The 56781-nt window shown below is 45.5% G+C and carries 63 protein-coding genes and 2 tRNA genes (2 of these 65 only partly in view); 30 read left to right on the top strand and 35 right to left on the bottom strand.

Going from position 1 to position 56781, the window contains the following annotated elements:
• The 8 genes from der to BM607_RS12345 all read right to left on the bottom strand — a co-directional run.
• A protein-coding gene (gene der, locus BM607_RS12380) for a ribosome biogenesis GTPase Der (protein WP_006082478.1) crosses the window boundary here: on the bottom strand, window positions 1–728 show its 5' end (the start). It extends 739 nt beyond the left edge of the window; only the first 728 of its 1467 coding nucleotides appear in the window; the start codon lies at window positions 726–728; the stop codon falls past the left edge of the window.
• A 79-nt stretch (window positions 729–807) separates the two neighbouring features.
• Entirely contained in the window at window positions 808–1995 is a 1188-nt protein-coding gene (gene bamB, locus BM607_RS12375; protein WP_006082479.1) for an outer membrane protein assembly factor BamB, read from the bottom strand.
• An 11-nt stretch (window positions 1996–2006) separates the two neighbouring features.
• The gene (locus BM607_RS12370) at window positions 2007–2627 is read right to left on the bottom strand and encodes a tetratricopeptide repeat protein (RefSeq protein ID WP_071938266.1); all 621 of its coding nucleotides are present in this window, start codon (window positions 2625–2627) and stop codon (window positions 2007–2009) included.
• Between the two features lie 24 nt (window positions 2628–2651).
• Window positions 2652–3932, bottom strand: coding sequence for a histidine--tRNA ligase (hisS, locus tag BM607_RS12365; RefSeq protein ID WP_071938267.1), 1281 nt, complete (start codon window positions 3930–3932; stop codon window positions 2652–2654).
• Window positions 3933–4077: 145 nt separating this feature from the next.
• A complete protein-coding gene (gene ispG / locus BM607_RS12360) occupies window positions 4078–5193 on the bottom strand; it encodes a flavodoxin-dependent (E)-4-hydroxy-3-methylbut-2-enyl-diphosphate synthase (RefSeq protein ID WP_006082482.1) in 1116 nt (371 codons plus the stop codon).
• 48 nt (window positions 5194–5241) lie between these two features.
• Window positions 5242–6342 carry a RodZ domain-containing protein gene (locus BM607_RS12355; RefSeq protein WP_071938268.1) on the bottom strand — a complete coding sequence of 367 codons (1101 nt, stop codon included), beginning with the start codon at window positions 6340–6342 and terminating at the stop codon, window positions 5242–5244.
• Window positions 6339–7127, bottom strand: coding sequence for a type IV pilus biogenesis/stability protein PilW (gene pilW / locus BM607_RS12350; protein ID WP_006082484.1), 789 nt, complete (start codon window positions 7125–7127; stop codon window positions 6339–6341). The genes BM607_RS12355 and pilW overlap by 4 nt, the downstream gene beginning before the upstream one ends.
• A 32-nt stretch (window positions 7128–7159) precedes the next feature.
• Window positions 7160–8281 (bottom strand): bifunctional tRNA (adenosine(37)-C2)-methyltransferase TrmG/ribosomal RNA large subunit methyltransferase RlmN, encoded by a 1122-nt coding sequence (locus BM607_RS12345; protein ID WP_071938269.1) that lies wholly within the window; start codon window positions 8279–8281, stop codon window positions 7160–7162.
• A 150-nt stretch (window positions 8282–8431) separates the two neighbouring features.
• Between BM607_RS12345 and BM607_RS12340 the strand changes: the two genes are divergently transcribed.
• Window positions 8432–9523, top strand: coding sequence for a hemolysin family protein (locus BM607_RS12340; protein WP_006082486.1), 1092 nt, complete (start codon window positions 8432–8434; stop codon window positions 9521–9523).
• 144 nt (window positions 9524–9667) lie between these two features.
• Window positions 9668–11413, top strand: a complete 1746-nt coding sequence (locus BM607_RS12335; protein WP_006082487.1) for a bifunctional metallophosphatase/5'-nucleotidase — start codon at window positions 9668–9670, stop codon at window positions 11411–11413.
• A gap of 159 nt (window positions 11414–11572) precedes the next feature.
• On the opposite strand, the gene BM607_RS12330 is transcribed toward BM607_RS12335, so the two are convergent.
• Window positions 11573–12466, bottom strand: a complete 894-nt coding sequence (locus tag BM607_RS12330; RefSeq protein ID WP_071938270.1) for a LysR substrate-binding domain-containing protein — start codon at window positions 12464–12466, stop codon at window positions 11573–11575.
• A 231-nt stretch (window positions 12467–12697) separates the two neighbouring features.
• Here BM607_RS12330 and BM607_RS12325 point away from each other — a divergent pair, with 231 nt between their 5' ends.
• Both BM607_RS12325 and BM607_RS12320 read left to right on the top strand, forming a co-directional pair.
• Window positions 12698–13141 (top strand): DoxX family protein, encoded by a 444-nt coding sequence (locus BM607_RS12325; protein WP_071938271.1) that lies wholly within the window; start codon window positions 12698–12700, stop codon window positions 13139–13141.
• A 12-nt stretch (window positions 13142–13153) separates the two neighbouring features.
• Window positions 13154–13864, top strand: coding sequence for a pirin family protein (locus tag BM607_RS12320; RefSeq protein ID WP_071938272.1), 711 nt, complete (start codon window positions 13154–13156; stop codon window positions 13862–13864).
• A 266-nt stretch (window positions 13865–14130) separates the two neighbouring features.
• On the opposite strand, the gene BM607_RS12315 is transcribed toward BM607_RS12320, so the two are convergent.
• From BM607_RS12315 to BM607_RS12295, 5 genes are all read right to left on the bottom strand, one after another.
• Window positions 14131–14655 carry a GNAT family N-acetyltransferase gene (locus tag BM607_RS12315; RefSeq protein WP_006082491.1) on the bottom strand — a complete coding sequence of 175 codons (525 nt, stop codon included), beginning with the start codon at window positions 14653–14655 and terminating at the stop codon, window positions 14131–14133.
• Window positions 14656–14822: 167 nt separating this feature from the next.
• A complete protein-coding gene (locus BM607_RS12310; RefSeq protein WP_012089741.1) occupies window positions 14823–15332 on the bottom strand; it encodes a GNAT family N-acetyltransferase in 510 nt (169 codons plus the stop codon).
• Between the two features lie 172 nt (window positions 15333–15504).
• Window positions 15505–15807 (bottom strand): hypothetical protein, encoded by a 303-nt coding sequence (locus tag BM607_RS12305; protein WP_006082493.1) that lies wholly within the window; start codon window positions 15805–15807, stop codon window positions 15505–15507.
• Between the two features lie 125 nt (window positions 15808–15932).
• Window positions 15933–16142, bottom strand: coding sequence for a DUF3820 family protein (locus tag BM607_RS12300; RefSeq protein ID WP_006082494.1), 210 nt, complete (start codon window positions 16140–16142; stop codon window positions 15933–15935).
• Between the two features lie 160 nt (window positions 16143–16302).
• Window positions 16303–16773, bottom strand: coding sequence for a GNAT family N-acetyltransferase (locus BM607_RS12295; RefSeq protein WP_006085688.1), 471 nt, complete (start codon window positions 16771–16773; stop codon window positions 16303–16305).
• A gap of 528 nt (window positions 16774–17301) precedes the next feature.
• Between BM607_RS12295 and BM607_RS12290 the strand changes: the two genes are divergently transcribed.
• The 6 genes from BM607_RS12290 (at window position 17302) to BM607_RS12265 (ending at window position 23561) form a co-directional block, all read left to right on the top strand.
• Window positions 17302–18174: an AAA family ATPase gene (locus BM607_RS12290; RefSeq protein WP_071938273.1), complete on the top strand. Its 873-nt coding sequence runs from the start codon at window positions 17302–17304 to the stop codon at window positions 18172–18174.
• Entirely contained in the window at window positions 18134–18589 is a 456-nt protein-coding gene (locus tag BM607_RS12285; protein ID WP_071938274.1) for a CopG family transcriptional regulator, read from the top strand. The genes BM607_RS12290 and BM607_RS12285 overlap by 41 nt, the downstream gene beginning before the upstream one ends.
• 249 nt (window positions 18590–18838) lie before the next feature.
• Window positions 18839–20242, top strand: a complete 1404-nt coding sequence (locus BM607_RS12280; RefSeq protein ID WP_071938761.1) for an extracellular solute-binding protein — start codon at window positions 18839–18841, stop codon at window positions 20240–20242.
• Window positions 20229–21968: a GGDEF domain-containing protein gene (locus tag BM607_RS12275; protein ID WP_071938275.1), complete on the top strand. Its 1740-nt coding sequence runs from the start codon at window positions 20229–20231 to the stop codon at window positions 21966–21968. The genes BM607_RS12280 and BM607_RS12275 overlap by 14 nt, the downstream gene beginning before the upstream one ends.
• 111 nt (window positions 21969–22079) lie before the next feature.
• On the top strand, window positions 22080–22904 hold the full coding sequence (locus BM607_RS12270) for a M90 family metallopeptidase (RefSeq protein WP_006085694.1): 825 nt from the start codon (window positions 22080–22082) through the stop codon (window positions 22902–22904).
• A gap of 24 nt (window positions 22905–22928) precedes the next feature.
• Window positions 22929–23561 (top strand): nuclear transport factor 2 family protein, encoded by a 633-nt coding sequence (locus tag BM607_RS12265; RefSeq protein WP_071938276.1) that lies wholly within the window; start codon window positions 22929–22931, stop codon window positions 23559–23561.
• Window positions 23562–23704: 143 nt separating this feature from the next.
• Here the strand turns inward: BM607_RS12265 and BM607_RS12260 are convergent, their stop codons facing one another.
• Window positions 23705–25180, bottom strand: a complete 1476-nt coding sequence (locus BM607_RS12260) for an HDOD domain-containing protein (RefSeq protein ID WP_071938277.1) — start codon at window positions 25178–25180, stop codon at window positions 23705–23707.
• 191 nt (window positions 25181–25371) lie between these two features.
• Window positions 25372–26385, bottom strand: a complete 1014-nt coding sequence (gene ltaE, locus BM607_RS12255) for a low-specificity L-threonine aldolase (protein ID WP_071938278.1) — start codon at window positions 26383–26385, stop codon at window positions 25372–25374.
• Between the two features lie 344 nt (window positions 26386–26729).
• On the opposite strand from ltaE, the gene BM607_RS12250 reads away from it, so the two are divergent.
• From BM607_RS12250 to tpx, 3 genes are all read left to right on the top strand, one after another.
• Entirely contained in the window at window positions 26730–27320 is a 591-nt protein-coding gene (locus BM607_RS12250; RefSeq protein WP_006085698.1) for an OmpA family protein, read from the top strand.
• 32 nt (window positions 27321–27352) lie between these two features.
• Window positions 27353–28180, top strand: a complete 828-nt coding sequence (locus BM607_RS12245) for a mechanosensitive ion channel domain-containing protein (protein ID WP_071938279.1) — start codon at window positions 27353–27355, stop codon at window positions 28178–28180.
• A 123-nt stretch (window positions 28181–28303) separates the two neighbouring features.
• Complete coding sequence (tpx, locus tag BM607_RS12240) at window positions 28304–28897, top strand: thiol peroxidase (protein WP_063883290.1); 594 nt, start codon at window positions 28304–28306, stop codon at window positions 28895–28897.
• A 76-nt stretch (window positions 28898–28973) separates the two neighbouring features.
• On the opposite strand, the gene BM607_RS12235 is transcribed toward tpx, so the two are convergent.
• Window positions 28974–29615 carry a trimeric intracellular cation channel family protein gene (locus tag BM607_RS12235; RefSeq protein WP_006082508.1) on the bottom strand — a complete coding sequence of 214 codons (642 nt, stop codon included), beginning with the start codon at window positions 29613–29615 and terminating at the stop codon, window positions 28974–28976.
• A gap of 361 nt (window positions 29616–29976) precedes the next feature.
• Window positions 29977–30537: a DUF4136 domain-containing protein gene (locus BM607_RS12230; protein ID WP_071938280.1), complete on the bottom strand. Its 561-nt coding sequence runs from the start codon at window positions 30535–30537 to the stop codon at window positions 29977–29979.
• Window positions 30538–30715: 178 nt separating this feature from the next.
• On the opposite strand from BM607_RS12230, the gene BM607_RS12225 reads away from it, so the two are divergent.
• The 4 genes from BM607_RS12225 to ruvX all read left to right on the top strand — a co-directional run bounded on the left by BM607_RS12225 (window position 30716) and on the right by ruvX (window position 32626).
• On the top strand, window positions 30716–31033 hold the full coding sequence (locus tag BM607_RS12225; protein ID WP_071938281.1) for a hypothetical protein: 318 nt from the start codon (window positions 30716–30718) through the stop codon (window positions 31031–31033).
• 178 nt (window positions 31034–31211) lie between these two features.
• Window positions 31212–31541 (top strand): stress response translation initiation inhibitor YciH, encoded by a 330-nt coding sequence (yciH, locus tag BM607_RS12220; RefSeq protein WP_037392612.1) that lies wholly within the window; start codon window positions 31212–31214, stop codon window positions 31539–31541.
• Between the two features lie 66 nt (window positions 31542–31607).
• A complete protein-coding gene (locus BM607_RS12215) occupies window positions 31608–32171 on the top strand; it encodes a YqgE/AlgH family protein (RefSeq protein WP_006082512.1) in 564 nt (187 codons plus the stop codon).
• Window positions 32172–32200: 29 nt separating this feature from the next.
• Window positions 32201–32626: a Holliday junction resolvase RuvX gene (ruvX, locus tag BM607_RS12210; RefSeq protein ID WP_006082513.1), complete on the top strand. Its 426-nt coding sequence runs from the start codon at window positions 32201–32203 to the stop codon at window positions 32624–32626.
• Between the two features lie 85 nt (window positions 32627–32711).
• Here ruvX and hemH read toward each other — a convergent pair whose 3' ends face one another.
• From hemH to BM607_RS12190, 4 genes are all read right to left on the bottom strand, one after another.
• Complete coding sequence (hemH, locus tag BM607_RS12205) at window positions 32712–33725, bottom strand: ferrochelatase (RefSeq protein ID WP_071938282.1); 1014 nt, start codon at window positions 33723–33725, stop codon at window positions 32712–32714.
• A gap of 32 nt (window positions 33726–33757) precedes the next feature.
• Window positions 33758–34297: a glutathione peroxidase gene (locus tag BM607_RS12200; RefSeq protein ID WP_037392614.1), complete on the bottom strand. Its 540-nt coding sequence runs from the start codon at window positions 34295–34297 to the stop codon at window positions 33758–33760.
• 187 nt (window positions 34298–34484) lie between these two features.
• Complete coding sequence (locus BM607_RS12195) at window positions 34485–35597, bottom strand: PilT/PilU family type 4a pilus ATPase (protein ID WP_006082516.1); 1113 nt, start codon at window positions 35595–35597, stop codon at window positions 34485–34487.
• 9 nt (window positions 35598–35606) lie between these two features.
• Window positions 35607–36644 carry a type IV pilus twitching motility protein PilT gene (locus BM607_RS12190; protein WP_006082517.1) on the bottom strand — a complete coding sequence of 346 codons (1038 nt, stop codon included), beginning with the start codon at window positions 36642–36644 and terminating at the stop codon, window positions 35607–35609.
• A gap of 35 nt (window positions 36645–36679) precedes the next feature.
• Between BM607_RS12190 and BM607_RS12185 the strand changes: the two genes are divergently transcribed.
• From BM607_RS12185 to BM607_RS12150, 8 genes are all read left to right on the top strand, one after another.
• Window positions 36680–37378 carry a YggS family pyridoxal phosphate-dependent enzyme gene (locus tag BM607_RS12185; protein ID WP_071938283.1) on the top strand — a complete coding sequence of 233 codons (699 nt, stop codon included), beginning with the start codon at window positions 36680–36682 and terminating at the stop codon, window positions 37376–37378.
• 215 nt (window positions 37379–37593) lie between these two features.
• On the top strand, window positions 37594–38412 hold the full coding sequence (gene proC / locus BM607_RS12180) for a pyrroline-5-carboxylate reductase (protein ID WP_071938284.1): 819 nt from the start codon (window positions 37594–37596) through the stop codon (window positions 38410–38412).
• A 48-nt stretch (window positions 38413–38460) separates the two neighbouring features.
• On the top strand, window positions 38461–39009 hold the full coding sequence (locus tag BM607_RS12175; RefSeq protein ID WP_006082520.1) for a YggT family protein: 549 nt from the start codon (window positions 38461–38463) through the stop codon (window positions 39007–39009).
• On the top strand, window positions 39009–39308 hold the full coding sequence (gene yggU / locus BM607_RS12170) for a DUF167 family protein YggU (protein WP_012587167.1): 300 nt from the start codon (window positions 39009–39011) through the stop codon (window positions 39306–39308). Before BM607_RS12175 ends, yggU begins: the two co-directional genes overlap by 1 nt.
• A 131-nt stretch (window positions 39309–39439) precedes the next feature.
• Window positions 39440–39874: a DUF4426 domain-containing protein gene (locus BM607_RS12165; protein ID WP_006082522.1), complete on the top strand. Its 435-nt coding sequence runs from the start codon at window positions 39440–39442 to the stop codon at window positions 39872–39874.
• A gap of 139 nt (window positions 39875–40013) precedes the next feature.
• On the top strand, window positions 40014–40631 hold the full coding sequence (gene rdgB / locus BM607_RS12160; protein ID WP_071938285.1) for an RdgB/HAM1 family non-canonical purine NTP pyrophosphatase: 618 nt from the start codon (window positions 40014–40016) through the stop codon (window positions 40629–40631).
• A complete protein-coding gene (hemW, locus tag BM607_RS12155; RefSeq protein ID WP_071938286.1) occupies window positions 40631–41797 on the top strand; it encodes a radical SAM family heme chaperone HemW in 1167 nt (388 codons plus the stop codon). The genes rdgB and hemW overlap by 1 nt, the downstream gene beginning before the upstream one ends.
• 152 nt (window positions 41798–41949) lie before the next feature.
• On the top strand, window positions 41950–43800 hold the full coding sequence (locus tag BM607_RS12150; protein WP_071938287.1) for a DUF885 domain-containing protein: 1851 nt from the start codon (window positions 41950–41952) through the stop codon (window positions 43798–43800).
• A 662-nt stretch (window positions 43801–44462) separates the two neighbouring features.
• Here BM607_RS12150 and BM607_RS12145 read toward each other — a convergent pair.
• The 5 genes from BM607_RS12145 to trmB all read right to left on the bottom strand — a co-directional run bounded on the left by BM607_RS12145 (window position 44463) and on the right by trmB (window position 48870).
• Window positions 44463–45404, bottom strand: a complete 942-nt coding sequence (locus tag BM607_RS12145) for a LysR family transcriptional regulator (RefSeq protein WP_006082526.1) — start codon at window positions 45402–45404, stop codon at window positions 44463–44465.
• Window positions 45405–45853: 449 nt separating this feature from the next.
• Window positions 45854–46675, bottom strand: a complete 822-nt coding sequence (locus tag BM607_RS12140; protein ID WP_071938288.1) for a YggN family protein — start codon at window positions 46673–46675, stop codon at window positions 45854–45856.
• A 184-nt stretch (window positions 46676–46859) separates the two neighbouring features.
• A complete protein-coding gene (gene glsB / locus BM607_RS12135) occupies window positions 46860–47774 on the bottom strand; it encodes a glutaminase B (RefSeq protein ID WP_071938289.1) in 915 nt (304 codons plus the stop codon).
• Window positions 47774–48100 carry a YggL family protein gene (locus BM607_RS12130; RefSeq protein ID WP_071938290.1) on the bottom strand — a complete coding sequence of 109 codons (327 nt, stop codon included), beginning with the start codon at window positions 48098–48100 and terminating at the stop codon, window positions 47774–47776. Before BM607_RS12130 ends, glsB begins: the two co-directional genes overlap by 1 nt.
• Window positions 48101–48153: 53 nt before the next feature.
• Window positions 48154–48870, bottom strand: a complete 717-nt coding sequence (gene trmB / locus BM607_RS12125; RefSeq protein ID WP_011847376.1) for a tRNA (guanosine(46)-N7)-methyltransferase TrmB — start codon at window positions 48868–48870, stop codon at window positions 48154–48156.
• A 199-nt stretch (window positions 48871–49069) separates the two neighbouring features.
• Here trmB and mutY point away from each other — a divergent pair, with 199 nt between their 5' ends.
• Together mutY and BM607_RS12115 are read left to right on the top strand one after the other, a co-directional pair.
• Window positions 49070–50161, top strand: coding sequence for an A/G-specific adenine glycosylase (gene mutY / locus BM607_RS12120; protein ID WP_071938291.1), 1092 nt, complete (start codon window positions 49070–49072; stop codon window positions 50159–50161).
• Window positions 50162–50163: 2 nt separating this feature from the next.
• On the top strand, window positions 50164–50442 hold the full coding sequence (locus tag BM607_RS12115) for an oxidative damage protection protein (protein WP_006082532.1): 279 nt from the start codon (window positions 50164–50166) through the stop codon (window positions 50440–50442).
• A gap of 87 nt (window positions 50443–50529) precedes the next feature.
• Here the strand turns inward: BM607_RS12115 and BM607_RS12110 are convergent, their stop codons facing one another.
• On the bottom strand, window positions 50530–51105 hold the full coding sequence (locus BM607_RS12110; RefSeq protein ID WP_006082533.1) for a YceI family protein: 576 nt from the start codon (window positions 51103–51105) through the stop codon (window positions 50530–50532).
• Between the two features lie 4 nt (window positions 51106–51109).
• Window positions 51110–51661 carry a cytochrome b gene (locus tag BM607_RS12105; protein WP_006082534.1) on the bottom strand — a complete coding sequence of 184 codons (552 nt, stop codon included), beginning with the start codon at window positions 51659–51661 and terminating at the stop codon, window positions 51110–51112.
• Window positions 51662–52050: 389 nt separating this feature from the next.
• Between BM607_RS12105 and BM607_RS12100 the strand changes: the two genes are divergently transcribed.
• Both BM607_RS12100 and BM607_RS12095 read left to right on the top strand, forming a co-directional pair.
• Window positions 52051–52126, top strand: a tRNA-Phe gene (locus BM607_RS12100).
• A 7-nt stretch (window positions 52127–52133) separates the two neighbouring features.
• A tRNA-Thr gene (locus tag BM607_RS12095) sits at window positions 52134–52209 on the top strand.
• 507 nt (window positions 52210–52716) lie between these two features.
• Here the strand turns inward: BM607_RS12095 and BM607_RS12090 are convergent.
• Window positions 52717–52902 (bottom strand): hypothetical protein, encoded by a 186-nt coding sequence (locus tag BM607_RS12090; protein WP_006082535.1) that lies wholly within the window; start codon window positions 52900–52902, stop codon window positions 52717–52719.
• A gap of 153 nt (window positions 52903–53055) precedes the next feature.
• Here BM607_RS12090 and BM607_RS12085 point away from each other — a divergent pair, with 153 nt between their 5' ends.
• Window positions 53056–53400, top strand: a complete 345-nt coding sequence (locus tag BM607_RS12085; protein WP_071938292.1) for a DUF3634 family protein — start codon at window positions 53056–53058, stop codon at window positions 53398–53400.
• A 95-nt stretch (window positions 53401–53495) separates the two neighbouring features.
• On the opposite strand, the gene BM607_RS12080 is transcribed toward BM607_RS12085, so the two are convergent.
• The 5 genes from BM607_RS12080 to BM607_RS12060 form a co-directional block, all read right to left on the bottom strand.
• Complete coding sequence (locus BM607_RS12080; protein WP_071938293.1) at window positions 53496–53726, bottom strand: hypothetical protein; 231 nt, start codon at window positions 53724–53726, stop codon at window positions 53496–53498.
• Window positions 53727–54037: 311 nt separating this feature from the next.
• On the bottom strand, window positions 54038–54583 hold the full coding sequence (locus BM607_RS12075; protein WP_071938294.1) for a DUF3833 domain-containing protein: 546 nt from the start codon (window positions 54581–54583) through the stop codon (window positions 54038–54040).
• Window positions 54571–55185 carry a chalcone isomerase family protein gene (locus BM607_RS12070; protein ID WP_012587154.1) on the bottom strand — a complete coding sequence of 205 codons (615 nt, stop codon included), beginning with the start codon at window positions 55183–55185 and terminating at the stop codon, window positions 54571–54573. Before BM607_RS12070 ends, BM607_RS12075 begins: the two co-directional genes overlap by 13 nt.
• A gap of 85 nt (window positions 55186–55270) precedes the next feature.
• On the bottom strand, window positions 55271–55852 hold the full coding sequence (locus BM607_RS12065) for a DUF2878 domain-containing protein (protein WP_071938295.1): 582 nt from the start codon (window positions 55850–55852) through the stop codon (window positions 55271–55273).
• A 111-nt stretch (window positions 55853–55963) separates the two neighbouring features.
• Window positions 55964–56781 carry the 3' portion of a cyclopropane-fatty-acyl-phospholipid synthase family protein gene (locus BM607_RS12060; RefSeq protein WP_071938296.1) on the bottom strand. It continues 439 nt past the right edge of the window, so the window shows 818 of its 1257 coding nt (coding positions 440–1257); its start codon lies off the right edge, out of view; the stop codon is at window positions 55964–55966.

The following is a 56781-nucleotide window of genomic DNA, read 5'->3' as shown; positions in this document are numbered from 1 at the left end:
CGTTCCATTGGAATGTAAATACTGTCACGGGTCGTGCCGGGTTCATCAAATACCACAACGCGCTCTTCACCTAGAATACGGTTAGTCAGGGTTGACTTACCGACGTTAGGTTTACCGATGATCGCCAGCTTGATAGGCAAATCTTGCAGACGCTTTTGCTCAGCTTCCGCTTCTTCTTCGGTATATTCACGCTCTTCGGTAACTTCGTCTTCACCTTGACGCACAATGCCCATCGCTTCGGCATAAGGTGTCAGCGCGTATTCAATCATGTTGGTCACGCCGCGTCCTTGAGACGCCGCCATTTGGTAAACTTCACCTAGACCTAAAGACCAAAACTCAGCACAGGCCGAATCGGCATCGATACCGTCAACTTTGTTCGCAACCACGAAAGTGGTTTTTTCACGGCTACGTAAGTGCTGTGCAATCGACAGATCCGCAGCAGTTAAACCGGCGCGCGCATCTGTCATAAATAGAACGACATCGGCTTCTTCAATGGCGGCAAGGGATTGCTCAGCCATTTTCGTCTCGATCCCTTCTTCAGTGCCATCGATACCGCCGGTATCGACCACAATGAACTCATAGCCGGATAAGAATGCTCGACCATATTTACGGTCACGTGTTAGGCCAGGAAAGTCAGCAACCAGCGCATCACGCGTGCGCGTAAGGCGATTAAATAGGGTGGATTTACCGACGTTCGGCCGACCAACAAGGGCCACTACAGGGATCATGATTTTGCCTCTAAAAAACTTTTCAATAAAAAGCCCCCGGAACACACTTCCAGGGGCTCTACAAGGATAACACTTTTAACTATGGAAGTGTTACAACAGCTAACTTTCCACTGCGACCTTGAACATAGATTTTATCGTCAACCACTAATGGCTGGCTGTATAATCCAGAGCTGTCCACTTGGACACGACCCACAATCGTCCCTGTACTGCGATCGATGAAGTGTAAATAACCTTCGAAATCACCCACAACTAAATAGTCTTTATACACAGCTGGTGACGTCAGAGTGCGGTTAGCTAACTCAGAGTTGCTCCACAGTTCTAGACCGTTACGTTTATCAACTGAGTAGATACGGCTGTGGTCGTCAACGACGAACAAACTTAAGCCCGCTGATGCTAACTCGTTAAAGCTAGAATACTTACGTGTCCACACAACTCGACCCGTGCGCAGTTCCATCGACACTAAGTTGCCGTTGTAGCTCACCGCATATAAGTTGTCGCCAAGGATCAGCGGCGTCATATCCACGTCGGCCATACGCGTAAACTCGTTACCGCCAGTTGGATTGTAAATCGCCTGTTCCCATGCAGCTTGACCATTGTTTTTAATCACAACAGCCACTTTGCCATCGGCAGTACCGATGAAGAAACCACCCGCTTCATAAGCTGCAGAACCGGTACCGCGCAGGGTCAGATTCGGCAGTTGCATTTCATACACCCATAACTTAGCGCCAGTATCGACGTTAAAGGCTTCGAGTGAACCTGAGCTGGTGCTGACAACCACGACGTCATCGGCAACTGTTGGTGCAGACAGTAATTCTCCGCCCGCAATCACATGCCATAACACTTGGCCATCTTCGGCGTTCAGCGCAGCTAACAGCCCGCTTTCACCACCTAAAAAGACTTTATTACGCGCAGCAGTCACACCGGCGGCAATACGCGCACCTTTGTTTTTTGCTAACGCGTTATCACGAAATTCTTCGCTGAAATCTTTAGTCCAAACGCGCTCGCCAGTCGCTTCATCAAACGCGGTGACTTCGCCATAACGATCGGCAGCAAAGATTTTTCCATAACGGACGGCAGGAGCGAGGCGAGAATAATAATCACCCACACCATCACCGACAGAGGCGCTCCAACTTACTTCAGGGAACACTGTCGCCTGAATGGCAGTTAACTCACTGACAGGCTCGTCTTCAACATCGCTCGACGAACAGGCGGATAACATGGCCAGACTTAATCCGGCGGCTAGCAGGTTTTTGCACCAAGACTTCATCAAGGGATCCCTTATGCCTGATTTAGGCTATCAAGTTTGATTTTAAGCGCTGGGCTTGTCACCACACCACCATTGTCCATGGCAGCTTGATAAGCTGTTTTCGCTTTCTCAACTTCACCTTGACGTACTAAGAAATCACCTTTTAATTCATCGCGCTGGGCGAAGAAGGCTTTATCTGTGACTTGTTCTAAGGTCGCCAGAGCGGCGTCAATTTGACCTTGCTCAGCTTGGATTCGAGCTACACGTAAAGTGGCAATCACATCTAAACCAGCACCTGGCTTAGCCGCGATAACCTTGTTCAAGGCTTCTATTGCTTTAGGGTAATCCTTGGCTTCTACCGCCGTTTTTGCCACGATCAGTTCTAACAGCGCTTGATAGCCCTTTTGATCATGACTTTTAGAAAACTCGGCGACGCCCGCAAGCATTGCGGCTTCGTCGCTTGATTTAGTGGTCAACTCGTGGAAGGCTTTTGAGGCTTCTTCCGCTTGGGCCACTTTAACGTCAGAATAATAATTCCACGCATACAGGCCGCCTAAACCGACGACGGCACCGATTAAAATTGAATTTCCGTAATCTTTCCAGAACTGCTTGATAGCATCAACTTGTTGTTCTTCTGTGCTATAAATTTCCACGCGCACGTCCCCTTATATGATCTATTACTTAATGGCCAGTTCAGCTAAAAATGCGCCTAAGGCACTTCGAGCTACCCGTTGTTGTTCGATGTCATTGCGTAAATGTTTAACCGTCACCATACCTTCGGCAAGTTCATCTTCGCCTATCAGTAACGCCACACTCGCGCCGCTTTTGTCGGCACGTTTCATTTGTTTCTTCACGTTGCCGCCACCGCAGTGACTCATCACTTTAAGGTTTGGCAGCGCGCTGCGTAATTCCTGCGCTATTTTGATCGCTTCAATCAGACAGCTATCGCCCATTGCAGTGACATACACATCCACTTCTGACGGAATATCTTTGTTTAGCTCTAAGGTTTCAAGCAGCAAGACAATGCGCTCTAAGCCCATAGCGAAACCCACCGCTGGGGTATCTTTACCGCCTAATTGGGCAACTAAGCCGTCGTAGCGACCACCCGCAAGTACTGTACCTTGCGAGCCTAAACTCGATGTAACCCATTCAAATACAGTGCGATTATAGTAATCTAAACCACGAACAAGGCGCGGATTAATGGTGTATTTGATACCCACTGCGTCAAGTAGTTCACGCAATTGTGAAAAATGTGTCTTCGATTCTTCACCGAGGAAATCCATCAACTCAGGTGCACCAGCCAAAATAGCTTGGACATTTTGGTCTTTTGAATCCAATACTCGCAGCGGATTGCTGTACATGCGACGCTTGCTGTCTTCATCGAGCGCATCTTTATGCTGCTCTAAAAACGCAATCAAAGCATCACGGTAAACCGCGCGCTCAGCAGGATCACCTAAGGTGTTCAGCTCTAACGATACGTGATCGCTAATACCGAGTTTTTCCCACAGGCGGGCTGATAGCATCAAGACTTCAGCATCAATATCCGCCGTGCCTATGCCATACACTTCCACGCCAAATTGGTTAAATTGGCGATAACGGCCTTTTTGTGGACGCTCGTGGCGGAACATAGGACCCATATACCAAAGACGTTGTTCTTGGTTATACAGCAGACCGTTTTCGTTACCCGCACGCACTGTCGATGCCGTACCTTCTGGGCGCAGCGTTAAGCTATCACCGTTATTATCTGCGAAGGTATACATTTCTTTTTCAACAATATCAGTTACTTCACCGATAGAGCGTTTAAAGAGATCGGTATTTTCCACTATTGGAGTGCGGATTTCGCTGTAACCGTAAGCACTGACGCTCGAACGTAGTACCGCTTCCACTTTTTGCCATAGAGGACTTTGAGTTGGCAGAATGTCATTCATTCCGCGAATCGCTTGGATCTGTTTTGCCACTGTATCGACTCGTCCGATTTAGCTAAATTAATAAAAAATGTCACGCATTATAGGCTTTTGAACGTAAAACGTAAAACGACCCCGTCGGTTTCGGGGCCTAGCTCAAAATCATTAGGCGTAATCTATGCCCAAATGCAGATGCATATTACTCAGTTGTGTCTTTTATTTGAATCCGGTTCGCCATTTGACTGGCCTTAGCGCGAATTTTCGCTTCGAGGGAATCGACAATGTTGTCGTTATCAAAACGTTCTTTTTGACGTTCGCCCTCGTCGTAATATCCGCTCTTATTGTGTCCGCCGGTTAAACCGATATGCGACACTAAGGCTTCGCCTGGACCGTTCACTACGCAGCCGATAATAGACACATCCATAGCAGTAGTCACGTCTTCGAGGCGACGCTCTAACTCATTGACTGTGCTTATCACATCAAACTCTTGACGGGAGCAAGATGGGCAGGCGATGAAGTTAATGCCACGACTGCGGATCCGCAGCGATTTTAAAATGTCAAAACCGACTTTAATTTCTTCGACAGGATCGGCGGCTAGGGAAATACGCAGGGTATCACCTATGCCTTCGGCCAATAACATGCCTAAACCCACTGCCGATTTAACAGAACCTGCGCGTGCGCCGCCCGCTTCGGTAATACCCAAATGCAAAGGCTGACGAATTTGCTTTGCCAATAAACGATAGGATTCAACCGCTAAAAACACGTCGGAGGCTTTCACGCTGACTTTGAATTGGTCGAAGTTCAATCTGTCCAGAATATCCACATGGCGCATGGCTGATTCGAGCAATGCTTGTGGCGTGGGCTCTTTGTACTTGTCCATCAGATCTTTCTCTAATGAACCGCCATTCACCCCAATACGGATGGGAATATTGTGGTCACGGGCGCATTCAACCACGCTGCGAATACGCTCTTCATTGCCAATATTGCCCGGATTAATACGCAAGCAATCGACACCATACTCAGCAACTTTTAAGGCAATGCGATAATCGAAATGGATGTCGGCCACTAAAGGCACGTTGACCGCTTGCTTAATGAGTTTAAAAGCTTCAGCCGCATCCATAGTCGGTACTGAGACACGTACTATGTCGGCACCGACTTTTTCCAAGGCACGAATTTGAGCGATAGTCGCTTCAACGTCTGTGGTCTTAGTATTGGTCATTGACTGAACGGCAATCGGCGCCCCATCACCAATCGGTACATTACCCACATAGATGCGGGTGGAAGGACGTCTTTTTATGGGAGTTTCATTATACATGCTTAATACGCTCTATTTCGGTACGTGCTGCAGATCATTACGCGGTCGTTAGGCTCTCGGCAAGGTTAAACGTGCGACACGTCCCTTGGGGAAATCCGCTAAGCTAACCATTTGACCATCTAAGCTTAAGGTCGCCACATGGGGCGCCCCTAAAATAATTTTAAACGGTGGCACACCGCTCACTTGTACTGCAGCGCCGGCGCCTTTCACACCATCGACTAAGGCTTTGCCTTTAGCATCGACAATGTTTATCCAGCAATCACCGGTTAACTGAACATCGATAATTGATTGTCCAGCAACAGCGACCAGAGTGTTGACTGAAGTGGCTGGCGATGTTGAGGCAGGTGAAGGCGTTGCGGTGGCAACTGGCTGTTGAGCTACAGGTTGTTGAACTACAGTCTGTTGCGCAACAGTTTGTTGAGCTACAGTCGCCGCCGTTTGCGGCCCAGTGGCGGCTGCAATAGCGGAGCCACCATCTTCATTGCTCGTATCAGCCGTTTGAGAATAATTGTTGTCAGTAGGCCCAGTGCTCACGTCGATAGTACTGGCATCGGTATCTTTAATCGGACCATCGATTGACATAGAGCCGTTAGCCGCTATTTCAGTCAATTGCTGGCTGGCATCAGTTTCGGTCAATAGCACGTCACCGGGCAGCGTTTGATTCACCGCAGCGACCTCTTCGGCCGTAGGCTGTGACACATCGATAGTGCTTAACAAGGTCGTTTTTTGCATCCACCAGACGACTAAAGAGCCGAGTAACACAATAACGATAAAAATACTCAGCCAAGTTAAACGTGTATCGCTAGCTTGGTAAGTCGTCTTACGTGAAAAGCTTTGCATCGCAGGCTCAGTCACCACCGGCACTTGCCGCACTAAACACGCTTCAATCAAGCCCGCATCGGCACTGACCATACGGGCATAGTTTTTCACATAACCACGAACATAAGTGGATGAAGCTATATTGGTAAAATTGTCAGCTTCAATGTCTTCAATAATGCGAGGACGTAGATGCAGTTTAACCGCTGCATCTTGAATGCTAAGGCCCATTTTTTCGCGGGCGTCTTTTAATAAGGTTCCAAGCGTTACATCTAGCGCGACTGATTGCGGAGCTACCGACTCAACTGGCGCATTGGTTTCATGATCTTTCATTGATGCAAATTAACTCTGTATTGCTTGGCCTGAGGTGATGCTGGGAATTTGGCAAGCAATAAAATACCAAATCTCTTCACAGCGGCATCATCATTCACTGCCTGCTCTATTTTGATTCCGAGCGCTAAACTTTCTGGAGTTTGCTCAGCCACTTGGTGATATCGCGCTAATTGGTTTCGCGCCTGAATAAAATCACCTTGGTCGACTTCTAACTCTGCCATCTCCAGCAACGACACCGATCTTCTCGGGTCATACTTTAACGCCATCTGAAAATACTGTCGTGCCTTTTCTGCTTGTCCTGCTTCACGGCTACAGAGACCTAAGTTCTCGTAGCTTGAGGCCGTTCGCGTATATTTAGGCATCTCGATTGCGGCCAAAAACATTTTTTCAGCTTTGTCGTATTGCTTTTGTTGACACAAAAACACCCCGAAATTATTCATGGAATCGCCAGAGGCGTCCTTGGTACTAATGGCATTCATGTACGACTCTTCGGTACGTACTAGATCGCCCACGGTTTGATAGTAATAAGCCAAAGCAGTATGCACATCTTCGAGCTCTGGAGCATATTCTAATGCTTTATCAAGATTGTATTTGGCTTGTTCCGAGTTACCTCGATTTAAATAGGTTAAGCCGAGCTGCAAACGTTCGCGCGCGGCGGCGACTTTGTCTAACTTTCGTTCCGAAACAGGAATATCTGTCCCGGTATAAGTACGCTCAGTGACGCACCCTGTCATCAATAATGACAGGGTTAAAATCAACGAAAACCTTGGCAATCCATGCTTCATGGGCAAGCCTATAAATCTGTGCAAACAAAGAGTTAATTCATTGTGACTGAAATCTGGTTTTCTTGCATGCGTTTTTTTGCTAAACGTTTCGTTCTATCGCGAATATCCCCAGCTAACTGACCACAGGCGGCATCAATATCATCGCCACGGGTTTTACGCACGATCACAGTAAAACCGTACTCCATAAGCACCTTAGAAAAACGGTCGATACGAGAGTTAGATGAACGGCCGTAAGGCGAGCCTGGATACGGGTTAAATGGGATCAGATTTATCTTACAAGGTGTATCTTTCATCAACTTAGCTAACTCATGGGCTTGATCTGTGCTGTCGTTGATGTGATCTAGCATCACGTATTCAACCGTCACACGGCCACGGTTTGCATTAGATTTAGCGATATAACGACGAATACCCGCTAAAAACTCATCCAGCGGATATTTTTTATTGATTGGGACCAGAATGTCACGCAGCTCATCATTTGGCGCATGGATACTGACGGCAAGTGCCACATCAATGGCATCGCCCAGTTTATCTAACGCAGGCACTACGCCTGAGGTTGATAAGGTCACGCGGCGTTTTGACAAGCTAAAACCAAAATCATCGAGCATGATGTCCATTGCTGGTATGACATTGGCTAGGTTGAGCAATGGCTCACCCATACCCATCATCACCACGTTAGTGATCGGACGCTCGCCCGTGTCTTTAGCAAAACCTAAAAAGTGCGATACACGCCAAATTTGGCCGACGATTTCAGAAACCGTTAAGTTACGGTTAAACCCTTGCTGACCAGTAGAGCAGAAAGTACATTCCAGCGCACAACCCACTTGGGATGAAACGCACAAGGTCGCGCGGTCATCCTCAGGAATATAAACCGTTTCAACTTCTTGGCCTTGACCAACGTTGATCGCGAATTTAATCGTCCCATCGGTCGATTTTTGGAAGCTCGAAATTTCCGGCGCAACGATCTCGCAGCGTGCCGCCAATTTTTGACGTAACACTTTGTTGATGTTGGTCATCTCTTCGAAGTCACTGACGCCGAAATGATATAGCCATTTCATGAGCTGATCGGCACGAAAGGGTTTCTCCCCCATGTCCGCAAATAATGCGCGCATCGCCTTACGATCAAGGTCTAATAAATTGATCTTCTTTTCACTCATATAGCTAACCTCAACACCAAAACCGGATCCTGTAACAGGGCGGCGAATTATACAGACGCAAATAAATTTTAGCCAGTAACTCAATTAACCTATGCTAGAATCTCCACGGGCTAATGTTGGCCTAAAATACGGAGTTGTAATTCCACCTATATGTTAACCCTCATCATTATAGTGCTTGTCGCTGTCGGAGTTTCTTTTCTGTGCAGTGTGTTCGAAGCTGTTCTGCTATCGGTTACCCCAAGTTATATCGCATCACTCGAACAAACTGACAGTGCCGCAGCCACGCGCTTGCGTAAACTGAAAGAAAATGTCGAAGCCCCATTGGTGTCAATCCTTACGTTGAATACTATCGCCCATACCGTCGGCGCCGCCGTTGCGGGTGCGCAAGCAGCGAAAATATTTGGTGACGATATGTTGGGTGTTTTCTCGGGCGTATTGACCTTTATTATTCTGTTCTTCTCAGAAATTATTCCTAAATCATTAGGTGCCAACCATTGGCGTCGCCTCGCACCGAGCGTGTCTGTTGCCGTGATGTGGATGAAGCGTGTCACTAGACCGCTGATCTGGATGTCGCAGCAAGTCACTCGTTTGATGGGCAAAGGTGATGAAGGCCATTATATCCGCCAAGAAATGAGCGCTATGGCCAAAATCGGCCATGAATCCGGTGAGCTTGACGAGCAAGAGTCAAAAATTCTGACACAAATGCTCAAGGTACGTGATATGCCCGTTACGGCAATCATGACGCCGCGCACTGTGATGTTCTCGCTGCCAGTGGATCTGACTCAAAATGAGTTTGTGCGCCAATATCGCGACAAACCTTTTACCCGTATTCCCGTGTACGACCAAGATCATGATGATGTGATTGGTTACATTACCCGCACCGATGTGTTGCTGGCTGAGCGTTACACGCCAGAAGCGCCGATTGGTGAGCTTAAACGGAGTTTATTTGTGGTGCCTGAAACCGCAAAAATTCTGCCACTTTTTGAGCGTATGATTAAGCGTAACACCCAAATTGCTATGGTGGTCGACGAGTACGGCAGTAGCCAAGGTATCGTGACTCAAGAAGATATTATCGAATCTATGTTAGGATTAGAGATTGTCGATTTAAACGATCCCGCGACCGATATGCAGCAATTAGCACGTAAACTTTGGACTAAGCGCATGAAGCAAAAAGGCATTCGCCTATCCGATGACGGTGATTTTGAAGCTGCATCCGATGATGACGAAGCCAAATCCGGCTGAAGGCTAAGCAAATTTAGTGCTTGTTAATATAAAGGGAGCCTAGCTCCCTTTATTCTTTTAGAATGCAAATGACTCAGAATTGTCTGAACCTCGCATTTTGAGGTCGCTTGGGTATATACTCACCCGCCGTAATAGAGGTAAGTTATGACACAGGGTTACACACTCTCACTCGCGCACATCAATGACACCCATTCGAATTTTGAACCCAGCCGCGTCCAATTTAACCTTAACATCGGCCAGCATAAGCTTGATGTAACCAGCCATAGCGGTGGTTATGCCCGCATCGGCCATCACATCAGTAAGACACGTCAAGCCGCCGCACAAACCGATACGCCGTTTATTTTCTTGCACGGTGGTGACAGCTTCCAAGGCACGCTTTATTTCAGCCATTTTAAAGGCAAGGCCAACGCCCACTTACTCAATCTGCTAGCGCCCGATGCTATGGTCATTGGCAACCACGATATCGATGAAGGTAACGCCAGACTTGCCGAGTTTGCTAAGCAGATTGATTTCCCATTGCTTGCGGGCAACATGGATTTAAGCCAAGAAGATCTCAAAAAACCCGGTTGTCTGCGCGGTTTGCCTAATATCTTGGATTATGATCACCAGCAAAAACGCGCGAAATACCTGCTTAAGCCTTTCCACGATAAGACGTTAGCCATTGTCGGCATTACTTTAGATCAAATGAAAGAGATCGCGCGCCCCGATCCTGACACTCATTTTGTCGATGCTATCGCGACAACCGCACGCACGGTTGAGCACCTTAAAAATCAAGGTATTAAACATATCATAGTGCTCAGCCACTTAGGCTTAGATCAAGATAAACGCCTCGCGGCCGAAGTGGAGGGTATTAGCCTTATCGTCGGTGGTCACACGCATACGCTACAGGGCGATTTTCGCGCCTTAGGTTTGAGCAACCTGCCCTACGGTGAAGTCATCAACAACACGCCGATAGTGCATGCGGGTAAATATGCCGAAGTCGTCGGCTTAGCCGAGATAACGTTTGATGCTGAAGGTAAAGTGCTGAGCCTAACAGGCGGCAACTATTTCATGCTGGATCAACACTTTATCTTAAGTGCTAACACAGCTGTCGATAATCAAGATTACCAAGCGGTGCGTCAACAGCTCAGTCAGCACCCGAATGTCCTTTGGGATGATGCCGATGCCGATATTGATGGCGTGATCCGAGACATCTACAAACCCGCCATCGCGGATATGGAGAACAAAGTCTTAGCACTGGTGCCAAAAAACTTAGTCCATACACGCCTGCCCTCTAAAGCCCTGCCCCACGGCAGTGAAATTGCGCCATGGGTCAGTCGCAGCATGTTCCAAGAAGCTAAGCTTGTCGATCCTAGGGTGAACTTTGCCCTGCATAATGCCGGCGGTGTGCGCCAGTCGGTGGCACAAGGCCAATTGACGCTGGCGGATGTAATGGGGCAGTTACTGCCCTTCGAATTGCCGCTGGTTAAGTATGAAATTCAAGGCCAGTTCCTCTATCAAGCGCTCGAGTCGGCGATTAACGCGGCGACCAACAACAGCGTCCGTGGCACTGGTGCGGGTAGCTTCCCTTACACCTACGGCTTACGGTATTACTACGATGGCCGGCGTCCACTGGGCGAGCGTTTATTTAGATTGGAGATGATGCAGCAGGACAGCCAATCTCTTTGGTATCCGGTTGAGCCTGAGTCACTGTATGTCGGAGTATCGACCTCTTACACTGCTGCGGGTAAGGAAGGCTATCATCCATTACTGCAAGCTCGCTGGCAGGAGTCGATGGAGTCTCTGACGTTGCCACAGGCCTTTATTCGATTCTTAAATCGCTCACCGAATCTGTCTGATTTACTGTCACAGCACGTGCATTACACCAGCCACAGCCAACGTATGGGTTAAGTGCCAATGCTCCTCATGGCGTCAACATTGATGCAGTGAGGAGCAAAGTAAACGAATGAGTGACTACATAGAAAACGTTGAATAGGCAGTGATGCAAAACAAACGTTGCTCTCATTGCCCGTGATCTAAAATGGTCAGCTATCTAAAATTGCTAGGCGCCTAAAACTGCCAGTCGCATTGTGGCAAGCGCTCAGTAAACCAATCCTTTGCCTTGCCCTGCGCGTCTTTACGCCACGCCATAAACACAGCTTGGGGTGGGCGCGGCATTTCCACATGGCAAGCCACTAAGCTTCCCGCCGCCAACGCATCCAAAATCAAGTGTTTTGGAATATAGCCTACGCCAAGTCCCAATTGCTGCGCTTTAATCTTGGTCTGCATATTCGGCACACGGATCACTTGGCGACTATCAAATAAACCGCTCGATCGCTGCGCCAAGGCAGTCGAACTGTCAGCCACCACAATAGAAGGGAATTGCAGCAATGCCTCGGTCGGAATAGGACCAGCATGTTGTGCCAATGGGTGGGCGGGATTTAAGGCAAACACAAACTCCAACTCACCGATTTCGACCACATGATATTGACCTTTTGGCAGTTCCCCCGTCACGCCGATGGCAATATCGGCACGGCCAGAATAGAGTGCATCCCAGCCGCCACCTAAGGACTCTTCACTGATATTCACCGTCACTTGCTTACCCAGCTCAGTAAATTCCCCAATCAACTGCAATAGGGGTAAATCCGGCACGACAGTATCAATCGCTAAGGTTAACGAAGACTCCCAGCCAGTCTCGAGTTGACGCACAGCTTCTTCCAGCCTAGACGTTGCCGAAAGGATTTCCCGACCTTGGCGCAGCACAAGTTGACCGACTAAGGTCAGCTCGGCGCGTTGGCCCTTACGTTCAAATAATTTTGTACCTAAATCGCTTTCCAGTTTCTGCACTGTGTAGGTCAGCGCCGACGGCACTCGGAACAAGGACTCGGCCGCTGCGGAAAAACTGCCTTTCTTATCAATGGCATCGAGCACGATTAATCCATCGAGACTAATAGATGGCAACATAAAAACCTCACATTCAAATTATTTGAAGTAGATATTGAAAATGTTCTGATTTTCTTTGCCAAAGGTCAAGTCTACACTGCTTAGCAATGGAGAGGTTCTACGGAACTCACTGCCGAAATCGGATGTAGACACTGAGTAAAGTTAAGTTAGAACAGATTTAAAAACTGAGTTAAAACTGATTGAACAACATACTTAAACACTTGTTAAATAATTTGAAATAAGGAATACCCCATGAAAGCACTCATCGCAAAAACACTCAAATCAGCTCCTAGTCTTGCCCCACTGGCACTGCGTCTTCCTATCGGGATTATCTTAATCGCCCATGGTTCACAAAAACTGTTTGGCTGGTTCGGTGGGTACGGCTTAGAAGGCACTGGACAATGGATGGCATCCATTGGTCTGACGCCAGGTTACTTAATGGCACTGATGGCAGGTTCAAGTGAATTCTTCGGCGGCCTATTCCTGTTACTCGGCCTGCTGACTCGCCCAACCGCCCTCGTATTGTCATTCACTATGATAATAGCGATTTTCTCAGTACACATAGGCAACGGTCTGTTCCTTGCTAACAACGGTTACGAATTTGGTCTCGCCCTACTCGCAGCCACAGTGTCATTGGCGGTTTCAGGTGCTGGTAAGTTCGCTGTCGATAACCTATTCGCTAACCGCATCAAATAAAGGGGAAGCAAGATGATCACATTAAGAAAAGCACAGGACCGCGGTCAAGCAGATTTAGGCTGGCTAAAGAGTCAACATACCTTCTCTTTCTCTAGCTACTATGACCCAGAGCACATGGGGATTTCATCCCTGAGAGTCATCAACGATGACAGAGTAACGCCCGGCGCAGGTTTTGATACCCATGGCCATAAAGACATGGAGATCATCAGTTACGTGATATCCGGCACTATCGCTCACAAGGATAGCTTCGGCAATATCAAAACCTTACCCGCAGGTGAGTTTCAGTTAATGTCGGCGGGTAAAGGCATTTACCACAGCGAGTTCAATGCTTCTAATACTGAGTCGCTACACTTTTTACAGATTTGGATCCGCCCAGATACTTTAGGCATAGATGCGGGTTATCAGCAAAAGGCATTTGAGCAGAGCTCACCGCTGACGGCTGTGGTGACACCAAACGGTGAAAATGGCACGCTGAAAGTACAACAGGATGCGACCCTATATCGTTTAGTGTTAAGCGAAGGCGAAAAAGTGACGATGGGCAGAACCGCCGAACAAGCGAGTCGTCATCTGTATGTTCAATTGATTGAAGGTACGCTAGATATCAATGGCACAACACTCACGGCGGGGGACGGCGCACATCTGACCCAACTCGCCAGTGTCGACTTTACGGCAACAAGCGGACAAGTCACCGCACTAGTATTCGACTTGTCGGCTAACGCGTAATACGAGCGAATGGCTTAACTGAACCACTCAGTAAAACCGCTTAACGATTGAGTAAACAATTAAGTAAGTCATTGAGCAAACTGTTGAGTAAGTGATTACATGCCAGCTTGATAAGCACTAACCTAGAAAACCTAGAAGCACTGCCACAAGTCATCTTTGGCAGTGTTTTTTATTGGCGTTTTGATGGCCATGTTATAAGGCGATGTTATAAAAGCAGTGCTAACGGCCTCGTTGAGCGAACCAGACCAGCACTTTAATAAGCTGAGTTAAAGCGCGAGTGTCATGCTGAAATTGACCAACACTTGGGCTTGGCCCTGTGCTTTATCCGCCGCATTCAAAAAACGCTTATGTTCATTACGGCGAATGCTGCGAAATCCTTGTTTTTCAAAAAAAGGTCGCGCGAGATAGGATGCTTCAACCGTTAATCGTTTCAGCGCTAAAATTTTAACTTCTTCAAACAACGCAAAATACAAAGAGGTGGCGACCCCAGAACGGGCATATTCGGGATGAACGAACAGACATTCCACTTCGGCAGCGGCTTCAACTTCACTGTCGGCACCTATCTTAAGATTGATAAATCCCACCAGCATGTTATCGGCTTCAGCAACCCAAATCGTGGTGCCCTTTAAGCGTTCGAGCCAATAGTTCTCACTGCGGATCTCACCTTCGATATAAGCCCAAGCAGAGCGCTCGGCAAACGAGTAAAACTCGCCAGAGCCTTGCATTACACTCGCCTCAAAGATCGCCGCCAGCTGCGAGACATCCGATGGCGTAAATAGTCGGATCTTCATTCTCTGCCCTCCATCTTGAATTGTTAACCGCTTAAGATTAACCGTATTCTAATTTAAGTTAAATAGTGCTGATTTAACTTAAATAGTGTCACTCAACGGCGTTAAGCTAATGTTTTACTGTGGAATACCTTACATCACTTTTTGGTTGAAACCCTAGTAAGCTAACGTTAAATATTCTTCTCCATATAGAAGCCAGGGATCACTTGCCCTAGTTTTTGCTGATAACTACGCTGTATTTGAATGAATCCCATACGGGTAAACAATCCTTTAGAGAGATAAGAGGCGTCCACACTCAAGCGCGCATAGCCTTGCGCCTTAGCCCACGCCTCTAATACAAGATAAGCACGCTCACCCAATCCCTTAGCTTGATAATCTGGATGGATATATAAGCTGTCTACATAACCTTGGTGCGCAAAATGGGTTTCGACATTGATAAAACCGCAGCAAATTAAAGAAGCTGTCGCTGCATCTTTGACTAATACTACCCACGCCTTCGAGCGGTTTAAGCGCAAATCCCAATGTTTAGCCGATCTTGGCGCCGCAGACCAAGCTGCAAGTTGCGCCTGTGAATAACGAGCATGGGTAATGTTATGCACACAAAGATGAAATAACTCACTCACCTCACGGGCATAACATGACTGATAAGGCTGGATCTCGAACTGTTCAAACGCCGTCACTTAAGTGTTCTCTGTTAAGTAATAACCGCTAGCAATAGCGCTATTTTGCCGCGTTTCGCTTAATCGAGATAAGCTCAAATTTTGCGGTATTGGAGGCTAAAAACAAAAACGGCCTCGAAAGTATCGAAGCCGTTGGATTAAAGAGGCGCACAGGTTAGCGCACTCGTTACTGTTACTTCTTATCGATTTGACCGACAAATAACAGTTTATCAAAGGTGCGGTTTAAGGTTTTGCTAGTGAATTCGTTCATCCACATTTGTTCAACCACAGCCACTTTATCGCCTTTACTCACTTCAGTTTGAGGACCTGCAGCCCAAAAAGTGGTGTCAGCTTCTTTAATTTGTACGTAGGTGTAACCACCACCGTTCATCGTATCAACAACAGTACCTTCGTGGGTGACACCCTGAGCCCAAGCACTTGACATGCCTAACGCTAAAGTCGCTACCGCCGCTAATTTTACCCATTTTGCCATCATGCCTGCGTTCCTTTTGTTTTGCTAATATGCTGCATTAAAGCACGCTAAAAACAATAAATCGCTAATCTCTATCACGAAATACAACACTTATCGCAAAAGCAGTATTTTTCTTCAAAGAGGGGAACTCATTTCAACAGCGGTTTTAGCATGCCTTCTAAACCATTAAGCTTGATTTCGTACATTAGGGCTAATTGCTCACCGAGTTTTCCCTGGGGGAAACCTTGCTTATGGAACCACACCAAATAAGGTTCGGGTAATTCGAGTAACTTACGTCCAGCGTACTTACCAAAGGGCATTTTTTGATTTACAGCGTCGATGAGTAGTTGCTGATCCATAAATTGTTATCTCGTGCAGGTCGTCCCGATAATCCCACGGATGCTACAACATAAGCTAATCAATGTCGCCGTTAACTCATACAAAAAAGCACACAAAAGTGACCCTACACTCAAAGGCTAAGTTAGCATCATCGACGCACAAAATGCTCCACACAGAACCCTAAGCAACAATCTTTAATAGATTTGGCCCTAAGTTAGCGCATGGCGCATATTGAAAACCATATTCACTGCATAAACGCTCAGACTCGCCATGGGCGGTAATGCTGATACAAGTTCCAGAACTTGCGTGTCCATCAACAAAGTCCATCACTCGCTCAAGCATGATCTTCGCCAGTCCATAGGATTGGTATTCAGGCAACACGATAAAATCTTCAATGGCCAAATGCCCAGGCTTATTGCCGTAAACACACGCCGTTGCTAACAGATTAGACTTAGCGACTCCCGCGCCAGCATGCTCTATTTCAGCATTGTCACTCAATCGGATAGAGACCCAAAACAGTGCCTGTACATCCGCAAGCTCAACGCCGATGGAAGGGCGGCCCACAGTGCTACGCAAATTGAGGAGTTCATGGAATAACGGTGCGGTTTCAACGAGTTCAAACTTAATAGGCATAATAGTTTTGATATCCATTTGGCGTCCCTTCTCTCATGGTTGAAATTTCAAGCGATTTAGACGGCAGTCTATAGAGATGATAAAGCCAGCATTTGGCAGTTTGATGACAAGCACCGCGCCAAACAAGACCACTTTCGACTGAGAAGCCGATTCTTTACACAGATTTGTTAATAACATTTAGCAATATAAAATTAACATTTATACCGATAGAGAGATAAAAAACCAGAATTCACATCCTGTGCATAGCCATTGATTACAACAAACAAGCCTGCAAGTAGATATAAAATAAATAATACCATTTAAAACCAATAAGATAAAAAATCACACTAATACATTCCTCCTCACCTGTTGCTTGTCAAATTAACGGCGCCTGACCAGATACTGACAGAAAAAGATGTGCGACAATTTAATCAAAAACCGTCAAAAATCAGCCAATTGACCGAGGTTAACATAAGGTTTACATTCGATTTCGAGCACAAATGCGGTGTGGCTCCAAACTCATCAACTCGCTGCCCAAGGGTCATCAAAAGAATTAAGGAATGCGTCATGATAGTGTTAATCGGCGGAGAAAAAGGCGGCAGCGGTAAAAGTTGCTTAGCCCAAAACATAGCAGTTTTTCTAACCACAGAATGCAATGCCTCGGTCATCATGGTGGACTGCGATCCCCAGCGCACCACATCAGATTGGATCCAAGCGAGAAATAACAATCCCAAACTGGCCAGCATTAATTGTGTGCAGCTTTACGGCAAGATCCGTAATGACTTGCTCAGTCTTGAACAACATTATGATGTGGTCATAGTCGACTGTGGTGGTCAAGACAACCTAGCGCTGCGAGCAACCATGTCAGTCGCCGCTTACATTTTAATGCCCTTAAGACCTAAGCGCCGCGATTTGAAAACCGTTTGCCACATGGATGATATCGTCGCGACCTGTAAAATGATAAACCCTAAGTTACGGGCTTCATTTGTGATCACCCAATGTCCAAGTTTACCTAATCAAGCTAACCGAATTTTAGAAGCTAAAGAAGTCTGTAAAACCTATGATATCAATGTACTTGATGCGATAACGTACTGCCGCAATGTGTATGATGACAGTGAAGAGTCAGGGCTGTCAGTGATTGAAATCGACCCTAACGGAAAGGCCGCCGACGAAATCCGCACTATCGCCTGTGAACTGTTCCAAGTTGATTGCGCTGCCAATTTAGAAGACCGGTTACATCCTACACTGCTCGCTCAGAGTGCTGGTAAGGGTCAGATGCACAATGGTTTGACAAATAATGGTTTGACAAATAATGGTTTGACAAATAATGGTTTGCTCAATAATGGTTTGATCCATCAAACTCAACCCACTCACCTTACCACTCAACAAAGGGGGCAAAATGGGACTCAGCGACCTCAAGAAAAACGCTATGCCATCTAGCAGCATACAACCGTCGCTTTCGTTAGATGAGTTTATTGAGGCCGCAAACTTATATGCCATGGGACAAAGCCTAAATAAGACAAAAAGCAGTCATTTCGCTTTTGAAGCGGATGCAACAAACGCTAACACCGCTGACTTGAAGGTCGCTGACATAGGGCTAAGTCATTCCAATGTGCTGATCTTGCACAAGCAGAGCTTAGGGACTGAAGTCTTATCGCCAGCAAAAGTAGAGGCTAAAACTCACTATCGCAAGGCAACCTTTTCACTCAGCGAAGCGGCTATTAGCCAGCTCGCTACCTTGTCGGACGAAAGCACGCTCTCCAAATCGAAACTGCTCCGATTCTTGATTGAACAACATTACGAACTGCCCATTGCCCTGAGGCAATTACGAGAACAACAGTTCCAAAACCGTTAACGCTTCGCAATACTCCCACCCTTTTCCGGTAACTCAGCTAAGCTCGGGTTATCGGCTTTTTTACTTAAGAACAAGCACCAAGATAAAAACCACAATAAAATCGCGGCATAAGTTCTGATCCCACCTATCCTTAAATGTACAGAATGCTGAATAAATGATATTTATTCAGGGTTAACACGCAACATTAAGGTGTATTTTTTGTTAAAGCCGATCCGACTTATTTGCCTTTGTTTAAGCGCCGTGTTTCTGATGCCCTGCTACGCAGAGTTTTCATTGGCACAAATACCGCCGCTCACGAACAAAACGCCCATTACCTTAGTCGCAGAAAAGGGATTTTGGACCGACTATTTAACCCAAGAAATGTTGCCTAAATTTACCGAAAAAACTGGCGTCAAAGTGCAAGTGATCAGCACTGAGCTAGACACTATGTTTAACTTACAGACCCAAGATTTACTCCAAGGTTCGGGCAAATACGACTTACTAACGATGGAAGCTGGCTGGGCAAAAGAATGGGCCGCCAATGGCTACACTGTGCCCTTAGTCGAACTCGCGAAACTGTACGATCCCGATGGCGAAAAGGCCATGGAGAAATACCTAGAACCCTATTATCCATCGCTACTGAATATTTTGTCCTACCATGGTGAAATCCATGCGATTCCCTACAACAACTATGTGATGGGCAATCATTACCGAGCAGATCTCTTCGATAATAAAAACGAAAAAACACACTTTCAGAGCCAGTTCGGCTACCCACTCGCGCCAGCAAGAACCTTAACCGAGTTACGGGATCAAGCCCAGTTCTTCACCCGTAAAGCGGGCGCTATGCTGGCGGATAAAATGTTAACCCACGACTTTTATGGCCTAGCGCTAATGTCGGGCGATAAGCCACATATTAACGATGAATTTTCCAGCATGATCTGGAGCTTAGGCGGCGCTTGGATGCAGCCAATTTATAACGACCAAAAACAGATCAGTCATTTTGAAGTCCCCAGTATCAACTATGAGGCAATAGAAGCCGCAAAGCTGTACCGCGAATTAATGCCCTATGCCGTACCTGTTAACGAGCAATTTGCCTTCAATGAGGCCGCCAATGCAATCGCTACAGGCCAAGCGGCAATGTGGCCTTTTGCCTACAATAATTTGTGGCACAAATCTTTTAAAGTTGAACAAAATATTCCCGGCGCACGCCTTGCGGTGAGTCAAGTGCCCGGCGGTTATCCCTATAACGGCGCCTATGCTTTTGCCGTGAGCTACGACAGCAAAAATCCCCAAGCGGCCTATTGGCTCATCAAGTACATGGGCACCTATGAAGCACAACACGCTTATGCTCTCGGCGGCGGTAATCCCTGTCGTATGGATGTCGTGACCGCCCCCGAATTTAAAAGTGAATCGTTAAGGACCATAGCGGGCGCATTCGAGGCAAGCCATATCGCTAATTTGTTTTGGTCAACTAAAGTGCTAGAACTTGGGCATTTTACCAGTACCGCCATGGGACAGATTTACCCTGAACTCAGCCATGCTTGTTATCGCGCTAGCCGCAGGCCCGCTGACAGCGAGGATATTTTCATTAAACTAAGTGCAGAGATAAAACACCTCCAAAATACCTATGGAGAGGTACCTGCGATTGACAAGAAAACCAATGACAAGCACTAAACCGCTGAAAAGCCTAAAACAAAAAATAACCTTAGCCTTCTATATCATAGTGGGCATGGCGCTGTTTAATGGTGTCGTCGCCATACTGCTGTCACAGCAACTGAAATCAGAAATTGAGCATTTAGTGGGAGTGGATGTTGTTAAAGTCACCACTGCGCTGCAACTGGCAAAAAACAGTGAAAAACTGCAAATCATCACAGCACGTTTAAATCATTATGATAATGAACAGCAAAGACTTCGCCTATTGAGTGAGCTCTCGGCGCAGTGGGAACTATTAATTAATGACTCCCGATTACTGGCCTTGATTGAAACCTCTACTGTCAGTAAGCAAGAATTGAATCACGCGTTAGATATTCAACTGTATTATTTACAACAGCTGCCATTACTTGCCGAGTTAACCAATTCCGCCCTACAAGCCAATTTACAAGCAACAAATATTCAAGCCAATTTAACCTCAATGGCATCGGGATTTACCGATGAAATGCAAACCCAATTTCACAGCATCAATGCCGATTCAGAACGTCAGCTTAAGCTGAAAAATTTTGACAAGATTGCGATGAATATCAATACCAACCAGCAATTGTCTCAATTTAGTCATTTGGGGGAACACTTATTTACCCGCCTATCTCAGGTTAAAATTATCGACAATCTGGTTGAGCTTAACCGCACCCAAAGAGAAGCGATGCGGCTGCTGTTAAATATGGAGGCGATTCTCGAAGGCGTTAGCGGGGATACCAGTTTATATTTCAATTTGTTATCGCAAATAAAACAGACCATGGTCGGTGAAGATAACCTTTTTGAACTTTCACGCAAGGCCATTAAAAGCACGCATATCGCCAATGCGCATTTAGAGTACCAAGCCGATGCCGCGCAAATTGTCGCGACCTATACCCAAAATCTGGTCAACCAAGTCGAGAATGAAATCCAACAAACGGGCGGCGAACTTAAAAGCGACAGCACCGCATTTATCATATTGATTTTCTGCAGTGGTATTCTGTATTGCTTCTTCATCTGGCTCACCAGCTGGCACTTTATCACTAAGGGCATTATCAAACCTGTGATGGCGACGCGAGATGCAATGAACGCTATCGCCAATGAAAAGCTCGACACCCACATGCCAGTCACTGACAACCTAGAACTGCAGCAAATGGTGAACTCTTTAGAAACCCTAAAAAGCTATGCGGCCCAGGTTAAAGGAATGGCGGAAACCGACGGACTAACGGGCTGCTACAACCGCCGTTATTTAGATATACAACTCCAAAAAGAACTCGAGTATGCAAGGGATCACAATATGCCCCTAGGCATCATTCTGTTTGATATTGATAACTTTAAACAATTCAACGACAGATATGGCCATGTCGCCGGCGATCAATGCCTGAAGAACATTGTTAACGCCGCTAAATCCATCTTAAAACGCCCAACTGACATGCTTGCCCGCTATGGCGGTGAGGAATTTATGATAGTGCTGCCATCGAGTCATCTCGAGGAGGTCTATCAATTTGCCGAACGATTACGGGAGAAAATCATCAGCCTAGAAATTCCCCATGAAGACTCTCCCCATGCGGGCATACTTACCATCAGCGCGGGGATTACTTGCTGGCAACTACCGCAACAGCTAGATGCAAATAGTTTAATTAATCGAGCCGATGAAGCCCTCTATCATGCCAAACTGACGGGGCGCAACCGCACAGAAGCCCTCCTCGGCCAACCCATTCGCTATTCCTAAGGCGCCAATCGCGGCGGCAGAAACGTTTCTTTTTCCGGCAAAGGATTGAGTTAAGTCCTCTTCACCCCCATTAGCTAATACTAAGTTAATCAGGATCAGGTCAGGGAAAGTATGCTCGCCATTGTTATCACGCTTATCCTCGGAGTCGGGGCAATCGCTTGGCTACTTTCAAGTCGTTGGCGCAAAACCTTGCACCGCCGCCGAGTCACGGCCAAACCCTTTCCTAAAGAATGGCGCAGCATTCTCAAAAAAAGACTGCCTTACTTCCATGCGTTACCGACAGATTTACAGCTACAGCTCAAACGGCTTATCCAAATCTTCATCGATGAAAAGGAGTTTGTTGGCTGCGATGATTTCGAGATCACCGATGAAGTGAGAGTCACTATCGCAGCACAGGCGTGCCTCCTGCTGCTCAATCGAAAAACAGACTTTTACCCCAAACTGAAACAAATTTTGGTCTATCCCGATGCCTTTATCGTTAATAATCAACATAGAGACACGAGCGGTATCGTGTGGGAACAGCGTAATGTGCTGGCGGGCGAATCTTGGGAATACGGCAAAGTGGTGCTCTCGTGGAAAAATACCTTAGACGGCGCCGCCGATCCCCACGATGGCAATAATGTCGTGATCCACGAGTTTGCCCATCAGCTCGATCAAGAAGACGGCCAAGCCAATGGCGCGCCGATACTGCAACATTTTGCCGATTACAGCACTTGGTCCGAAGTACTAAGCAAGGCTTTCACCCAATTACAGCACAGCGCAAACTTTGGCATACCCTCAATATTTAATTACTATGGTGCGACGAATCCCGCTGAATTTTTTGCCGTTATTACTGAAGTCTTTTTTGAAAAGCCAGAGGATTTCTACCAACAACACCCAGACTTGTATCGGGAACTGAGCCGCTTTTATCAACTCGATCCGATAAACTGGCATTAACCCATAAAAGTAGAGGCACACTAAATGCTCAAAGACACTCATGCATTTGCAGTTAAAGGCACCACTGTTAATCGCCCCGCTAATATGAGTCGCGCGACTAATACCAGTCGTGCCACTAGTGTTAATCGCGCTAGCTTGGGGTTACTACTCAGCGTATTAATGCTTGGTGGACTTAATGTAAGCGCACAGGCACAGGACTCGCCGACACAAAGCGCTCAAACACAAGACACTCAAGTCCAAGGCGCTCAAACAACATCGAGTTCAGACCAACAAGCGGCAGCTCAGGTGTTGGATTTACTCAACCAATATTCAAGCGATGCCGATTGGGATAAGTATTTTGCCCTGTACCGAAAAGACGGCATTTTTATTGGGACGGATGCGAGTGAACGTTGGGGAATGGCGGAGTTTGAACATTACTCCCGCCCGACAAAAGGTTGGCGCTATGATTTAACGGAGCGGCATTTAATCCAACATGGCGACGTCATATTGTTCGACGAGTTATTAAATAGCCCCGCCTATGGCGTCAGCCGAGGAACCGGTACTTTGATCAAAACCGATGGTAACTGGAAAATTGCGCAATACCACTTAAGTTTCCCAATCCCCAATGAGATAGCGAAACAGATCACCATCGAGATCAAAGCCGCAAACAAGCAGTAATGCCACACTCCCCTGAATAGGGTTTCGAAAGCGTACAATTTATAAAAGTGAGATTTCGATAGCATCGCTGTTTCAAATTGTACAGTTTCAAAGAGTACGGTTTCAAAAAAGCAGCTTTAAGATAAAGCTGCTAAAAGCAAACGCTATCTTAAAGACACGGTGAAACACACATTCGCCAATTGGGAGAAGTGAATAAAGCTTTGAAAATCCACTTCTTCAAACGCCCTTTGTGAAGGACCCCGATCAGCGTAATAAAACCCGATCACTTTGCTGTCGATCAATAAAGGCGCAAGTAAAAAGCCCTGCCGTGATACATGCCGCGCCTGCAACTCCTTGCACTGCTCCTGCCATTTTTTGGAACTGGGATCATCCACCCAAAGTGGCGCCTTATGCTCCATCGCTTGATGAAATAGCCCACGTTTGTCACTCAAATCGATAATAAACTCTTGTTTTATCGCATCGGCATCACGGCCCAATATCACCCTAGGTTGGAGCTGTTTACGGCTGGGCGATAACAACAAAACGCCGCAGCGGTCAACACCAACGCCCTCAAGAATACCTTCAAGAACCGTCTGCATTATCTGGTTAAAATCAGCTTTATTAATGGCAAAACCTGTCAATTCACGCAACTTAGCTAACTGAATATTCAAGTTAACTTGATAGACTGGCATATCTAACGGAATGGGAGGTAGATCGGGTTCAGCGGCGACAATACGTTTAGGATCGGGTAGATAATCGAGTAACACTTTAGCACCGTATACTTCTGCCAACTTATGGGTCGCATTCGCGCAGCGTTGCATTCGCACCAAAAACTCTTTCTCTTCTAGCCCAGTAAAAATCGCCGCTTGAGTCATACGTTTCGCTAACTCGAGCTTATCGAGAACGGGTTGCGATAAAATGTCGCAGAGCTTATCGGCAAGAAAAATAGCCCGAATATCTGGCCGCTGATCCTCTGGATAATTCAACGCTTGGATCAGCAACTCTCCCAATCCCCAATTGCGGGCAATACTCTGGGTGAGCTGCAAAAAAGAAGCACCAAGGGCTTCGCGGGTAGCACTTCTCTCTTCGGCGGGCGTTTCACATTGGCAGAGCGTTAAGTCTAATTCTTCGGTAAATTCGCCCCCAATACTCCAAAAAGCGCTCTCGCCGATGTGATACAACAAAGAGGCAATAAAGGCTTCCTCCTGCATCTCCTCGTCATGATGACTCAACATCATCCGCGCAATCATGGCCGCTTGAAATGCTTTGGCCATCAACTTAATTAATCTTTGATAGACATTGGGCGCGAGATTTTTACTCTCCAACAAGCTTGAGAGTAACTTAGCTGTAATACAGATATTTCGCACCGCATCGAAACCAAGCACTATGGCGGCGCGGCTAACGGTGGAGATTTGGCTACTCCCCTTATGATAAATAGCACTATTGGCGACTCGAAGAATACGAGAGGTTAAGGCGTTATCGTGCATCACGCTACGCCCAAGTAATGCGAGAGAGGAAACGTCATCCTTGGCGAGCTTTTCTAGCGATTTAACAGTCGAACACAGTGCTGGCATTTCTAATTCACTGATCCGATTTGTCCAATAATCGACCCCTTTATTAGTATTGTTATTAGGCTTCAACCCAAATTTACCTTAGCAATAAAACCTTATTGTTTTGAGTATAGATAAGCACAAATATTTCGCCCGTGGTCTAAGGCTTGTTTTCACCAATCAACAGTTAATTGCTCAATAATTCAACATCAAGTTATACCCGCAAATAAAAATGCCCGAGACAAAGCCCGGGTATTTAGAGGTTTTAAAACAAGCAGCGCTTAGGCGGTGAAGTGCTGCTTCATAACCCGCAACACTTTATCTATGTCCTGACGGCTCACATCTTTGTGAGTCACAAGCCGAATCGTGCGCCCAGGGCTTATTAGAATGCCTTCAGCTCGACAGTGTTTCGCCAATAAAACCGCATCAACTTTAGGCGCTAATTTGGCAAATAACATATTGGTTTGTACTGCGGCTAAATCGACGTCGAACTCACTCAACTCTGCCAACTGGCGAGCCAAATACGCCGCGTTGTCATGATCTTCACTCAGTCGTTGCACTTGCTCAGTTAAGGCGAGCTTACCTGCCGCTGCAAGTATCCCAGCTTGACGCATACCGCCACCGAGCATCTTACGCCAGCGAATCGCTTTCTTAATCAAACGCTCGTCACCTAAGAGTAATGAGCCAACTGGCGCGCATAACCCTTTGGACAGACAAATCGACACAGAATCAAAATGCGCCGTAATCTTACTTATCGCGATATTCTGCGCCACAGCCGCATTAGCAACTCGCGCGCCGTCGAGATGGATTTTTAATCCGCGATGAAAGGCCAATGCCTGCGCGTCCGCTAAATAGCTTTGCGGGATCACTTTACCGCCAATCGTATTCTCTAAACTGAGCAAACGCGTGCGGGCAAAGTGGATATCGTCAGGCTTAATGGCGGCTTCAATATCGGCCAAGGCAATGGTGCCATCGACTTGATTCAACAAAGGTTGGGGTTGAATGCTGCCTAAGACGGCGGCTCCGCCACCCTCAAATTTATAATTGTGGGCCTGCTGGCCACACAGATACTCATCACCACGCTCACAGTGGGCCATCAAAGCCAATAAATTCGCCTGCGTACCTGAACAGGTAAATAATGCGCTTTCAAAGCCAAACATCTCTGCGGCCATATCCTGCAGACTATTTACCGTGGGATCATCACCGTAAACATCGTCACCTACTTCGGCTCTGGACATGGCTAATCGCATCGCTGCTGTTGGCTGGGTAACAGTATCACTGCGTAAATCTATCATCTCGTCCTCAACTTAAGGTTTGGTTGGCGCTTAATGGGCTCAAGACTCTAGCGCCAAAGGCTTATTTTGTATAGTTTATCATCATGCTTATTCATCATGTTACTGACTCCAAACGTGAATACATGGGCGAAGTGATGATCTAAATATTGGCTTCAACTAATAAAAACATAAATATACTCAAGATATTGCCGATATATGCCTGTCGATGAGTTGACGCGTGAACGCGTTTCACTTGGCGAAATGCGCCTAAGTCGATAGAATGCCGCACTAAGATGGTCATGCTACAACCATGCGATCACTTTAGTAATTTTGACTAGTACTTATCGTTCAATAGGTGATTTGTAGTGAAAAATTCCCAATCTCGATGGATTCAGCTGGTACTTTTACTATTAAGTTTAAGCCTGACATCGCAGGTATTCGCTTGGTCTGATACTGACCAAGATGGCGTGCCTGACATCAAAGATGCCTGCCCTAACACAGCGCCAGACACGCAAGTAATGGCCAATGGCTGTGTTGAAGAGGTAGAGGTGGAAGCGACTGCATCAGCAGATTGTAGTACGAGTAATCCCAATGCTGAGTTCAGCGCAGATTGTCATAATATTTCTACCGCTGTGGTGTATTTTGAATTTGCCATTGCCGAAGTTGACTTTTCGCAATGGAAAACTTTAGCCTTAGTGAAAGCATATTTAGCAGCGAATGATGTCGCATTAACCTTAGTGGGCCACACGGATATCGTTGGCACGCCTGAGTTTAATTATCAGCTGTCACTTCAGCGCGCTCAAAATGTGAAACGTATTTTGGTTGAAGATTATGGCTTTAATCCAAATCGCTTTACCGTAATGGGTAAAGGTATATCTGAACCTGTAGCGGACAACCGTTCTAGCGAAGGGCGCAGTTTAAATCGACGAGTACAATTTATCGTCAATAATAAATAGTTTTAGTTAGCGTATATTTAGGGAGTTATTCAATGGAAAACCTTGAAGGTTTATTAAAGCAAGCACCGGATCTAATTGTGACTTATGGCTTAAAAGTTTTATTTGCCATTATCATTTTCTTTGTTGGTAAATACTTTGCCGGCGTAGCGCAAAAGCTGGTTCGTAAATTACTGAACAGCCGTAAAGTTGATCCGACCGTTGTTTCATTTGTCGCAAACCTCGCTTGGGCAATTGTGTTTGTTTTCGCAGTGATTGCCACCTTAGGCCAAATTGGCGTACAAACCGCATCATTGGTCGCCGTTATCGGTGCCGCTGGTTTAGCGGTGGGTTTAGCGCTACAGGGTTCTCTGTCTAACTTCGCATCGGGCGTGTTAATGGTGTTATTCCGCCCTTGCCGCGTTGGTGACTATATTGAAGCCGCTGGCATTGCCGGTACTGTTGATGAAATTACTATATTCTCAACCAAGCTTCGTACACCAGACAACAAGGTTATTGTGGCGCCAAATTCATCCATCATGAATGGTACTATCACTAACTATTCGGCAATGGATACTCGCCGTATCGATTTAGTGATTGGCGTATCTTATTCTGCCGATATCGCACTCACGAAGAAAATCTTAACTGAGATTTTAGACAACAACCAATATGTGTTAAAAGAGCCATCATATACAGTTGGACTGGCTGAATTAGCGAACTCTTCAATTAATTTCGTGGTTCGCCCTTGGGTAAAAACAGCTGATTATTGGACGGCTCGTTTCCAACTGCTTGAGCAAATCAAAAATGCATTAGATGCAGCCGATATCGGTATTCCATTCCCACAAATGGATATTCATGTCAAAGAATTGCCACTCAGCAAATAACCCTAAATGAATAACAAAGGTCGGCAATTGCCGGCCTTTTTTTATGGTTCCACGTAGCATTTTAGCGTACCTTAAAGGACAGATATTAGCGAAGGCACAGATATTCATGTGCGAGGAAATCCAATGCAAAAATACGTATCATTTTTAGCCGCCAGCTGCATTTATGGCTTAGTGCTAATAAGCCCCAATGTGCTTGCCAGTGAGAAAACCCAGGTTCTTATGGGTGAAAAAACCGTCACCTTAGAAGGAAAATTACCTAAGCTGTCGCAAATGGCGCCAGGATTCAAAGTGGTTGATGATCATTTTGCGCCAGTTATGCTAAGCGACTTTAAGGGTAAAACCGTGCTGATAAGTGCCGTACCAAGCTTAGATACGGGCGTGTGTGCACTACAAACTAAACGTTTCAACAGCGAAGTAGGCCATTTTTCCGATGACGTGGTCATGCTAACCATCAGTGCCGATTTACCCTTCGCACAGAAACGTTTCTGCAAAGTAGAAAACGTAGATAAAATCAAAGTACTATCCGATTCCGTCTGGCGTGATTTTGGTGAAAAATATGGCTTGTTGATTCAAGATTACGGCTTGCTCGCGAGAGCTATTTTCATCATAGATGCCGAAGGTAAACTCCAATACCAAGAGTTAGTACCGAATATCACCGAGCATCCTAACTATGATGCCGCACTTGAAGCGCTGAAAACCATTCAAGCACAGCAGTAATTTACCGCTAAAAAACAGGGCAGCCTTAGCTGCCCTTTTGTTTTACGATTGTATATCTACGATTTGGTTTTACGATCTAATGTGTGTGCTGATCGCCATTGGCCTGATAATCAAAGGTCGGCATAGACCAATGATAGCGCAGCGCCAACATCCGCAGGCTAAAACCAACACTCAGACAAATAACCAGATTAATCCACTCGGTTAATTGATAGGCTTTTAAGACGATATACAAGCCTGCCGTCAGTAGTGAAATCACTGCGTAGAGTTCTTTCTTAAAAATCAAAGGCACTTGATTACACAGGATATCGCGGATAACGCCACCAAAGACGCCCGTCACCAATCCCATCACCACGGCAATCGTTGGGCTAAATCCCAGCATTAAGGTCTTCTGCGCGCCCACGATAGAGAACACAGCTAAGCCTAAGGCATCGATAGCCAAAAATAACTTAGACAGATAACGCATCACAGGGGCGATAGCAACAGTGAGCAAAGAAGCGAATGCAATCGCAATAAGGTAATTCACGTGCTCAACCCAAATTAAGGGGTAATTGCCGAGCATCATGTCCCTTAGTGTGCCGCCACCAATCGCCGTTGCGCAGCCAATGATCACTACACCAAACAAATCCATCTGCTTGCGACCCGCCGCCAGAGCGCCCGTCATAGCCTCGGCAATGATACCAATCAGCCAAAGTAATCCAATAATCTGCGTCTCATGCATCTTTGCTACTACCAACAAGGTAAAGAAACAGATTCTGCCTGAGAAACCCTCAGTTCTATAATGATTTTATTTTGAATTCATCATTAGAAAAATTAATTCATCATTTCATCAATAATGGATTACCATCACCTACAACCACAAAATAGCACTGTATAAATTGCAAACAAAATAGCCAGTTATACGTAAAACTACTTCTCACGACTATTTAGATAACCAAAATTTTTAATAAGTATTAATAACGTAAATTCAATCAGATGATAAATAACTGCAGATCATCTAATCGAATGGGCAAAACGCATAAAAATCAGCCACAAAAAAGCGGCCATCAGGCCGCTTAATTTTCATTCAAACGGAGTCAGAACTACTTAGTGTCAGGCTTAGGGGGATAATTTGCCATCACACTGCCCACAGCTTGATTGATGATCTGTACTCTTTCTTCAGGGGTATTTTTGTCGCGAATGGTATCGGCAACAGAACCACGCCAAATAAGCTTAGTAGTTTTATTATCAACTAAATCAATAATCAGCGTACCAACTTCATATTCTCTCACTGTAGTTTGGGTCTGCATATTGCCGCCCCAACCCCATCCTGGACCATAGTATGGGTTGTAGCCAAAATTACTATTGAAGGTATCAACATTGATTTTCTTATCGACTTTGGTCAGGTAGTTAACCAATACATCAGCGTCTTTCGCATCAACTAATGTCATGCCTTTACTCGCTAACTGGCTATTAACCGCCTCTCTTACTCTTTGGTCCATCAAGCCATCAAGATGATATCCGGCAGAATCGGCTTTCTGAGCAACCCAAGCATAGGTTTTATATTGGGTAAAATTAGCGCTAGGATCATAGTCCCAGCCAGACTTCATCGAGCTACAGGCACCTAATGCCAGCACGGCTAAAGCTACAAAAATATTTTTCATCTTAATTTCCTCAGATGTTCGAACCGAACAAAGACAAGTATCAGAGATATGAATTTAGCTTACAGAGCAATCATCTGATCTACAACTCAATTGATTAAAAAGCAGCATCTCATTCAGCTTGACTTCAGCAAAATCAAAGATGATAATGATTATCAATTAAGGTTAAAGGAGTAATGAAATGTACTGGTTTATTAGCGCGTTTTTGGTTGCATCAGCCATTTTCTTCCTTGCGCCAGAAAAAATCTCACTCGAGGCAAATAACGCAAAAATAAAGCGCCATTTGCCTGTCAGCTTACTGATTTTACCTCTTGTTGTACTTGGCTGGTTGGTCATCGATGCCGTCGCGAATGGCACTAATTATGCGACAGTCGCCGCATTCGGCTTTGTGACTACCGCCTGCTTAATTGCGTTACCTAAGTTGCATAAATTTATTATGCCCAGCGCCTTACTGACTGCAGTAGCGCTGATCGTCATGGTCTTTATGCGCATAAATTAAAACGGCTGATAACGCTCCCTTTTTCTAAAATATGCTTACTTCCCTGCAAAGAGTTAGCATTTTGTTCAGACCACTTAAGGATAATCCTCAAGTGGTCTTTTTTTACCTCCCAGAACCCCTTCAAATTTGATAAACTGAACGGGTATAAGTCATCTTTTAACACCAATGAATGAAATCTATGAAAGCAGATCCTAATGTATCCTTAGTGTACAGCACCGACAAAGGCCGTATTAATGCAGAGCCCGTCACTAAAGCGATTCCTGAATCCGACGGTATAGTCAGGATCCATAGAGACAGTAAGGGCCGCAAAGGCAAAGGCGTTTCGATTATCTCAGGCCTAGGTCTCGATGAAACCGCGTTAAAAGCAATGGCTCAGACCCTTAAAAAACAATGTGGTTGTGGTGGCACGGTTAAAGATTTCACTATTGAGGTCCAAACAGATAACCGCGAGCAATTAAAGCTATTGCTTGAGAAGCAGAACTACAAAGTTAAATTAGCTGGCGGTTAATCTCGCCCGACTTAGCAATATAGCAGCATGCTAGATCAACTTAGCCACATCGAACGGAGTAGTTAAATGGAGAGTTTGCAGAACCATTTCTTAATTGCCATGCCTTCACTGCACGATACGTTTTTTGAACGCTCAGTCATCTATATCTGTGAACATGATGCCAAAGGTGCCATGGGACTGGTGATCAATAAACCGCTCGGTATCGAAGTTAATTCGCTATTAGAACAAATGGATTTGCCAGCTGAGCAAGTCTCCACCGATTTAGCGTTCAATGCCAATGTCATGATGGGCGGACCCGTTTCCCAAGATCGTGGCTTTGTACTGCATACCTCTCAGCCCTATTGGGCCAACAGCACAGATCTGGGTTGTGGTTTAATGCTAACTACCTCACGCGATGTGTTAACCGCGATAGGAAGCAACAGATCGCCAGAGAAATTCCTCGTCGCCTTAGGATATGCTGGATGGAGCAAAGATCAGCTCGAACAAGAGCTTGCCGATAATTCTTGGCTAACGATTCCAGCAACCAATGCACTCTTGTTTGACATTAAACACGAAGACCGTTGGCCACAGGCCAGCCGAGCTCTTGGATTTGATGCTTGGCAGGTTTCAGCTCAAGCGGGTCACGCTTAAGCCTATTTCTTAATATAAGTCAGCACACTATGAATTCGAAAACCGTATTAGGCTTTGATTTTGGCACTAAAAGTATTGGTGTGGCTATAGGCCAAGAAATCACCGCTAGCGCCACGCCATTATTGTCAATCAAAGCCGTCGATGGGATCCCCAACTGGGATCAGATAGGCGATTTAATCAAAGAGTGGCAACCCGACCTAGTGGTTGTTGGTCTGCCCTTAAACATGGATGGCACTGAGCAAGATATGACCCACAGGGCGCGTAAATTTGCGAACCGTATCAATGCTAAGTTCAAAGTCAAAATAGCCACTCAAGATGAGCGATTAACCACTACCGATGCTAAGGCAAGATTATTCGAGTTAGGCGGATTCAAGGCGCTCACCAAAGGCCAAGTCGATGCTGTGTCTGCCGTACTGATTATTGAAAGCTACTTCGAAAATAACTTCAGCAAGTAATGCCACAATAAAAAACCATATATAAAGAAAAGGATAAGTTGCCTTATCCTTTTCAGTTTGATATTTAACCCGATAAATTACCGGATCAAAAATGTGGCTTCACTAAGTTGGCCATCATAGTAATGTGCGCATCATCATCGTTTAGTGCAGCAATGTAACGGAACTTCTCACCACCCGCCTCGGCAAAGAGATGACCATTCTCACCAACAATTTCTTCCAGCGTTTCTAAACAATCGGCGCTAAAAGCGGGGCAAACGATAGCAATATCGCGCACGCCTTGTTGCGGCAACGCTTTCAAAGTCGCATCGGTATAAGGTTGTAGCCATTTAGCTTTACCAAAACGCGATTGGAATGTCATCACAAACTCATCTTTGCCTAACCCAAGCTTTTCGGTAACCAGTCGAGTCGTTTTCGTGCAGAAGCAATAATACGGATCGCCTAAATGCAAATTACGCTCAGGCATACCATGGTAAGACAACACCAATTTTTGCGGTTTACCATGGGCTTCAAAATCAGCCGTGATCGAACTGGCTAAAGCATTAATAAAATCAGCATTATCATGATAAGTATTAATAAAATGCAACGATGGAATATAGCGCCACTTGGACAACTCAGCCGCAATCGCATCAAAAGCAGAACCCGTAGTGGGCGCCGCATATTGGGGATACAGAGGTAACACCACGATTTTATCAATGCCATTTTGATGCATAGTTTGCAAGGTACTGGCAACCGATGGACTGCCATAACGCATTGCTAAATGCACAGAAACATCATGGTTATCGGCTTTAAGTTTATCCGCTAACTTCGCCGTTTGACGCAAACTAATGTCCATTAACGGTGAGCCGGCCGCCGTCCATACTTTCTGGTATAACGCCGCCGATTTTGCTGGGCGTACCCGCAAAATGATCCCGTGTAAAATAATCATCCACACTAATTTAGGGATTTCGACTACGCGGGGATCCGCTAAGAACTCAGCTAGATAACGCCTAACAGCCGATGCTGTGGGCGCATCTGGCGTACCTAAATTTAATAACAGCACGCCCACTTTGCCGCGTTGTCCGTGTCCAACTTCTTTGGATAAGCCTGAAAATTTAGCCAAAACAGCCTCTTAATTAATAAATACTTATAAAATTAAAGTACAGATTCTATTGCTTGCTTAAGCTCTTCGCTATCTGGCTTCACTTTAGAATTGAACTGTTGCACAACCGCGCCATCGCCGCTAACGACATACTTATAAAAATTCCACTTAGGCGCACCGGTTTTTTCGGCTAAGTATTTAAATACGCTATTGGCGTCACTGCCACGCACAGCCGAAGTCGACAACATAGTGAAAGTGACACCGTAATTGATGTAACACACCTTAGCCGTGTCTTTCTCATCATTTTCTTCTTGGAAAAAATCATCTGATGGGAAACCAATAACCACTAAGCCTTTGTCTTTATAGTTTTCATGCAATGCTTCGAGCGCTTTAAACTGCGGGGTGTAACCACAGTTACTTGCAGTGTTAACAATCAACACTGGCTTTCCCTGAGTCAATTCACACAGATTAACTGTCTCTTCAGAATGTAATTTTCGTACTTCAAGGTTCAAATACTCGGGACAAGTGGCCGCCATAGCGCCAACACTCATCAAGCTCGCTGTCATAGCGAATATCATAGGTAATTTTTTCATTGCTTTCTCCTTTACCGGTACATTACGTAAACGTACTAGGTAAAGATCATATTGAATTAAAAAATAAAAGCTATGGTTAACGACCGCATAGCGATGAAGTAAAACCGATTGAGCTGAACGAAAATCTAACGACACTAACAAAAAGCAGCCCATAAAGAGCTGCTTAACCTAGAACCTGGCTCTCGCGTTAGTCCATGTCTAAGGTGACACCTTCCATAAAGCCTGAGCCCGTGGATTCTTTATTCTGTAATTTAATCATCAAACGTAAATCGTTCGGTGAATCAGCATGGTGCAGCGCATCAGCGTAACTAATCTCGCCATCGACATAAAGTTTGAGCAAGGCCTGATCGAACGTCTGCATGCCCTGCTCGTTGGATTTAGCCATGGTTTCTTTGAGCAAATGCAGCTCGTTCTTCGCAATTAAACTCGCCACCCTTGGGGTGTTGATCAATACTTCAATCGCGGCGCGGCGCCCAGTGCCATCGACTTTTGGGATTAATTGCTGCGCCACAATACCGCGCAAATTCAATGACAAATCGAACAATAACTGCTGATGTTTACTCTCAGGCACGAGGTGCATAATGCGGTCTAATGCTTGGTTGGCGTTGTTGGCATGCAAGGTTGCCATACAGAGATGGCCCGTTTCCGCAAACGACAGGGCGAACTCCATCGTCTCTTGGGTACGAATTTCACCAATCAAGATCACATCGGGTGCTTGGCGAAGGGAGCTTTTTAGCGCCGCATCGAAAGACTCAGTATCTATGCCCACTTCACGCTGAGTGATAATGCTTTTTCTGTGGTCGTGAACAAATTCGACTGGATCTTCAATCGTGAGAATATGACCACGAGCATGACCATTACGATATCCCACCAAGGCCGCCAGAGATGTTGACTTACCCGTACCCGTTCCGCCCACCATAATGATGAGACCACGTTTACTCATCACCAGATCTTTCAGAATGGGTGGCAGTTTTAAATCATCGACGTCAGGGATTTTAGTTTCGATACGGCGCATCACGCAGCCTGACGATTCACGCTGCCAAAAGGCGCTCACCCGAAAACGACCTAAATCCTTTGCCGCAAAAGCAAAGTTACACTCACGACTCGAATGAAACTCTTGTTTCTGCGCTTCGGTCATTAAGGATTCAACAAAATCCAGTGATTGTGCCGGAGTAAAGGCACTTTCGGCCAAGGGACGCAATTCACCGTCAATCTTGGCACTTGGCGGAAAGCCAGCTGTGATGAACAAGTCGGAGGCTTTGCGCTCAACGATCACTTTTAAAAACGGAAGAACATCCATCATAAATCCTTAAAATGTCGCTTGTTTATTCGAACTCTTCGCCATTGCATCTTCACGGGTGATAAGACCGCGATTGACTAAGTTCTGTAAACATTGCTCTAAGGTCTGCATTCCGTGGGCCATACCGGTTTGAATCGCCGAATACATCTGCGCCACTTTGTCTTCACGAATAAGGTTACGAATAGCGGGAGTACCCATCATGATTTCATGGGCGGCGACACGGCCTCCGCCTACCTTTTTAATCAGGGTTTGCGAAATAACCGCTTGCAGCGATTCCGACAACATAGTGCGCACCATGTCTTTTTCACCGGCGGGGAATACGTCGACCACACGGTCAATGGTTTTCGCGGCAGAGGTGGTATGCAAGGTACCAAACACTAAGTGGCCTGTTTCTGCAGCGGTCATCGCCAAACGAATGGTTTCAAGGTCACGCATCTCACCGACTAAAATCACGTCCGGATCTTCACGTAGTGCGCTTCTAAGGGCCGCATTAAAGCTGTGGGTATGGCGGTGAACTTCACGCTGGTTAATCAAACATTGCTTATTTTGGTGTACGAATTCGATAGGATCTTCAATGGTTAAGATGTGATCGTGTCGATTTTCGTTAACGTAATCCACCATAGCGGCAAGTGTGGTACTCTTACCCGAACCCGTTGGCCCAGTCACTAGGACTAATCCCCGAGGGAAACTGGCGATTTTTTTAAAAATCTCCGGCGCACCCAATTGCTCAAGTGACAAGATGTCGCTAGGAATGGTACGAAATACGGCCGCAGCACCACGGGATTGATTGAATGCGTTAACACGAAAGCGTGCAAGATTAGGGACTTCGAACGAGAAATCGATTTCTAAATGTTCTTCGTAGTCCTTGCGCTGCTTATCATTCATTATGTCGTACACTAGGCTGTGTACGCCTTGGTGATCGAGCGCGGGCAGGTTAATTTTTCTCACTTCACCGTCGACACGGATCATGGGAGATATCCCTGCAGAAAGGTGTAGATCCGAGGCTTTGTGTTTTACACTAAATGCCAATAACTCAGTGATTTCCATCGTTTGGGATATCCTTGCAACTAGATAATTACATCATGACAACAATAGCAGACAGACTCGCAATCGCCCAGCGCAGGATCGCACAAGCGGCGCAAAAATGTGCACGCCAACCTAGCAGTATTCGCTTACTTGCCGTCAGCAAGACCAAACCTATTGAAGACATTATAGCAGCCTATCAAGCGGGTCAGCGTTGCTTTGGCGAAAACTATGTCCAAGAAGGCGCGGAGAAAATTACCGCACTAAAGGGGGATTTTCCGGACATTGAATGGCACTTTATCGGGCCACTCCAATCCAACAAAACCAGCATAGTCGCCCAGCATTTCGATTGGATGCACACTGTCTCGCGCGACAAAATTGCCCAACGTCTCAATGACCAACGTCCAGCTGAATTAGCGCCATTAAACGTCTGCATTCAAATTAATATCAGTGCTGAAGACACAAAATCTGGCATAGATGCGGCGCAAATGCTGCCACTGGCCGAGCTAATCGCTCAGCTACCTAATCTCGCACTGAGAGGCCTAATGGCGATCCCAACGGCTACCGCAGATACTGAGTTACAGCTTAAAGAGTTTTCTATGTTAAACAATCTATTTCAAGAACTTAAATCGCATTACCCTAGTGTAGACACGCTTTCCATGGGGATGAGTAATGACCTAGATGCAGCGATTAGCTGTGGTTCTACTATGGTGCGCATTGGCAGTGCCATTTTTGGTGAGCGCAATTACGCGGCGTAAACTCACTCTAGGCATGAAGTTTGAGGTCAGTGTGTGGGCTTGACCTTGTTTTTAGCGCTTTATGCCCAAATACTGTATTAAAGATCACGACATTTAAGTTCAATTAGCGAGAGTCGACTAATCTGGCTCTGACATTCAAATGACTAACCGTTTTATCATCTTGATTTAAGGTGAGTCTGTTACAAATTAACGGTTAACACACTGAAGAGAATCAAATGGATCAACAGAAAATCTGCTTTATCGGTGCCGGCAACATGACGCGCAGCATCATCAGTGGCCTAGTTCATAGCGGCTATCCTGCTCAACTCATTCAAGCGACCAATCCTAGCCAAGGAAAACTCGATGCACTAAAAGCCGATTTAGGGATTTTGGTTTCTCAAGATAATTTAGCTGCAGCAAAAGCTGCCGATGTCATAGTGCTGTCGGTAAAACCGCAATTGATGCAGCAAGTGTGTGAAGCATTACAAACGGTCGATATGTCGCAAAAGTTAGTCATCACTATCGCTGCAGGCATTAAAGCAAAGCGTTATACCGATTATCTGGCGCAGGATATTAAGCTTATCCGCGCTATGCCCAATACACCGATGCAGATTAGTGTGGGCATGACTGGCCTCTATGCGCCTCAGGCTATTTCTACCGAGCAAAAAGCCATTTGCGATCGTTTGATGTCAAGCGGCGGCGAAATTGTGTGGGTTAATGAAGAGTCAGAATTAGATCAAGTGATTGCACTATCGGGCAGTTCACCGGCTTATTTCTTTTTGCTAATGGAGTCTATGATAGATGCAGGCAAAGAAATGGGAATGGATGAAGACAAAGCCAGAACTTTAGTGCAGCAAGCCGCGCTCGGCGCTGCTATGATGGCAAAGCAAAATCCACAACTGAACTTAGGTAATCTAAGGGAGAATGTCACCTCAAAGGGCGGTACCACCGCACAGGCGCTGGCGACATTTGAAGCTGCGGATATGCGTGGTTTAGTAAAAAAAGCCATGGAAAACTGCATTAAACGTGCAGAAGAAATGGCTAAGACATTTTAATTTCCACTAACGCGTTTTTATATCGGACTTTAATAGGTAGAAATCTCGATGAATGCATTTACCTTTTTAATCACCACACTATTCGACTTATATTTGATGGTGGTGATTTTGCGGATTTGGCTGCAACTGGCAAGGGCGGATTTTTACAATCCTTTTAGCCAATTTATTGTCAAAGCGACTCACCCGCTCATCGCGCCAATGCGCCGTATTCTGCCTTCCTTAGGACGGTTTGATACCGCATCATTCGTCCTCGCGTTGCTGGTCGTGATGGTCAAAGTACTGCTGATCAGCCTTATCGCGGGCGGTGGCATAGACATACTGCTGTTTTTGATGTTTGCCGTCGTATCTGTGATCAAAAAAGCAGGGGTCTTGCTGTTTTGGATGCTGTTGATACGCGCAATATTGAGCTGGTTTAATCAAGGCTATAACCCAATAGTGATGGTCATGGGTCAGTTAACTGAACCCGTATTAGCGCCAATCCGCCGTATCATACCGCCAATTGGTGGCTTAGATTTATCGGTAATGTTGGTGATTATTGGTATGAATTTCCTCAATATGTTACTTGCCCAATATATCCCTTATTGGGCTGTGATCTAATGAGTGCAGTGACTTTGCAGCAAGGTGACTTGCTGCTTAATCTCTACATTCAGCCTAAGGCCAGCCGAGATCAAATAGTAGGATTGCACGGTGATGAGCTAAAAGTAGCCATCACTGCGCCGCCTATTGATGGCAAGGCCAATGCCCATTTAAGCAAGTACTTAGCAAAGACCTTTAAAGTGCCCAAGAGCGACATTCATATAATGAAAGGTGAACTTGGTCGGCATAAGCAAATCCGCGTGATTGACCCCAAGATCATCCCAAGCGTCATTACTGAGCTGATGGGACAAACTAGCTGAGCTAATGCTATTGAAAGGCTGAAAACCAACAAATTTCTTTGAATGCGGTTAATTTATCGATAAACAGATAAACATAAACAATAGTCACAGCGACCTATACTCAAACATTCCCTAATATGAGGTATCCCATCATGTTCCGTAATATTCTGGCTGTATTAGCCCTCACCGCTAGCCTTTGTGGTGTTGCAAACGCAGAGCAAAAAGAAACTGTCGGCAATTTTGACATTCATTACATGGCACTTGGCAGTACATTTTTAACGCCTAGCATAGCCAAATCCTATGGCATTCAGCGCAGTAGCTATACAGGCATTATCAACATTGCCGTGTTAGATATCAGCGAAGCGAATAAACCCGCAGTACCCGTTGAAATTACCGGTGTCGCCAATAACTTATTAGATGCTCGAATCAACTTAACCTTCAAAGAGATCCGTGAAGGTGATGCGATTTATTATATTGCCGAAGTCCCTTACCGCGATGATCAAGAGATCAACTTCAATATCGCGATCAAGCATGGTAATCAATTAAATACCAACTTGCAGTTCAAGCAAAAATTCTACGTCGAATAAGCCAAGCTAAGATTATCGCAAGTCATACACCACTTTAGGACGGTACAAGTCTGTACCGCCCCGCCCTTTTCCTGTCCTTTAGCTCGCAGCTTGGGTATCATTGCCGCAGTATAAGTCGCCCCAATGATATAGGTGTTCCATGCAACAAATCGTCCTCGCCAGTGGCAACAAAGGCAAACTCGCCGAATTCGATCAAATGCTCGCCAGCTACGGTGTCACTGTACTGCCGCAGAGTCAGTTTAATGTCAGCGAAGTGGCCGAAACGGGCACCACTTTTGTCGAAAATGCCATTATCAAAGCCAGGCATGCAGCCGAAATCACCGGACTTGCCGCCATTGCCGATGATTCAGGTTTAGAAGTGGATTTACTCCAAGGCGCTCCCGGCATTTATTCAGCGCGTTACGCGGGCGAAAATGCCAAAGATCAAGACAACGTATTGAAGCTACTTGAGACATTAAAAGACCAGCCAGCACCTCGCAGTGCGAGATTCCAATGCGTGCTGGTATATATGCGCCACGCCAAAGATCCAACCCCAATTATTTGCCAAGCCGCATGGGAAGGCCAAATCGACTTTAACCAACGTGGCGCCAATGGCCATGGTTACGATCCGATTTTTATCCCTGAAAATTATCAATGTAGCGCGGCGGAGCTGAGCAGCAACGAGAAAAATGTCTTAAGCCATCGTGGTAAAGCCCTAGTGCAACTCATCGCTGCCATGCAAGCCCAAGGCGTGTTAACTGGCGGGAATGCACAATAATGTCGTCAACTGCCGTGACTACTGCGATGAAACTTGAACTGCCGCCACTCAGTCTGTATATCCATATTCCTTGGTGCGTACAAAAGTGTCCTTATTGTGACTTTAATTCCCATGGTCAAAATGGTGAGCTGCCACAGGAAGCCTATGTTGATGCGCTATTGGAAGACTTACGCCAAGACTTACATCTCGTCCAAGGGCGGCAAATCCATACCATCTTTATCGGTGGCGGCACACCATCCTTATTCGATGCTTTGCAAATCAAACGCATACTCGATGGTGCCAATGCGCTAATCCCCTTTAGTGACAATATCGAAATCACCATGGAAGCCAACCCTGGCACCTTAGAACACGATGACTTTAGTGCCTATCGCGCAGCTGATGTCACTCGTTTATCTATCGGTGTGCAGAGTTTTTCTAAGGATAAGCTCAACTTACTTGGACGTATTCACGATCAAAACGAGGCACAAGTCGCCGCTCAAAAAGCCAGCCAAGCGGGATACTTGAGTTTTAACCTCGATTTAATGCATGGATTACCCAACCAAAGTTTTGCTGAAGCGATGGCCGATATCGACACGGCAGCGGCGCTGAATCCGCCCCACCTGTCTTGGTATCAGTTAACAATTGAGCCCAACACCCTATTCCACTCAAAACCGCCGCAGTTGCCCGATGACGAAGCGCTCTGGCATATCTATGCGCAAGGTCAACAAAAGCTGGCCGCATTAGGGTATGAGCAATACGAAATATCCGCTTATGCGAAACCCGGTTACCAATGTAAGCACAATCTCAACTACTGGCAGTTTGGTGATTATCTAGGCATAGGCTGTGGCGCCCACGGTAAAGTGACGCTGCCAGAAGAAAACCGCATTATACGCACGGTAAAAATTAAACATCCCAAGGGATATCTGAGTGCCAGCAACTACACCTTCGAATCGATTGATGTGGCAGAGGAAGATCGCGCGCTTGAATATTTAATGAATCGCCTGCGCCTGATGACACCTATCCCTAAGCAAGAATTTGAACTGCGTACCGGACAGCACAGAGACACATTGACCGAAGGAATGGAAAAGGCCAAACAACGCGGTTTACTCACAGAATCCGCTGAACATTGGCAATTAACCAGTAAAGGTCACATGTTTGTTAATGATTTACTGACACAATTCTGCTAAGTCTGCCGTTAAAATAGCTATATAAATAATGTGTTAGTGGTCAATCGTGCAGTTTAATACTATTACTGCTAACACATTTTCTAACATTAATATCCATACATTCTTGTCCAGCTTCTTTAGAATTGATGCAACTCAAACTAGGAAGCCTGATCATGCCAATAAAAACTAAAATCAGCTTAGTCGCACTGACCCTTTCAGCTCTACTGACCATTCCCGCATATGCAGCATCAACTTCGCCAGCCTTACACAGTGCAAGCGAACCTATGAATGCAGTGGTGCAAACCGAGTCAGACAAAGCCAATGCGTTGTTCGAAACCATCTTCATGGAAAACATCATGGCGAGCCCCATTTCGCAAACCTATATGGGGATCAAGCAAGACTATGATAAATGGGATGAACTGGGTGATGCCGCCGATGATAAAGCCCTAGCGCGCACGAAAAAACAACTGGCGCAGGTCAACCAGATTGATGCGGCCAAACTCGATCCACAAACGCATCTTAGCCTTACGTTACTGAAGCAAAATCTGCAAAATGACATCGAAGATGACCAATGGCGCTACCATAATTACCCTGTGAATCAGATGTATGGCGGCCACTCTATGATAGCCTCCTTCTTAATTAACCAACATCAAATCACAGATGTCAGCGATGCCAAGGCCTATATCAGCCGCTTGAATGGCGTGCCTAAACGTTTAAGTCAATTACAGACAGTTTTAGAAGTCCGCGCAGATAAAGGCATTATTGCGCCTAAGTTTGTATTCGCTTATGTGATTTCAGACAGCCAAAACATCATCAAAGGTGCGCCTTTTGATAAGGGCGATGACAGCGCGCTACTCGCAGATTTTCGCCGTAAAGTGAGCGAATTAGCGATTCAAGAAACGGAAAAGCAAGCACTGATTCAACAGGCTGAGCAAGCACTAGTGACCCAAGTCGAGCCCGCCTATAACAAGCTCATCAGTTACATCAAAACCTTAGCAACCAGAGCTGACGACCGCGATGGTGCGTGGAAACTCCCTAACGGCGATGCCTTCTACAACAATGCCTTGGCTCGCACTACTACGACAAACATGACCGCCGATCAAATCCATGACTTAGGCCTTTCTGAGGTGGAACGTATTCACAATGAAATGCGCGCCATCATGAAGAAGGTCAATTTTAAAGGCGATTTACAGCAATTCTTTAGCTTCATGCGTGACGATCCCCAGTTCTACTACCCCAACACCGCCGAAGGCAAAGCCGCCTATTTAGCTGAGGCGACTAAGCTCATCGACAATATGAAATCGCGCTTAGATGAAGTGTTCAAAGTAAAACCTAAGGCCGCCATGATAGTGAAACAGGTTGAAGCCTTTAGAGAAAAATCCGCGGGTAAAGCCTTCTATGAGCAACCTGCGCCGGATGGCTCGCGTCCAGGTAGCTACTATGCAAACCTATATGACATGAAAGCCATGCCGAAATACCAAATGGAGGCACTGGCCTACCACGAAGGTATTCCGGGTCATCATATGCAGATCGCCATTTCCCAAGAGCTGCAAAATATTCCTAAGTTCCGCAAGTTTGGTGGCTATACCGCGTATATCGAGGGCTGGGGTTTATATAGCGAATCTTTCCCGAAAGAAATGGGACTCTACGCCGATCCCTATTCTGACTTTGGTCGTCTAGCAATGGAGCTATGGCGTGCATGTCGCTTAGTCGTTGATACAGGTATCCACGCTAAAAAGTGGACCCGAGAGCAAGGCATTGCCTATTACGTGGATAATACGCCCAATGCTAAATCAGATGCGGTGAAAATGGTTGAACGCCATATCGTTATGCCATCGCAAGCGACAGCCTATAAAGTGGGCATGATTAAGCTGCTGGAACTCAGACATAAAGCAGAGCAACAGCTTGGCAGTCAATTTGATATCCGCGACTTCCATACGCTAGTACTTGCTAACGGCGCATTGCCACTGGATGTGTTAGAACAACAAGTCGATCTCTGGATAGCCAGTAAGAAGAAGGCCTAATACCCTAATGTTTTAATGCCTTAATGCTGAGTCGTGAAGCATTGTTAACCTGCTTCACGACTAAAGCGACATAGATAGCTACGCCCAATAAAAAAGCCACTCGAAAGTGGCTTTTTTATTGGTACCATTATCCCGTTAGATAACAGAACCCTTCTCACTGTGGGTCACTATATTTGTTGTATTAATTTATGCTTTAGCACTCGCCTTCACACACTTAACACACAGTTGCGACTTTAGGGTACAGGGAGACAAAACGCTTGCCTAAGGCTACACAAACCATCAATAAAAAATTACCTCAGCGATAAGGCTGAGGTAAACCAAAAACTAGGATGATGGTTTAAAGAGCCAACATTGTTTTAGTTCTCAAACTTCTGTTGGCTGTGATCCAAAACTGCATTAATGCCGACCTGTACACAAAAATTGAAAGGGGTCATTTCCAATAAACGTATAGGACTCAGGTCATTCCGAATCAACTGCCACCATTGTATTCAATTAAGAACAGAGTTCAAGGATGTTATAAAAAAGTGCTTTAGAACACCCTAAAAAATCATCAGCAAATGTACTCATCAACTCAATCTAAAGTATTGATTTTAAATGAACATAAAAGTGCTTGGTTAATTTAAAATCACATAAGACTGCTTTTGAGAACAATGTTTCCTATTTTACTGACGTTTACTGAATAATTCGACATAGGGAGCATCCCAATACGGCGGCGTTCCTATGTGATCTTTGATGAATTCGATAAAAGAACTGACCTTAGGTGCTAAGTGCTTACGACGGGGATAAACCGCCTGCAATGGCAGATGGTGGGTCAATTGCCAATCCTTCAGTAAAGGCACTAATGTTCCCTTGGCAATTTCATCTTCCATCAAATAACTTGCAAGATACACAACCCCAAGACCACTGATTGCAGCAGATTTTAATGCTGGCGCGTTATCTACCCTGAAATTGCCCGATACGCCAATTTCACAGTAATCATCACCCTTCTTAAATTGCCACATGCTGTGCTCGTGCCACTCGCCTTGATAGACCAAACAATTGTGGTCAACTAACTGCTCAGGTCGTGTTGGCTCGCCATGTTGAGCAATATAGCCTGGAGAAGCAACTAACAGGAATTGGCACTTCATCAGAGGTCTAGCAACCATGCCAAGCGGTAATTGCTCCGACATAGTTAACAATAAATCTAAGCCTTCACTCACTACATCTACTTTATGGTCCAGTAAGCTCACTTGTAGCTCAAGCTCAGGATGTTTTGCCATAAAGGATGGCAGCGCAGGAATGATATGCATCACCCCAAAGGATTGGGAAATCCCCACCTTGAGCACACCGCGGGTCGCATCATTTAAGTTATGCACGCTGGCTATCGCTTGTTCAGCGTCACGCAGCAGTTCTTCACCTTGCAGATACAGCAAATGCCCTGCTTCAGTCAGGCTTAAGCTACGGGTGGTACGTTGGATTAATTGAACACCAAGTCTATGTTCAAGATCGGCGACTTGTGTACTGACCTTAGACTTAGAGATCCCAAGCCTTCTTGCGGCGGCACTAAAACTACCAGCTCTGGCCACATGAGTAAAAATCGCAATAGGTTCTAACAGTTCTAACATGGAAGTCGCCTTAAGCTGTTTACGACAATGATATTAACTTTCGGTGAGTAGCAGTGGTTAGCGTAATCATCGCTTTAAAATAACCATAGCATTGATATCTCGCATTAAAGTGATATAACGCAGAGATTTAGACCGAAAAAGTCCACTAAAGTAGGGTGTTATATCTGACTGATATGCCAGCTTTTAATTATATTTTAAGAGTATACCAAATATTCGTCTCTAGACTGTAACATTCCGAACTAAATCGCTGCAAGCCAAGCCTACAAGCCACATCGACTTTATCCTCATAGCTTTCGCCACTAAGAATTAGCCAATAAAAAAGCCCCTAGGCGATAAATTGACTAGGGGCGTAGCATTCAAATTTGACTCATGCACAAGGAGATAGAAGTTATTGCAGTTAAAACTCAGGGCTATTCACAAAAACTATTAACAAGGACGATTAACAAGAACTATTCACGCAGCTCCTTGGTTGAGTTTTGTGTCAACGCATAAGGCGCGAGTTCTGGTACTTCTTGGCGTAATTGATTTTCAAGCACTAACAGATTTTCAAATCGGTCGCATAAACGGTCAGCCTTAGCTTCCAGCCCCTTAGATTGACTCTCAATTTGTTGCTCAATATCTTGGCCTAAGTTGTCAATTTTCTTAGAGAAGGCATCCATTTTGGCTTCAAAACTATCACCGTCACCCGACATGATTTGGCCACCTATGGTCATCATAATGGTGCCCACTGAGTTCTGAACAATTTGCTCCATTTCCTGCTCGAATTCGTCGTTAAAGGTGTTCTGAATTGAGTCTTCCGTCGCACCGAGATAGAAGCTATCGCCATGACGGTAGGCCACTGAATCAACGCGCTTTTGGACACCTGCCATCATTTCATCGAATTTAGCACCGGCCGCATCGCCCATTAAAGGGGTTAACGCCATGCTCACCGCTTGGGACGCTAATGCGACGGCCTCGTTCACGACTTCAATCACTTCAGGCACTTGCGTCGACACTTCATCGGCGTATTGAGTCACTAACTTTCTTTGCTTATCGGTTAAGTTTACTTGTTTGCCTTCAACAAATAACTTATCGACTTCGATGCGATACTTTTCTGTGCCCTTCTCGCTCATGACTAATTTTTTAGGTTCAACCATAACGTCATAATTTAAAGAGACTTCACAGCGCTCATCGACTTGAGGCTCTGTTTGCGCTTGCGCCAACTGTAGGCTAGATGCCCCTAAAATCACGCCGGATAAGGCGAATCCAGTTAATAGCTTATTTAATTTCATGTTGTTCGTCCTTTAATCTGAATAATTCGATAAACCTAAACTACTGAATAGCTTAAAGCAGGAGACGTGCCAACTTTATAACAATATGATTATATTGGATTTAGGAAAGTTAGCACTAAAAGGTCATTAGCGAAATTCGCTAACTTTTAGTCTGATAGTGCTAATAAAAAAACGATAGGTAAAGCTAGAAAATAGATCGGCCAAGACGCTGACTTAAGTGCTCAAGCATGGCAGTGCCAGCAAGCGAATTGCCATTGCCATCGAGTTCTGGCGACCAAACACAAATCGACAGTTCCCCAGGAATAACGGCAATGATGCCACCACCGACGCCACTTTTACCTGGCATACCAACACGATAGGCAAACTCACCTGCACCATCGTATAGGCCCGAGGTCGCCAACAGGGCATTAAGCTGCCGAGTTTGCACCTGAGAGATAAGCTCAGTCCCCGTTATGCTTTTGCCGCGATTAGCCAAGTACAACATGGCCTTAGACAAGTCAGCACAATTCATCTTTAAGGCGCAGTAATGAAAATACGTGCGCAGCACAGTATCGACATCGCCTTGAAAATTACCAAACGACTTCATCAAATAAGCAATCGCCGCATTGCGCGCACTGTGCTGATATTCGGAGTCGGCCACTTGTTTGTCGAAACTCACTTTATCGTTTTGGCTTAGTTGCCTGACTAACTCGAGCATTCTGTGTTTAGGTGCACCTAAACGACTCTGCAATAAGTCAGCAATCACTAACGCGCCAGCATTGATAAATGGGTTGCGCGGCTTGCCACGTTCTAACTCGACTTGTACTAAAGAGTTGAATGAATGGCCCGAAGGTTCTTTGCCAACTCGGCACCAAATTTCGGCTTCTTCATATAAAGTTAACGCTAAGGTTAAGCTGAAAACTTTGGAGATACTTTGAATCGAAAACGGCTCAAGGTAATCGCCCGCACCTAAGGTTTCACCATCAACAGTTGTAACGGCAATGCCTAATTTTCCAGCATCAACGCTGGCCAGTGCGGGGATGTAATCTGCAACCTTTCCTTGGCCGAGCAAGGGTCGAACTTTCTCGACCACTTCCTCAAGTAATGCCAACTCGGGCATTAACCCCACCAAATGTCGTACAGTTCGCTAACTTCAACCTGAGAAACTTTTTGGTTCGCCCAGAATGCCTTAACTGCAGCAATATCTTCTTCGGTACATTTGCCGATCGTTTGGGTTGCGATAATGCCTTCCCATTCGATGTGACCGCCGCCATGGAAACCTAACTTACGGGTTTCGATCACTTCATCGATGAATTTATCCACAGTTGCATCGATATCGGCTTCTGATACAAATGCATCAAAAGTCCAAGCCATATCAAAACCTAACTCTTGGAATTCATCAACGCGCATTTTCTTACGTAAACGACGGCTACGATTAGTTGCCATAGTGACTTTCCCCGTTGTGTTAAAAAACTAATTAATCAATTGAAATATCTAGATTAAGCGATACGCTCAAACATCAGATCCCATACACCGTGACCCAATCTATGGCCGCGGGCTTCAAACTTTGTCAGTGGGCGATGATCAGGACGTGGCACCACAGTGCCGTCACTCGACTGGTTTTGATAACCAGGAGCCGCTTGCATCACTTCCAACATGTGCTCGCTGTATTCTTCCCAATCGGTTGCCATATGGAACACGCCGCCAATTTTTAGCTTGCGGCGGATCAGTTCAGCAAATTCAGCTTGTACGATACGACGCTTATGATGACGTTTCTTATGCCAAGGATCGGGGAAAAACAATTGCACTCGGGCCAATGAACCGTCGGCAATCGCATGTTCTAATACTTCCATGGCATCATGGTGATACACACGTAAATTAGTCACACCCGCGATGGCGGCATCGCTTAAGCAAGAACCGACACCCGGTTTATGCACTTCAATACCAATAAAATTTTGCTCTGGTGCGTCTTTAGCCATTTGCACTAAAGAGGCGCCCATGCCAAAGCCAATTTCCAGCACAGTATCGGCTTCACGGCCAAAAACGTCGCTCAGAACCAATGGCGTTGGGCTGTAATCTAAGCCCATTGTTGGCCACTGGCTTTCAATAGCTTGGGCTTGGCCTTTCGTTAAGCGACCTTCTCTTAGGACAAAGCTTCTGATCTTACGCAGATACTTGCCTTCTTCATTAAATTCAGCGGTAGTGACTTCGCTCATTTTTGCCTCGTCTAGTGGACAGCACCATCATAAAAGAAGGGCATTATCCAAAGTTCAACATACAGTGCAAGCACTAATGGGGCGAAAGTATACCAAGATTATTTGAGAGTGCGAATTTAGCAGTGATTTTCGGCTTTTTAGCCCTTATCCACTTGTCTTTGAGCTTGTCTAAGAAGATAACTGCCGCTACACTGCGCCGATGAAATCTACAGCCTCCTTCGCTACACGTATCGTCTCTTGGTACGACAATCACGGTCGTAAAACCCTCCCTTGGCAGCAAGATAAAACCCCATATAGCGTATGGGTTTCTGAAATCATGCTGCAACAAACTCAGGTTGCGACTGTTATTCCCTATTACCTTAAATTTATGGCGCGTTTTCCCGATGTGTTAGCACTTGCTAACGCGCCAGATGATGAGGTGTTGCATCATTGGACTGGCCTTGGGTATTACGCTAGGGCGCGTAATCTGCATAAAGCAGCCAAGATGATCCGCGACGATTATAAGGGATTATTTCCAAAGGATTTTGAGCAAGTTCTTGCGCTGCCTGGCATTGGTCGCTCGACAGCAGGCGCGGTATTGTCACTGTCTCTTGGCCAGCATCACCCGATCCTCGACGGTAACGTCAAACGCGTGTTAGCAAGACACGGCGCCATAGCAGGTTGGCCGGGGCAAAAAACGGTCGAAGCGCAGCTTTGGCAGCTAACTGACACCTATACGCCGCAGCAAGATATTCAGAAATATAATCAAGCCATGATGGATATCGGCGCCAGTATTTGCACTCGTAGTAAACCTAACTGCGCCGCTTGCCCTGTGGCGATTGATTGCAAAGCTCAGCTGATTGGCAGACAAACCGATTTCCCCGGCAAGAAGCCTAAAAAAATCATACCGACCAAAGCGGCGTGGATGTTAGTGCTAATGCAAGACAACCAAGTGTTTTTAGCTAAACGTCCGCCAGCGGGAATTTGGGGCGGACTTTGGTGTTTCCCTGAGTTTGCCACCCAAGCCGCACTTGAAACCCACCTCGAAGAGCAAGGGTTTGCTGCGCAGCCTCTCGAATGGCTAACTGGCTTTAGGCACACGTTTAGCCACTTCCATTTAGATATTCAGCCCATGATGCTTAATTTAGATAACACCCACGGCAATAAAGAGAGCGTGGGCGCTGTCATGGAACAAAACCAGTCTCTCTGGTATAACATAAGTCATCCTTCCAAAGTGGGACTCGCCGCCGCCACCGAGCGCGTGCTAGCCAATTTGGGATCACTCGTTCAATCCGCAGTCAGTAAGGAATAATCATGGCGCGTACAGTCAATTGCGTATATTTAAATAAAGAAGCCGACGGCCTAGACTTTCAACTGTATCCAGGTGATTTAGGTAAGCGCATTTTTGATAACATCAGCAAAGAAGCTTGGGGCCTATGGCAAAAAAAGCAAACCATGCTGATTAACGAAAAGAAACTCAACATGATGAATGTTGATGATCGTAAGTTTCTTGAAGAACAAATGACCTCTTTCCTCTTTGAAGGTAAAGAAGTAGAAATTGAAGGTTTTGTGCCTGAAAAAGACCAAGATTAATTCTTGTCGTTAACTTAACGACAAAGCTTACAAAAAAGCGCCTTTCGGCGCTTTTTGTTTATTCATCTCGTGAAGAATAACTGAGCGTTACTTACGCACGCCTTCAACCACAAGATCTAACTCAACATGGCTAGACGCTGGGCCTAAATCCATTTTGATACCGAAATCTTTCATCGCAAACGTGGTTGTGCCAGTAAAACCTGCACGGTAGCCACCCCAAGGATCTTGACCTTCGCCCACTGCATGGGCATTGATCGCTAATGGCTTAGTGACACCATTTAAGGTTAAGTTGCCGTTAATCACTAAGTCGCCATTACCTTTATCTTCAACTGTGGTTGAGGTAAACGTCGCTTGCGCAAACTTACTCGTGTTAAGGAAATCGGCGCTACGAATATGCTTATCACGCTCGGCGTGGTTTGAATCTACACTGAGCGTATTTACAGTCACATTCACTTTAGCCGCAGTGGGTTTAGCCGCGTCATAGCTAAAGTCGCCGCTAAAATCATTAAAGCGACCAACGACATAGCTATAACCTAAGTGGCTCACTTTGAAAGTAATAGAGGCATGTGCTCCTTCACGGTCAATGACATAGTCCGCCGCTGAAGCCGCCATCGGAGCCAATAGAGATGCACCAATCAGTGCGCTTAACAGTTGCTTTTTCATTGTGTTATCCTCGATTAAATTTAATCATTTTGAGTAAAGTTGCGTCTTTATCGATAAAGTGATGCTTTAACGCACCAGCAGCGTGGATCACTACGAGTGCGATTAAGCTATAAGCTGCGTATTGGTGGATATCGCCTGCTATATCAGCTTGGTTTTCAAAAAAAGGTCCAAATCCTGGTAGTTCAAACCAGTCAAACACCATAATTCCACGGCCTTCTGCCGTTGAAATAAGAATGCCGGCACACATGATCACCAGCAGCAATACATAAATAGCTAAATGCGCAATATGAGCAGCCAGCCTCTCCCAAGGCTTATGATTCGCCTCTGGTACGGGCTTAGGATTCACTAAGCGCCACAACAGACGGAATAACGTCACTGCCAAGAGTAAAATCCCGACGCTCTTATGTAGATGTGGCGCTGTCTTGTACCACGCGCTGTAGTAGGTTAACTCCACCATCCACACACCTACCGCAAACAACCCAATGACGACGATCGCACTCAGCCAATGAGTCACAATTGCGGTTATCCCATAAGCCAACTTACTATTTCGAAACATACTGCGACTCCGTATTCGCGTTTTCTTCATGCCATCCATGAAATAATATTCATTATCATAAGTCTAATTTTAAAAACTAAAATCAGTAAAAATCGCTCATATCTTTCTAAATTTTAGAAAGTAAGCCGACAATTAGGATTTATGAGCACAAATCTATAGTAAACATCAGCATCCCCCTGACTTGAAAAATACAGTCAACGAATGAAATTGACCTGAATTCACAGAATAAGAGATAAAAAACAGCCAAGATGCACATTAAACCGCCGAACGAGTTATTAATTAGGAAAAAGCACTTGCAGAGGTGAAACTCACTAGCTAATATAGCCGCACTTCGAACAAGACGGCTCAGCCAGCGAGTTCAAAGTAGTCAACTAAAACTTATTTTAGTTGCCCGAATAGCTCAGTCGGTAGAGCAGAGGATTGAAAATCCTCGTGTCCCTGGTTCGATTCCGGGTTCGGGCACCACAATTTAGCCGGCATAGCTCAGTTGGTAGAGCAACTGACTTGTAATCAGTAGGTCCCGAGTTCGACTCTTGGTGCCGGCACCATATAAACAACGAAGCCACTCAATGAGTGGTTTTTTTGTATCTGAAATTTGAATTAGTTCAAAGCAAAGTGCAACTGACTTACTCTCGATAATTCCAGTAGGCCCCGAGTTCGACTCTTGGTGCCAGCACCATATAAACAACTAAGCCACTCAATGAGTGGTTTTTTGTATCTAAAAATTGAGTTAGTTTAAAGCAAAGTGCAACTGACTTACTCTCGATAATTCCAGTAGGTCCCGAGTTCGACTCTGGTGCCGGCACCATATAACAACGAAGCCACTCAATGAGTGGTTTTTTTGTATCTGAAATCTGTAGTCAATCGCTACTAACTCACGTCAACACCAGCAGTTTATGTGTTACTTATCCTGAAAAGAACTTACTATCGAAACCCGCCTTATCCAAGTACTCGATAAATTGCATAAACAGAGCGTAAATATTCGCCGCATAAAAAAGCCACTCATTGAGTGACTTTGGGCTCTTATACAAACTATCAGATCAAGCAGCTCGCGCTTATTTAATTAGCTCGAGTGGCATAGGCCTATCACCGGCTTGAACTTGATGTTGAACATGGCGCCACCCTTGAGTGAGCTCACTAAGATGTGCTTTTCTCTCGGGGAATTGCGCAGAAAGTTTTTCGATAACATCGATTTGCTTCTTACACAATAATGACCAACGATCTGCATTTGATAAGTACATGGCGTTTTCCTTAACTGAGGGGTTACTTTTCCTTAGCCAGTTAAGTCTAGGCGGGAATGATTTTATTGCCAATTCAAAATTGCGTGTTAGCGCACTGTTAAAACAAGTCACTCAGGAGTATCTTTGACCTATAAACATAAAATAGGAGGCGTTATGACAGCCGATATTTTCAAACTCATTTTTGTCGCTATTGGTATATTTCTCGTTTACAAACTGATATTTGGTGGCAAGAAAGGTCTGACTATTTTTGAAATGCATTTTAAAGATGGTCGCATGACTCTGCATAAGGGCAAGATCCCCGAACGATTCGAGCGGGAATGTCGCCACATTGCTAAAGCAGAAAAACTGACGTGTACTGTTAGGGCTGAAAAATCTGGAGATGTACGCTTACATATTTCTGCCAACGTGAGTGACAATGTGAAGCAAAGGATACGTAATCTGTTTCCGTTTGAATATTATGACAAAAAGTCGATAGATAACAGTCGTCAAGCAGGCTAGTTCTTCGCCTTTCCCCTAGCAACCTCAATACTTAACCCTCAATGCTTGTTGAAGGTTAAGTATTGAGGTTGCAGCGAGTCCCTAACCCACTCTTCTTATTTAAACTTAACCGGATACCAAGGTTTTAAAAAATCGGATTCTAAACGACCATCTTCCCTCGCATCTCGAATACGGCGTTCATTATCTTGCACCATAGGATCGCTGGCTGGTTGATAGGGATCGGCTTTTGTCTCAGCTTGTTCCTCAAACATAACATCAAAGGATGAACAAGCAGTTAACGATAAACTCAACAAGGCACCCCATAGAACTAAGTGTTTTTTAATCATTTATCTATACCAACTTAAACTCGGAATAATTAAAATAATAAACAATGAGTTACACCAACATGACTATTATATTTATCACTTTATGCCGCTAGCAAAAAATGCCTAGCTGCCACTTTGGTTTGAGCTGAATACTTTAGTGCAGACAAAAGGTGATTATTAGCCAAGCTATACTGTTTAACTCAAGTTAAGTCTCAATAAAAATTTAGGCCTTAATGAACATGTAAGCCATAATAGGCCTAGTTAATCCAAGACAAGCTGAGATAAATGTAATTAAGCTTAGCTAAGCCAACCTAGGCAAAAATTGGCTCATGTTATTTTTGGATCACTAAAGTCACCTGGGCGACTGTGATACCAAACTTAATAATATCGCTCTGATTTATAATGGTATTGTCATTCACTAAGAACATCCAATCGTCGAAATGAACTTGGTATTCATCGCCATCCACGGGTAATAACATATCGTATTTCCAACGTAGCGCACTACCGCTGGATTGACCATCGGCGGTGCCGATAATGTCACCTGCAGTTCCCGAGTATCGCCCTTCCCCTAGCGCTTTAATGCGCCACACACGAGTTTGAGTTTCGCCATCATCATAAACAAACCATTCATTGATGACGCCCTCGCTTCCCTGCCAACTGGCTTCCATAGTGACATTGAATTTGCGGATCACTTTGCCACTAAAATCATGCACTATTCCAGACGCTTTTAATGGCCCATTAAAGAATGATTCCAACACCAGTGTAGGATGAGTATCTTTATAATCCGTCACTTCCACCGATGAGCAACTCGATAGCAGACCTATCATTATTAGGCCTAACAATAACTTTTGACCGATAAGTCGTGTTAACAATCGCATGGTTTTTCTCCGAGTAATTGCGCCCGTAAACTCGGACGGCTAGTGTCTTTCGATAACCAAATCGCTAAAAATGCCTCAGCAAAATTAGCATCGTGGATAATGTCGAGTGGTTGATGATTAAAGAAAAACTGACTCGTTTGCCCATCCATAACCTTAAAACTTAAATGGTCGCCCTGCTTCACATCGGGCCAAGTGGCGGTTAATAAACTCAACCAACGCTGGATATCATTTTCGGCAAACGCTAGATGCTGCCATTGATCCTTGGTCGCTTCTAACAGATCTTCAGACTCTATATCTCGATAATATTCAATATCTAGTAGTAGAGGATATTGCCCCTGTTGATAACGGCCATTTACCGTCATCAGTCTCGCCTTATACAAACTAAACCACAGCCAATCCATTTCTCCGCGCCCTACTTCCTGAAAAGTCTGCGTCACATCGGCGGCATCATTCAGCTCGATAGTAATGTTTTCAAAATCTGGCGTTTTCGCCTCTAATGCTTTTAGAGGTGCGGTCAATAAACTGAGCGCCAATAAACTTAAGCAGCTTGAATTCAAAAATGAAAAACCAAGATTTGAGCTGCGATTACGAACTGACGACATAGGATCCCCTTTGACTGCATGATGTCTTACAACACGTATTGACTAAAAAATGACTTAACCGGACTCAATTCCTAGATTTCAATAATTAACGTCCAAATACAGTAAAAGAGCGAGCCTTAGTGCTTCGATTAAATCCATAGGGATTAGCAAGTTGGATTAAAAATGGCAGCAAGACTAGCCAAACAAAAAATAACACCACAGCAGAAATGACATTGCCGTAGGGCAAAGTCACCGCATTAAACTGCGCGCCCGCGACATAGCTTAACGTGCCAAATATTCCTCCGAGTAACGCCTGCAATATCAGCGGTAAGGGTCGCATAAACGCTAAGCTATGATTTAAACTCAAGCCAAAGTGCAGCCATAAACAGCCAAGCCACCAAGGGAAGGCTGCAAACTCGAACAGGCCTAAAACCGACAGCACAGTGTCAATGCCGATCCCTAGGGCTGCAACCTTGAGAATTAATCGTAAATCCACTTGGCGATATTGGCCCTTACCCGACGAGGACAACAGGATAAAGTGAAGCAATAATAAAGGTATAGTTAGCAGCAGTGACAAGTTAAGCCAAAGCACACTAGACCACCACACAGCCTGAAAACTCAGGGCGTTATAGAGAATAAAACCCTGATGTTTAGGCAGATGCCGAGAGTTAGCTAACATTGACTTCATCTTTGCCTCACTTTTATCTTGCTACAACTACAGCGACAATTTCATTTGAACGGATGCACCTAAACAGACTACTCTCAACGGCTAATCTAACCGGATTGCCGCAGGAACAGCCTAGCTAGGCTGACTATTGCCTAGAACGCGATAGTCCGGACGTACGGCAACTAAATGCACTGTGCTTGTGGTGCGTTCTAAAAATCCACCTTCGCAATAACTTAGGTAAAATTTCCACATGCGGATAAAATCTTCGCCATAACCTAAGGTTTGGATTTCACCCACGGCATGATCAAAATTCTCATGCCAATGCCTCAGCGTTTTAGCGTAATCGAGCCCCATATCATTGAGCGACCAGACCACCATATCCGTCTGTTTGGCAATATGACCGACCATTTGACTAACAGAAGGTAAACAGCCACCGGGGAAAATATAGCGCTGAATAAAATCCACACTTTTGCGATAACTGTCGTAACGTTGATCGGCAATCGTTATCGCCTGAAGCAGCATACGCCCATGGGGCTTTAACAGTGATTCCAGCTTTTTAAAGAAACCCGGTAAATATTCATGCCCTACCGCTTCAATCATTTCGATAGAAACAACCCTGTCGTATTCCCCCGTCAGATTGCGATAATCCTCGGTCAGCAGTGTCACTTTATCGCTCAGGCCTTCGCTTTCAACGCGCGCTTTGGCATAGGCGTATTGCGCATCTGAAATCGTCGTCGTTGTCACGTGCACGCCATAGTACTTGGCCGCATAAATAGCCAGTGCGCCCCAGCCAGTACCAATCTCAAGCAAGGTTTGACCGGGCTGTAAATCGAGTCGTTCGCAGATAGTCATCAGCTTAAACAGCTGTGCTTCCTGCAAACTGGCTTCCTCATGGGGATAAAGCGCACTCGAGTACAACATTTCACGGTCGAGGAACTGCTCGTACATGG

The organism is Shewanella sp. SACH (assembly GCF_001887095.2).
In the GTDB taxonomy this organism is placed as follows: Bacteria; Pseudomonadota; Gammaproteobacteria; order Enterobacterales; family Shewanellaceae; genus Shewanella; species Shewanella baltica.
The sequence above is the reverse complement of the archived record's forward strand: the minus strand, read 5'-3'. Positions and strand labels throughout refer to the sequence as shown.

Bases quoted from the DNA above. Each gene is read 5' to 3' on its own strand.
- BM607_RS12200 (WP_037392614.1), bottom strand. From the start codon at position 34,297: ATGAAAAAATTACCTATGATATTCGCTATGACAGCGAGCTTGATGAGT.
- BM607_RS12335 (WP_006082487.1), top strand. From the start codon at position 9,668: ATGACACAGGGTTACACACTCTCACTCGCGCACATCAATGACACCCAT.
- rdgB (WP_071938285.1), top strand. From the start codon at position 40,014: ATGCAACAAATCGTCCTCGCCAGTGGCAACAAAGGCAAACTCGCCGAA.
- BM607_RS12105 (WP_006082534.1), bottom strand. From the start codon at position 51,661: ATGTTTCGAAATAGTAAGTTGGCTTATGGGATAACCGCAATTGTGACT.
- yciH (WP_037392612.1), top strand. From the start codon at position 31,212: ATGAAAGCAGATCCTAATGTATCCTTAGTGTACAGCACCGACAAAGGC.
- BM607_RS12300 (WP_006082494.1), bottom strand. From the start codon at position 16,142: ATGGATCAGCAACTACTCATCGACGCTGTAAATCAAAAAATGCCCTTT.
- BM607_RS12340 (WP_006082486.1), top strand. From the start codon at position 8,432: ATGTTAACCCTCATCATTATAGTGCTTGTCGCTGTCGGAGTTTCTTTT.
- BM607_RS12225 (WP_071938281.1), top strand. From the start codon at position 30,716: ATGTACTGGTTTATTAGCGCGTTTTTGGTTGCATCAGCCATTTTCTTC.
- mutY (WP_071938291.1), top strand. From the start codon at position 49,070: ATGAAATCTACAGCCTCCTTCGCTACACGTATCGTCTCTTGGTACGAC.
- proC (WP_071938284.1), top strand. From the start codon at position 37,594: ATGGATCAACAGAAAATCTGCTTTATCGGTGCCGGCAACATGACGCGC.
- BM607_RS12190 (WP_006082517.1), bottom strand. From the start codon at position 36,644: ATGGAAATCACTGAGTTATTGGCATTTAGTGTAAAACACAAAGCCTCG.
- BM607_RS12070 (WP_012587154.1), bottom strand. From the start codon at position 55,185: ATGTCGTCAGTTCGTAATCGCAGCTCAAATCTTGGTTTTTCATTTTTG.
- BM607_RS12265 (WP_071938276.1), top strand. From the start codon at position 22,929: ATGCTCAAAGACACTCATGCATTTGCAGTTAAAGGCACCACTGTTAAT.
- BM607_RS12065 (WP_071938295.1), bottom strand. From the start codon at position 55,852: ATGAAGTCAATGTTAGCTAACTCTCGGCATCTGCCTAAACATCAGGGT.
- BM607_RS12290 (WP_071938273.1), top strand. From the start codon at position 17,302: ATGATAGTGTTAATCGGCGGAGAAAAAGGCGGCAGCGGTAAAAGTTGC.
- BM607_RS12345 (WP_071938269.1), bottom strand. From the start codon at position 8,281: ATGAGTGAAAAGAAGATCAATTTATTAGACCTTGATCGTAAGGCGATG.
- BM607_RS12110 (WP_006082533.1), bottom strand. From the start codon at position 51,105: ATGAAAAAGCAACTGTTAAGCGCACTGATTGGTGCATCTCTATTGGCT.
- BM607_RS12115 (WP_006082532.1), top strand. From the start codon at position 50,164: ATGGCGCGTACAGTCAATTGCGTATATTTAAATAAAGAAGCCGACGGC.
- BM607_RS12235 (WP_006082508.1), bottom strand. From the start codon at position 29,615: ATGCATGAGACGCAGATTATTGGATTACTTTGGCTGATTGGTATCATT.
- hemW (WP_071938286.1), top strand. From the start codon at position 40,631: ATGTCGTCAACTGCCGTGACTACTGCGATGAAACTTGAACTGCCGCCA.
- yggU (WP_012587167.1), top strand. From the start codon at position 39,009: ATGAGTGCAGTGACTTTGCAGCAAGGTGACTTGCTGCTTAATCTCTAC.
- BM607_RS12215 (WP_006082512.1), top strand. From the start codon at position 31,608: ATGGAGAGTTTGCAGAACCATTTCTTAATTGCCATGCCTTCACTGCAC.
- BM607_RS12165 (WP_006082522.1), top strand. From the start codon at position 39,440: ATGTTCCGTAATATTCTGGCTGTATTAGCCCTCACCGCTAGCCTTTGT.
- BM607_RS12270 (WP_006085694.1), top strand. From the start codon at position 22,080: ATGCTCGCCATTGTTATCACGCTTATCCTCGGAGTCGGGGCAATCGCT.
- tpx (WP_063883290.1), top strand. From the start codon at position 28,304: ATGCAAAAATACGTATCATTTTTAGCCGCCAGCTGCATTTATGGCTTA.
- BM607_RS12325 (WP_071938271.1), top strand. From the start codon at position 12,698: ATGAAAGCACTCATCGCAAAAACACTCAAATCAGCTCCTAGTCTTGCC.
- ruvX (WP_006082513.1), top strand. From the start codon at position 32,201: ATGAATTCGAAAACCGTATTAGGCTTTGATTTTGGCACTAAAAGTATT.
- BM607_RS12195 (WP_006082516.1), bottom strand. From the start codon at position 35,597: ATGGATGTTCTTCCGTTTTTAAAAGTGATCGTTGAGCGCAAAGCCTCC.
- BM607_RS12280 (WP_071938761.1), top strand. From the start codon at position 18,839: ATGCCCTGCTACGCAGAGTTTTCATTGGCACAAATACCGCCGCTCACG.
- BM607_RS12085 (WP_071938292.1), top strand. From the start codon at position 53,056: ATGACAGCCGATATTTTCAAACTCATTTTTGTCGCTATTGGTATATTT.
- BM607_RS12285 (WP_071938274.1), top strand. From the start codon at position 18,134: ATGGGACTCAGCGACCTCAAGAAAAACGCTATGCCATCTAGCAGCATA.
- BM607_RS12150 (WP_071938287.1), top strand. From the start codon at position 41,950: ATGCCAATAAAAACTAAAATCAGCTTAGTCGCACTGACCCTTTCAGCT.
- BM607_RS12320 (WP_071938272.1), top strand. From the start codon at position 13,154: ATGATCACATTAAGAAAAGCACAGGACCGCGGTCAAGCAGATTTAGGC.
- BM607_RS12140 (WP_071938288.1), bottom strand. From the start codon at position 46,675: ATGAAATTAAATAAGCTATTAACTGGATTCGCCTTATCCGGCGTGATT.
- BM607_RS12245 (WP_071938279.1), top strand. From the start codon at position 27,353: ATGGAAAACCTTGAAGGTTTATTAAAGCAAGCACCGGATCTAATTGTG.
- BM607_RS12175 (WP_006082520.1), top strand. From the start codon at position 38,461: ATGAATGCATTTACCTTTTTAATCACCACACTATTCGACTTATATTTG.
- BM607_RS12130 (WP_071938290.1), bottom strand. From the start codon at position 48,100: ATGGCAACTAATCGTAGCCGTCGTTTACGTAAGAAAATGCGCGTTGAT.
- BM607_RS12305 (WP_006082493.1), bottom strand. From the start codon at position 15,807: ATGATGGCAAAATGGGTAAAATTAGCGGCGGTAGCGACTTTAGCGTTA.
- BM607_RS12145 (WP_006082526.1), bottom strand. From the start codon at position 45,404: ATGTTAGAACTGTTAGAACCTATTGCGATTTTTACTCATGTGGCCAGA.
- BM607_RS12295 (WP_006085688.1), bottom strand. From the start codon at position 16,773: ATGGATATCAAAACTATTATGCCTATTAAGTTTGAACTCGTTGAAACC.
- BM607_RS12275 (WP_071938275.1), top strand. From the start codon at position 20,229: ATGACAAGCACTAAACCGCTGAAAAGCCTAAAACAAAAAATAACCTTA.
- BM607_RS12080 (WP_071938293.1), bottom strand. From the start codon at position 53,726: ATGATTAAAAAACACTTAGTTCTATGGGGTGCCTTGTTGAGTTTATCG.
- glsB (WP_071938289.1), bottom strand. From the start codon at position 47,774: ATGCCCGAGTTGGCATTACTTGAGGAAGTGGTCGAGAAAGTTCGACCC.
- BM607_RS12075 (WP_071938294.1), bottom strand. From the start codon at position 54,583: ATGCGATTGTTAACACGACTTATCGGTCAAAAGTTATTGTTAGGCCTA.
- BM607_RS12185 (WP_071938283.1), top strand. From the start codon at position 36,680: ATGACAACAATAGCAGACAGACTCGCAATCGCCCAGCGCAGGATCGCA.
- trmB (WP_011847376.1), bottom strand. From the start codon at position 48,870: ATGAGCGAAGTCACTACCGCTGAATTTAATGAAGAAGGCAAGTATCTG.
- ispG (WP_006082482.1), bottom strand. From the start codon at position 5,193: ATGTATAATGAAACTCCCATAAAAAGACGTCCTTCCACCCGCATCTAT.
- BM607_RS12355 (WP_071938268.1), bottom strand. From the start codon at position 6,342: ATGAAAGATCATGAAACCAATGCGCCAGTTGAGTCGGTAGCTCCGCAA.
- BM607_RS12315 (WP_006082491.1), bottom strand. From the start codon at position 14,655: ATGAAGATCCGACTATTTACGCCATCGGATGTCTCGCAGCTGGCGGCG.
- pilW (WP_006082484.1), bottom strand. From the start codon at position 7,127: ATGAAGCATGGATTGCCAAGGTTTTCGTTGATTTTAACCCTGTCATTA.
- BM607_RS12330 (WP_071938270.1), bottom strand. From the start codon at position 12,466: ATGTTGCCATCTATTAGTCTCGATGGATTAATCGTGCTCGATGCCATT.
- BM607_RS12090 (WP_006082535.1), bottom strand. From the start codon at position 52,902: ATGTACTTATCAAATGCAGATCGTTGGTCATTATTGTGTAAGAAGCAA.
- BM607_RS12230 (WP_071938280.1), bottom strand. From the start codon at position 30,537: ATGAAAAATATTTTTGTAGCTTTAGCCGTGCTGGCATTAGGTGCCTGT.
- bamB (WP_006082479.1), bottom strand. From the start codon at position 1,995: ATGAAGTCTTGGTGCAAAAACCTGCTAGCCGCCGGATTAAGTCTGGCC.
- ltaE (WP_071938278.1), bottom strand. From the start codon at position 26,385: ATGATAGATTTACGCAGTGATACTGTTACCCAGCCAACAGCAGCGATG.